Source organism: Streptococcus mitis SK1080 (genome assembly GCF_000220085.1).
GTDB classification, from domain to species: Bacteria; Bacillota; Bacilli; order Lactobacillales; family Streptococcaceae; genus Streptococcus; species Streptococcus mitis_K.
Genome location: NZ_AFQV01000018.1, coordinates 1 through 57,671, shown reverse-complemented (window position 1 = coordinate 57,671; position 57,671 = coordinate 1). Strand labels below are relative to the sequence as shown.

The window sequence follows — 57,671 nt, the reverse complement described above, 5'->3', positions numbered from 1 at the left end:
AGGAAGCAACCATTATCAAGGAAGCAAAAAGCAAAACTGCTCTGCAGTTCTTGGCAGAAATCAAGCAAACACGCAAGGGAACCATTACCCAAACAGAAAGAGAACTCTTGCAACAGATGGCTGGCTTGGGCTTGCTGGACGAAGTCATCAATATCATTCTCTTATTGACCTTTAATAAGGTGGATTCGGCAAATATCAATGAGAAATATGCCATGAAAGTAGCCAATGACTATGCCTATCAAAAGATACATTCGGCAGAAGAGGCGGTCTTACGCATCCGTGAGCGTGGGCAAAAGAGCCAGGCTCAAAAGGCTAGTAAACCGAGTCCTACCAAGTCCAATGTACCCAAGTGGAGCAATCCAGATTATAAGAATGAAACCAGCGAGGAAACTCGTCTGGAACTAGAACGTAAGAAACAAGAACTATTAGCTCGATTAGAAAAAGGAGGAGATTAGATGGAAAGTGTCGGAGACGTACTCAAACGTCAACCCAGCCGTTTTCATTATCAAGATTTGGTCCAGAAAATCATGAAGGACCCTGATGTTGCGGCCTTTATCCAGCAAGAATCCCTTACTCCAGAGGAATTGAATCGCAGTATCTCCAAGTTTAATCAGTACATCACCGAGCGTGACAAGTTTCTCCGTGGGGATACGGATTATATTGCCAAAGGCTACAAGCCGATTTTGGTTATGAATCATGGTTATGCGGACGTTTCTTATGAAGAAACTCCTGAACTAATCGCAGCGGAAAAAGAAGCGGCTATTAAGAACCGCCTCAAGTTAATCAATCTGCCAGCCAGTCTCAAGCAAGCTAGTTTGGCTCAAGTTGACTTGGATGATTTGGGTCGCTTGCCAGTTTTTGAAAAGCTATTAGCCTTCGTGGAGCAATATCCAGCTATTCGAAAAGGTCTTTACCTATATGGAGACTTTGGTGTGGGTAAAAGTTTCATGGTGGCTGCCTTAGCCCATGATTTATCAGAAAAACGTGGTGTTTCATCAACTCTCCTCCACTATCCTAGCTTTGTCATAGATGTCAAAAATGCTATCGGTGATGGTAATGTCAAGACCTTGGTGGATGAGATTAAGCTTTCTGAAGTCCTGATTTTAGATGATATTGGTGCCGAGCAATCAACAGCTTGGGTGCGGGATGAAATCCTACAAGTCATTCTCCAATATCGGATGCAGGAAGATTTACCGACCTTTTTCACATCCAACTTCGACTTTGAAGAATTGGAGCAGCATTTCGCTAAAGGGAAACATGGAAATGACGAAACCTGGGAAGCAAGACGCGTCATGGAACGCATCCGTTATTTGGCTGAGGAGACTCGTTTAGAAGGAGTAAACCGTCGATGACAGAAACGATTAAACTGATGAAAGCTCATAAGTCTGTTCGAAGATTTAAAGAGCAAGCTCTTCCTCAGGAAGACTTGACTGAAATCCTGACAGTAGCTCAAATGGCCTCGTCTTGGAAGAATTTCCAATCCTACTCTGTGATTGTGGTACGAAGTCAAGAGAAGAAAGATGCCTTGTATGAATTGGTGCCTCAAGAAGCCATTCGCCAGTCAGCTGTTTTCCTTCTCTTTGTCGGAGATTTGAACCGTGCAGAAAAGGGAGCACGACTCCATACGGATACCTTCCAACCTCAAGGTGTAGAAGGTCTCTTGATTAGTTCAGTCGATGCGGCTCTTGCTGGTCAAAATGCCCTGCTGGCAGCTGAAAGCTTGGGCTATGGTGGAGTGATTATCGGTTTGGTTCGATACAAGTCAGAAGAAGTGGCAGAGCTCTTTAACCTGCCTGACTACACCTATCCTGTCTTTGGGATGGCACTAGGTGTGCCAAATGAAGAACATGAAGTCAAACCTCGCTTGCCATTGACTCAAGTGGTATTTGAGGAAGAATATCAGGAACAAACAGTTGATGTGATTGAGGCTTATGACCGTGTACAGGCGGACTATGCTGGGGCGCGTGCGACCACAAGCTGGAGTCAGCGTCTAGCAGAACAGTTTGGTCAAGCAGAACCAAACTCAACTAGAAAAAATCTTGAACAGAAGAAGTTATTGTAGAAAGTGAGAAATTATGGCCCTACCAACTATTGCCATTGTAGGACGTCCCAATGTTGGGAAATCAACCCTATTTAATCGGATCGCTGGTGAGCGAATCTCCATTGTAGAAGATGTCGAAGGAGTGACACGTGACCGTATCTATGCAACGGGTGAGTGGCTCAATCGTTCTTTTAGCATGATTGATACAGGAGGAATCGATGATGTCGATGCTCCTTTTATGGAACAAATCAAGCACCAGGCAGAAATTGCCATGGAAGAAGCCGATGTTATCGTCTTTGTGGTGTCTGGTAAGGAAGGAATTACCGATGCAGACGAATACGTAGCCCGTAAACTTTATAAAACCCACAAACCAGTTATCCTCGCAGTGAACAAGGTGGACAACCCTGAGATGCGAAATGATATCTATGATTTCTATGCTCTTGGTTTGGGTGAACCATTGCCTATCTCATCTGTCCATGGTATCGGTACAGGGGATGTGCTAGATGCCATCGTAGAAAATCTTCCAAATGAATATGAAGAAGAAAACCCAGATGTGATTAAGTTTAGCTTGATTGGTCGTCCCAACGTTGGAAAATCAAGCTTGATCAATGCCATCTTGGGAGAAGACCGTGTTATTGCCAGTCCAGTTGCTGGAACAACTCGTGACGCCATTGATACCCACTTTACAGATACAGATGGGCAAGAGTTTACCATGATTGATACGGCTGGTATGCGTAAGTCTGGTAAGGTTTATGAAAATACCGAGAAATACTCTGTCATGCGCGCCATGCGAGCTATTGACCGTTCAGATGTGGTCTTAATGGTCATCAATGCGGAAGAAGGCATTCGTGAATACGATAAGCGTATCGCAGGATTTGCCCATGAAGCTGGTAAAGGGATGATTATCGTGGTCAACAAGTGGGATACGCTTGAAAAAGACAACTACACTATGAAAAACTGGGAAGAAGATATCCGTGAGCAGTTCCAATATCTACCTTACGCACCGATTATCTTTGTATCAGCTTTGACCAAGCAACGCCTCCACAAACTTCCTGAGATGATTAAGCAAATCAGCGAAAGTCAAAACACACGTATTCCATCAGCTGTCTTGAACGATGTCATTATGGATGCTATTGCCATCAACCCAACACCGACAGACAAAGGAAAACGCCTAAAGATTTTCTACGCGACCCAAGTGGCAACCAAACCACCGACCTTTGTTATCTTTGTCAATGAAGAAGAACTCATGCACTTTTCTTACCTGCGTTTCTTGGAAAATCAAATCCGCAAGGCCTTTGTCTTTGAAGGAACACCAATCCATCTCATCGCAAGAAAACGCAAATAAAAAAGTAGAATCTGGAATGACATTTCCAGATTTTTTTGATATAATAAAATAATAGAAAACGCTATCAAAAAAGAGGTGTCGATGAAACATTTGTTTAAATTTATAATCTTATTTCCCTGTTTTTACTTTTTCAATTGGATAGACAAAGCTGACAGGGATAGTAAGATTTTCCCGATCCTCTACTATTTTTACTGGGTTTACATCCCCCTCTATGCTCTTTTTAGCCTTGCTTGGACAGTTATTTCAGTTCTGTTTTTCAATATCGTCTTGAGAAATTTGACAGATATCAAGTTATGGGGCATTTGGTTTCTTTTTATTCTGCTAGCTATTGGTCTGAATAGGTTAACTTATTTCTGTTTCAAAAAAATGCTTCGCTTGAGACGAGAACTGGGGAAGTCTAAAGCAGGGAGACATTGATTTACATCGGTTTTTATTTTTAGGAGGTAGCTTATGGCACATCTAAAATCATTTATTTCACGCTATTCTAAGGTCTATATTGGTTTAGTTCTGCTGATCTGGATTGCTTTCTTCTTTGTTCCTTGGGATAAACCAGTTCTGGGAATATCTATCAATCTCTTAATCATGCAGAAAGTTTTACTAGTTTTTGGAATTCTGTCGATTTTGATGGCCTTGCTGTCCAAGAAAGTCAGTCTCTTTGTTTTTGGACTCATCTGCTGTCTTTCTCTTTGGATAAATCTATTTATCCTATTTGCGATTTTGCCGATTTTTGTTGGCAATTAAAGCATCATAAAAGTCAGAGAGGTTAGCTTGGAAACTAGCCTCTTTTTCCTTTTCAAAATGGGGATTCTTCCTTGAAAATAATCAGTAATTGTGCTAAAATTAAAAGAACATTCTAAAATATTCGGAATTTAAAGTAAGGAAAAACATGGCTAATATTTTAAAAACAATTATCGAAAATGATAAAGGAGAAATCCGTCGTCTGGAAAAGATGGCTGACAAGGTTTTCAAATACGAAGACCAAATGGCTGCTTTGACAGATGACCAACTAAAAGCAAAAACAGTTGAATTTAAAGAACGTTATCAAAATGGAGAATCACTGGATTCATTGCTTTATGAAGCATTTGCGGTTGTCCGTGAAGGTGCTAAACGTGTCCTAGGTCTCTTCCCATATAAGGTTCAGGTCATGGGTGGAATCGTTCTTCACCATGGTGACGTGCCAGAGATGCGTACAGGGGAAGGGAAAACCTTGACTGCGACCATGCCGGTATACCTCAATGCCCTCTCAGGTAAAGGGGTCCACGTAGTTACGGTTAACGAATACCTGTCCGAGCGTGACGCGACTGAGATGGGTGAATTGTACTCTTGGCTTGGTTTGTCAGTAGGGATTAACTTGGCTGCCAAATCTCCAATGGAGAAAAAAGAAGCCTATGAGTGTGATATTACTTACTCAACCAACTCAGAAATCGGATTTGACTACCTTCGTGATAACATGGTCGTTCGTGCTGAAAACATGGTACAACGTCCGCTTAACTATGCTTTGGTTGATGAGGTTGACTCTATCTTGATTGACGAGGCTCGTACACCTTTGATCGTATCAGGTGCTAACGCAGTTGAAACCAGTCAGCTCTACCACATGGCAGACCACTATGTAAAATCTTTGGACAAAGACGACTACATCATCGATGTGCAGTCTAAAACTATTGGTTTGTCTGATTCAGGGATCGACAAGGCTGAAAGCTACTTCAAACTTGAAAACCTCTATGACATCGAAAACGTAGCTCTGACTCACTTTATCGATAACGCCCTTCGTGCCAACTATATCATGCTTCTCGATATTGACTATGTGGTGAGCGAAGAACAAGAAATTTTGATTGTCGACCAATTTACAGGTCGTACCATGGAAGGTCGTCGTTATTCTGATGGCTTGCACCAAGCCATTGAAGCCAAAGAAGGTGTGCCAATCCAGGATGAAACCAAGACATCTGCCTCAATCACTTACCAAAACCTTTTCCGTATGTACAAGAAATTGTCTGGTATGACGGGTACAGGTAAGACTGAGGAAGAAGAATTCCGTGAAATCTACAACATTCGTGTTATTCCAATTCCAACAAACCGTCCTGTTCAACGTATTGACCACTCAGACCTTCTTTATGCAAGTATTGAGGCTAAGTTTAAGGCGGTTGTCGAAGATGTTAAGGCTCGCTACCAAAAAGGTCAGCCTGTCTTGGTTGGTACAGTAGCGGTTGAAACCAGTGACTATATTTCTAAGAAATTGGTCGCAGCTGGTGTTCCTCACGAAGTTTTGAATGCTAAGAACCACTATAAAGAAGCTCAAATCATCATGAATGCTGGTCAACGTGGTGCTGTTACTATCGCAACCAACATGGCCGGTCGTGGTACCGACATCAAGCTTGGTGAAGGAGTTCGCGAACTTGGAGGACTTTGTGTTATTGGTACAGAACGCCATGAAAGCCGTCGTATCGATAACCAGCTTCGTGGACGTTCAGGTCGTCAAGGAGACCCAGGTGAGTCACAATTCTACCTCTCTCTTGAAGATGATTTGATGAAACGTTTTGGTTCTGAACGCTTGAAAGGCATCTTTGAACGCTTGAATATGTCTGAAGAGGCCATTGAGTCTCGTATGTTGACGCGTCAGGTTGAGGCAGCGCAAAAACGTGTCGAAGGAAATAACTACGATACCCGTAAACAAGTCCTTCAATACGATGATGTTATGCGTGAACAACGTGAGATTATCTATGCTCAACGTTATGATGTCATCACTGCAGACCGTGACTTGGCACCTGAAATTCAGTCTATGATTAAACGCACGATTGAACGTGTCGTTGATGGTCATGCGCGTGCCAAACAAGATGAAAAACTAGAGGCAATTTTGAACTTTGCTAAGTACAACTTGCTTCCAGAAGATTCTATTACGATGGAAGACTTGTCAGGCTTGTCTGATAAGGCTATTAAGGAAGAACTCTTCCAACGTGCCTTGCAAGTTTACGATAGTCAGGTTTCAAAACTACGTGATGAAGAAGCAGTTAAAGAATTCCAAAAAGTTTTGATTCTACGAGTGGTGGATAACAAGTGGACAGATCATATCGATGCCCTCGATCAATTGCGTAACGCGGTTGGACTTCGTGGCTATGCTCAGAACAACCCTGTTGTTGAGTATCAGGCAGAAGGTTTCCGTATGTTTAATGACATGATTGGTTCGATTGAGTTTGATGTGACACGTTTGATGATGAAAGCACAAATTCATGAACAAGAAAGACCACAGGCAGAACGCCATATCAGTACAACAGCGACTCGTAATATTGCTGCCCACCAAGCAAGTATGCCAGAAGATTTGGATTTGAGCCAGATTGGACGCAATGAACTTTGCCCATGTGGTTCTGGTAAGAAGTTTAAAAACTGTCACGGAAAAAGACAATAAAATGAGATAGTTTAGATGCGGATACCTTGTGAAAAGTAAATTTTTACTTGGTATCCGTTTGCTTTATAAGGAGATGAGTTATGGTATTTACAGCAAAAAGTCCTAAAATTAATATTGAAGAAGTTCGTGCCTTATCAAAATTAGAAGGCCAAGCTTTGGAGAGAAAATCACAGCGTGATCAAGAGCTAGAAGCCATTATACGTGGAGAAGACCAGCGAATTCTTTTGGTAATCGGGCCATGCTCATCTGATAATGAAGAAGCTGTCCTTGAATACGCTAAGCGTTTGGCAGTCCTACAAGAAGAAGTGGCAGACCGTATCTTTATGGTTATGCGTGTTTATACTGCCAAACCTCGTACCAACGGAGATGGCTATAAGGGCTTGATTCACCAGCCTAACGCGACAGAGGCGCCAAGCCTCATCAATGGAATCAAAGCCGTTCGTCATCTTCATTATCGTGTTATCACGGAAACTGGTATGACAACAGCTGATGAAATGCTTTATCCTGAAAATCTTCCGCTTGTGGATGATTTGATTTCTTACATGGCAGTTGGTGCCCGTTCAGTTGAAGACCAGCAACACCGCTTTGTGGCAAGTGGAGCAGATTTCGCGACTGGTTTTAAAAATCCGACATCTGGAAATCTCAATGTTATGTTTAATGGGATTTATGCTGCTCAAAACAAGCAAAGTTTCCTTTTCCTAGGAAAAGAAGTGGAAACAACTGGGAACCCGCTTTCGCATGCCATTCTTCGTGGTGCTCTTAATGAGTATGGAAAAAATATTCCCAACTACTATTATGACAATTTAATTGACACCATTGCCCAGTATGAGAAAATGGGCTTGGAAAATCCTTTTATCATCATTGATACCAATCATGACAATTCTGGTAAGCAGTATATGGAACAAATCCGAATTGTCCGCCAGACCTTGATTAATCGTGCTTGGAATGAAAAAATCAAGCAGTTCGTTCGTGGTTTTATGATTGAGTCTTATCTGGAAGATGGTCGACAAAATGAGCCAGAAGTATTTGGCAAGTCTATCACAGACCCTTGCCTTGGCTGGGAAAATACGGAAGCCCTCGTCAGAGAAATCTACCAAACGCTAGGAGAATAAGATGGCATTTATTGAAAAAGGTCAAGAAATCGATATTGAAGCAATCAAGGCAGAAACCCAATTGTCTGCCGAAGCCTTGCGACTAAAGGAGCGTCGCGATAGAGAATTGGCAGACATTATTTCAGGAGAAGATGACCGGATCCTTTTGGTGATTGGTCCTTGCTCTTCTGATAATGAAGAGGCTGTCTTGGAATATGCCCGCCGTTTGTCCGCCTTGCAAAAGAAGGTGGCGGACAAGATTTTCATGGTTATGCGTGTTTATACTGCTAAACCGCGTACCAACGGAGACGGCTATAAAGGTTTGGTTCATCAGCCAGATACTTCTAAGGCTCCAAGCCTGATTAATGGCTTGCAGGCTGTGCGGCAGTTGCACTACCGCGTGATTACAGAGACTGGTTTGACAACGGCAGATGAGATGCTTTATCCGTCAAATCTGGTCTTGGTAGATGATTTGGTCAGCTACCATGCTGTAGGAGCTCGTTCTGTAGAAGACCAAGAGCACCGTTTTGTGGCCTCAGGGATTGATGCGCCAGTCGGAATGAAAAATCCAACCTCTGGAAATCTTGGTGTTATGTTTAATGGCATCTATGCCGCTCAAAATAAACAGACCTTCCTTTTCCATGGGCAAGAAGTTGAGACTTCAGGAAATCCCTTGGCTCACGTCATCCTTCGTGGTGCAGTTAATGAATATGGGAAAAATGAGCCTAACTTTTACTATGAAACCCTGCTAAATGCTATTGAGCGCTATGAAGCCATGGGACTTGAAAATCCCTTTATCCTCATTGATACCAACCATGATAACTCAGGAAAGCAATATATGGAACAGATTCGAATTGTCCGCCAGACCTTGCAAAATCGTGATTGGAACGAGAAAATCAAAAAGACGGTTCGAGGCTTTATGATTGAATCCTATCTAGCAGATGGTCGTCAAAATCAACCAGAGGTCTTTGGTTGCTCTATTACTGACCCTTGCCTAGGTTGGGAAAATACAGAGGCTTTGGTAGAAGAAATCTATGCTACCTTGACAAAATAAGTGAAAAGGATGGAGTTGGGGAATCTCAACTCCTTTTGATGAGAATGATAGTTGGACACGGAATTGACATCGAAGAATTGGCTTCGATAGAAAGCGCAGTTACACGACATGAAGGTTTTGCCAAGCGCGTGCTGACCGCTAAGGAAATGGAACGGTTTAACAGTCTTAAAGGGCGCAGGCGAATCGAATATTTGGCTGGTCGCTGGTCGGCTAAGGAGGCTTTTTCTAAGGCTCTGGGAACGGGTATTGGCAAGCTCGGTTTTCAGGATTTGGAAGTCTTGAATAATGAACGCGGGGCGCCTTATTTTAGTCAGGCACCATTTTCAGGAAAGATTTGGCTGTCTATCAGCCATACAGATCAGTTTGTGACAGCCAGTGTCATTTTGGAGGAAAATCATGAAAGCTAGTCCACATAGACCAACCAAGGCTCTGATTCATCTGGGAGCTATTCGACAAAATATTCAGCAAATGGGGGCTCATATCCCTCAAGGAACGCTTAAATTTGCAGTAGTCAAGGCTAATGCCTATGGGCATGGAGCTGTTGCTGTTGCGACGGCTATTCAAGATGATGTTGATGGTTTTTGCGTTTCCAATATCGATGAAGCCATTGAACTCAGACAGGCTGGACTCAGTAACCGAATCCTCATTTTAGGAGTTTCTGAAATCGAAGCTGTTGCTCTAGCTAAAGAATACGACATCACCTTGACTGTGGCTGGGTTGGAGTGGATTCAAGCACTCTTATCTAGTGAGGAAGACCTAGCAGGTTTAACAGTCCATCTCAAGATTGACTCAGGAATGGGAAGGATTGGTTTTAGAGAGGCTAGTGAGGCTGAGCAGGCTCAAAATTTGCTCAGACAACACGGTGCTCGTGTTGAAGGAATCTTTACCCACTTTGCTACTGCTGATGAGGAATCAGATGACTATTTTAATGCCCAGTTAGAACGGTTTAAAACTATTTTAGCTAGTATGAAAGGTCTTCCAGAGCTGATACATGCCAGCAATTCGGCAACAACTATTTGGCATGCAGATACCATTTTTAACGCGGTTCGTATGGGAGATGCTATGTATGGTCTCAATCCAAGTGGAGAGGTTTTGGACTTACCCTATGACTTGAGACCAGCCTTGACCTTGGAATCTGCTCTGGTTCACGTCAAGACAGTTCCAGCTGGAGCTTGCATGGGCTATGGAGCGACCTATCAGGCGGATAGCGAGCAAGTCATCGCGACCGTGCCAATCGGCTATGCGGATGGTTGGACACGAGACATGCAGAATTTCTCTGTCTTGGTAGATGGTCAAGCTTGTCCAATTGTCGGCAGGGTTTCGATGGACCAAATCACCATTCGTCTGCCTAAGCTTTATCCCTTAGGAACAAAGGTAACCTTAATTGGTTCTAACGGGGACAAGGAAATTACAGCTACTCAGGTAGCGACCTACCGTGGGACTATTAACTACGAGGTGGTTTGTCTCCTCAGCGACCGCATTCCGAGAGAATATTATTAGAAAAGAAAGGAGTGGAGCATGAATCTACATCAACCCTTGCATGTCTTACCTGGTGTGGGACCAAAGTCAGCAGAAAAATACGCCAAACTAGGAATTGAAAACTTGCAAGACCTTTTGCTCTACTTTCCTTTCCGATATGAAGACTTCAAGACCAAGCAAGTGCTGGAACTGGAAGACGGTGAAAAGGCGGTTCTTTCTGGTCAAGTCGTGACTCCTGCTAGTGTCCAGTACTATGGTTTCAAGCGTAATCGCCTCCGCTTTAGCCTCAAGCAGGGAGAAGTCGTTTTTGCGGTGAACTTCTTTAACCAACCCTACCTAGCTGATAAGATAGAGTTGGGAGCAACTCTTGCCGTCTTTGGAAAATGGGACCGTGCCAAGGCTAGTTTGACTGGGATGAAGGTCCTGGCTCAGGTGGAAGATGACCTCCAGCCTGTTTATCGCTTGGCTCAGGGAATCAGTCAGGCCAGTCTGGTCAAGGTCATCAAGATGGCCTTTGATCAGGGACTGGACCTCTTGATAGAGGAAAATCTTCCCCAGTCTTTGCTCGATAAATACAAACTCATGTCCCGTTGTCAGGCAGTTCGTGCTATGCATTTCCCCAAGGATTTGGCAGAATACAAGCAAGCCCTTCGCCGTATCAAATTTGAGGAACTCTTTTATTTCCAAATGCAATTGCAGACGCTTAAGTCTGAAAATAGAGTTCAGGGAAGCGGTTTGGTTCTGGATTGGTCTCAGGAAAAAGTGACAGAAGTCAAAGAAAGGCTGCCTTTTGCCCTGACCCAAGCTCAGGAAAAGAGTTTGCAGGAAATTTTGACCGACATGAAGTCCGACCACCACATGAATCGTCTTTTGCAAGGGGATGTGGGGAGCGGAAAAACGGTAGTCGCTGGCTTGGCCATGTTTGCGGCGGTGACAGCTGGCTATCAGGCTGCTCTCATGGTGCCAACAGAAATCCTTGCAGAGCAACATTTTGAGAGTTTACAGAACCTCTTTCCAGACTTGAAACTGGCTCTCTTGACAGGTTCCTTGAAAGCTGCAGAAAAGAGAGAAGTCTTGGAGACCATTGCCAAGGGTGAGGCTGATTTGATTATTGGAACCCACGCTCTGATTCAGGATGGGGTGGATTATGCTCGTCTGGGCTTGATTATCATCGATGAGCAGCACCGTTTTGGTGTGGGGCAAAGAAGAATCCTACGGGAAAAAGGCGACAATCCAGATGTCCTCATGATGACAGCGACTCCCATCCCACGAACCTTGGCCATCACAGCCTTTGGCGATATGGATGTTTCCATTATTGACCAGATGCCAGCAGGACGGAAGCCTATTGTGACACGTTGGATTAAACATGAGCAACTGCCTCAGGTCTTGACTTGGTTAGAGGGGGAAATCCAAAAAGGTTCTCAAGCCTATGTCATCTCTCCCTTGATTGAAGAATCTGAAGCTCTAGATTTGAAAAATGCCATTGCCTTATCAGAGGAGCTGACAGCTCATTTTGCAGGCAAGGCAGAGGTGGCTCTTTTACATGGTAAGATGAAGAGTGATGAAAAAGACCAGATTATGCAGGAGTTCAAAGAGCGAAAAACGGATATTCTAGTTTCGACAACGGTTATCGAGGTTGGGGTTAATGTTCCAAATGCGACCGTCATGATCATCATGGATGCCGATCGGTTCGGTCTCAGCCAGCTTCACCAGCTTAGAGGTCGTGTGGGTCGGGGAGATAAGCAGTCTTATGCAGTTCTCGTTGCCAATCCCAAGACGGATTCTGGGAAAGACCGCATGCGAATCATGACAGAAACCACCAATGGATTTGTCCTTGCGGAGGAAGATTTGAAAATGCGGGGTTCAGGTGAAATTTTTGGAACCAGACAGTCAGGTCTTCCAGAGTTCCAAGTGGCTGATATTATCGAGGATTTTCCTATTTTAGAAGAAGCCAGAAAGGTTGCTAGCTACATTAGTTCTATCGAAGGTTGGCAAGAGGATCCAGAGTGGCGCATGATTGCCCTTCATTTGGAAAAGAAAGAACATCTAGATTAAGCTTTCTCTAAGGAAATCTTAAGCTAGCTTTCAGGTTTGGCTTTTATACTAGAGTCATCAAAAAGAAACGAGGACTCTCACATGACAGTAACGATTAAAGTAAATTACCAAACCACTTTCCAAAAGAAAGAAGCAACAAAATAAGATTGAACAGGAGAAAAAGGGCGGAAATGCTCTTTTTTTGTTTCTAAAAGCACAATTTATTGAATCTAAAATAGCACACTGTGGATTCTAAAAGATTTCTAGAAATTATAGTAGATTGAATCCGAAATAGTCCACCGAGTTTTCTAAAATATTGTTAGAAATTAGTTTGAATTCCGTAATCAATTTGTTCAGTTTTTATTTCATTTAACTATAATTTGACTTTCCTAATTTCTTTGTTCATATCTTATTTCAATACACTATATCTTACTATTTCAGAGTCCACATCTAGCATAACTAAAAAAACAGATTCTTCCATCTATTACGGAAAAATCTGTCATTGATTTAATTATTTACAAAAACTCCAACCACGGTTTACGAACCTCGTCTTTGATGGTTTCTCTATATTTTTTTAACTACAAAAATGCCATCTTGACTAAATGATTTCTTGACCATTAGTGCTGGTCTTACAACAATGCCTCAAACTCAGCGACGGTCATTCCTAATTGTTCACTCGCAACCTCCGAAGTCAGAAGACCTTGACGAACCATATCTAGGAAAGCAAAGACTCTTCCTTCAACTTTCCCACGCTCTAGGCCTTTTTCTTCGGCTCGTTCCAAGGCATATTCCTGTGCTAACAAGGCTTGTTCTTCGCGCATACGTAGTTGACTAAACATTTTCCTGTCCTCCTCGGACCAGCTCTTGTAGTCCAGCAGCTGGTCTGCCTGGCTAATGGCTCGCTCGGGTTCCTGGGTAAAGGGTTTATTACCGAAAAACTCCAACCACGGCTTGCGAATCCTATCTTTGCTGGTTTCTCTGTATTTTTTTAATTCCAAGAACGCCATCTTGACTAGATGGTTTTCTTGACCGTTATTTGTGATGGTCTTTCAATAGCGTCTCAAATTCAGCAATTGATATACCTAATTGCTGACTTGCTATCTCGGAAGTCAGAAGGCCTTGACAGACCATATCCAGAAAGGCAAAAAGTTTCCCTTCAACTTTTCCTCGTTCAAGTCCACGTTCTAACCCTTGTTCAATACCTTCTGCACGACCACGTTCCAACCCCTGTTCAATACCTTCTGCCCTAGCAGTTTCCAAGGCATAGTCCTGTGCTAACAAGGCTTGTTCTTCGCGCATACGTAGTTGACTAAACATTTTCCTGTCCTCCTCGGACCAGCTCTTGTAGTCTAGCAGTTGGTCTGCTTGGCTGATGGCTCGCTCGGGTTGCTGGGTAAAGGGTTTATTACCGAAAAACTCCAACCACGGCTTGCGAACACTATCCTTGCTGGTTTCTCTGTATTTTTTTAATTCCAAGAACGCCATCTTGACTAGATGGTTTTCTTGACCGTTATTTGTGATGGTTAAGACCTCACCTGTCGTGTCCTCTCGCATACTAAAACTGTGAAAGGCTAAATCATCATGGAAGTAGTTACTATCTACAATCGCAATAGCATAAACAGGTGCGATGTGTTTGTAACTTTGATGTGTATCACCTTCTCGTTGACGAATTTTTTCTAGGTTTTGATTGACCTGACTACATAGATAAGCCCACAAGCGATTGATGAAAAAATTCTGATGATGCACTTGAATCTCAATAATTACCTGAGTTCCATTATCCAACTCCGCTAAGACGTCTATACTGGTATAGAAATCCTGCGCCGAGTACGGCAGGGAAGGCAAGACGTGAATATTGCTTCCCTCTAAAATAGTTACATTTTTAGCTGGTAAGTCCAGCATATCGCGAATAAATTGACAAGTGATTTCTGGGTTGCTAAAAATCTTCTTAGCAACCAAGTCATTAGTTGGGCTGATGCCCGGATGTCTGAGAATCATCCATTCCCTCCTTCTATTATACCATATTTTAAAATCTAATTTTGCTAGATTCTATGGTTCTATCTATTTATTCGGAAAAAAGAGGATAAATGAAATAGTAAATAAAAAATAAGAACAGCGGATAAGCAATAAATTTTAAGATTATCTGTCTTCTCCGCTTATCTGATAATAAATAAGGTTCGCAATATAGCCTTTTCTCTCTACCCCATTTGCAACAGTCTTTAGATAGGACATTCCAGTCTTATCCATAACATGACCTGAAGCTGGGTTGAGACTGGTATATCGTGCTTTGACTTTTTGAAAACCTGCTTGAGTAAAACAGAAGTCTAAGATAGCTTTTAAGACCTCTGTCATAAGACTACGACTCCAATAGTTTTTTCCTAAAACATAGCCAATTTCACAACTGGAATCATCCTCATTCATCTCAACGATGCTGATATCTCCTATCACTTGCTCTGGGTTTCCTTTGAGGTAAATGGCCCATTTGTAATAGTTGGGATTGGCATAGGAAGCAACCCAATTACGAATCGAGTTTCGAGTGACCTCAACATCAGGATGGGGATTCCAAGTAACATAGGTCAGATTCTCAGCAGACGAAGCCCAATTTTGAAACATGTCTTCCGCATCACTGTCCACAAATCTTCTCAAGATTAAACGGTTTGTCTGTAATATTTGCGTACCTATTGCTTTCATGATGTTACCTCGCTTTCTGGTGTGTGATTCTCTATTCAATCTCCATTGAAACTATAGTATATCGAGATAAGCTGTAGACAAATCAACTGGGGCATTTACATTAATTTCTAAAAATACTTTAGAAGTTAATTGGTACTATATCTAGATTCAATTTATTAGACTTTCAGTCAGTAGGTTTGAAGAAAAAAATCTAAATTCACTTTCTATTTACCCTTCTTTCTTGCATTGCTTCCCTAGATATGCTACAGTGGTGGTAGCGATTACAAAATATAAGGAGTATATTATGAAAAATCCAGCTTTGTTAGAAGAAATGAAGACTTATCTAGGAAGGGATGAGGTTCCAGAGGACTTTGATGCTTTCTGGGATGAGGAAGTGAAAAATGTTTCCACACTTCCAGCCTACCACTTGGAGGAGAGAGATTTCCACATTCCTCAAGTCAAGTGCTATGAATTAACCTTTGAAGGAAGCAATGAAGGTAATGTCTATGCACGTGTCGTCCTTCCAAAAAGTGAGGATAAAGTTCCAATGATTTTCCATTTCCATGGTTATATGGGACGTGGTTGGGACTGGTCCGACATGCTAGCCTTCACCGTGGCTGGTTACGGTGTTGTTTCCATGGACGTTCGAGGTCAGTCAGGTTATTCGCAAGACGGTTTGCGTTCTCCTCTAGGAAATACAGTTAAAGGGCATATCATCCGTGGTGCTGTGGAGGGTCGGGAGCACCTCTTTTATAAGGATGTTTATCTGGATATTTACCAGTTGGTTGAAATTATTGCTAGTCTGCCTCAGGTGGATGAGAAGCGTCTTTCTAGCTATGGTGCCTCACAAGGAGGAGCCTTAGCTCTGGTTGCAGCAGCGCTCAATCCTAGAATTGAGAAAACTGTTGCCATCTATCCTTTCTTGTCAGACTTCAGACGAGTGCTTGAAATTGGCAATACTAGCGAGGCCTACGACGAACTGTTCCGTTATTTCAAATTTCAAGATCCCTTCCATGAAACTGAGGAAGAAATCATGGCGACCCTTGCCTATATCGATGTGAAAAATCTTGCCCATCGTATCCAAGGTGAGGTTAAGATGATTACGGGCTTGGACGATGATGTTTGCTACCCTATTACCCAGTTTGCGATTTATAATCGTCTGACCTGCGATAAAACCTATCGTATCATGCCTGAGTATGCTCACGAAGCCATGAATGTATTTGTCAATGACCAGGTTTATAACTGGCTCTGTGGGAGTGAGATTCCTTTTAAGTATGTGAAGTGATGAATGAGAGAGCCTAGTAGCTCTCTTTTTGTATAGAGTCTAGTCAGCAAATATTCTAGTTCATATATACTTTGAAATTCATACTCTTCGAAAATCTCTTCAAACTACGTCAGCTTCGCCTTGCCGCACTCAAGTACAGTATGCGGCTAGCTTCCTAGTTTGCTCTTTGATTTTCATTGAGTATGAAATTGAGTTTTTGTTCAATCTCTTTTTACATTACTAATGTGACTAGAAAATGCCATATATGTTCTGAATGAACTATAACAAAGAGGGATATATCTGAATTTTAAATAAACCAGTCTAGAGCCTAAGAAGATAGTGAGGGTTCTAGATTGGTTTTTAATAATTGATAAAATTAGATTTATATTTAAAGTGGTTTTAGACAATAAAAAATTTTAAGCCATTTTATAATGGTTGTTTTATGATTATATCACCTAAGTATAAAAAAGTATTAATATATTTGGCATAGAAAGTAGTTTCTTAATAATGTGTTATATAAAATATTTATAAAAGTATATTCTATCTTACAACAAATATTGAAAGCGCTTTTAAAAAGGTATATAATGGGTTCATAAAACAAGGAAAATGAAACATAGACAAGATACGTTATAAGAAATGTAATAAATAATTTTCTTGGAGTTTATCGTATGTAAGAAACAGAAATAGATTCTTGATAGAATTGAGAATTAACATATCGTAAACTATATATTTTTAAAATAGGGAGTGTGGTGCTGCTGTATACAAATAAAAATCTGTAGAAAGGAGGATAGGGTATGATTATTACAAAAATTAGCCGTTTAGGAACTTATGTGGGAGTAAATCCACATTTTGCAACATTGATAGATTTTCTAGAAAAAACAGGACTAGAAAATTTAACAGAAGGTCCGATTGCTATCGATGGTAATCGATTGTTTGGGAATTGCTTTACTTATCTAGCAGATGGTCAAGCAGGGGCTTTCTTTGAAACACACCAAAAATATTTGGATATTCATTTAGTTTTGGAAAACGAAGAAGCCATGGCTGTTACGTCGCCGGAAAATGTAAGCGTTACCCAAGAGTATGATGAAGAGAAGGATATTGAATTATACACAGGGAAAGTGGAACAGTTGGTTCATTTGAGAGCTGGCGAATGTCTCATCACTTTTCCAGAAGATTTACATCAACCCAAGGTTCGTATAAATGATGAACCTGTGAAAAAAGTTGTCTTTAAAGTTGCGATTTCTTAATGTAGAAAGGGAAGAACGATGAAAAAAATGAGAAAGTTTTTATGTCTAGCTGGAGTTGCGCTAGCAGCCGTTGCCTTGGTAGCTTGTTCAGGAAAAAAAGAAGCTACAACTAGTACTGAACCACCGACAGAATTATCTGGTGAGATTACAATGTGGCACTCCTTTACTCAAGGACCACGTTTAGAAAGTATTCAAAAATCAGCAGATGCCTTCATGCAAAAGCATCCGAAAACGAAAATTAAGATTGAAACATTCTCTTGGAATGACTTCTATACTAAATGGACTACAGGTTTAGCAAATGGGAATGTGCCAGATATCAGTACAGCTCTTCCTAACCAAGTAATGGAAATGGTCAACTCAGATGCTTTGGTTCCGCTAAATGATTCTATCAAGCGTATTGGACAGGATAAATTTAACGAAACTGCCTTAAATGAAGCAAAAATCGGAGATGATTACTACTCTGTTCCTCTTTATTCACATGCACAAGTTATGTGGGTTAGAACTGATTTGTTAAAAGAACATAATATTGAGGTTCCTAAAACTTGGGATCAACTCTATGAAGCTTCTAAAAAATTGAAAGAAGCTGGAGTTTATGGATTATCTGTTCCGTTCGGAACAAATGACTTAATGGCAACACGCTTCTTGAACTTCTACGTACGTAGTGGTGGAGGAAGCCTCTTAACAAAAGATCTTAAAGCAGATTTGACAAGCCAACTTGCTCAAGATGGTATTAAATACTGGGTTAAAATGTATAAAGAAATCTCACCTCAAGATTCTTTGAACTTTAATGTCCTTCAACAAGCTACCTTGTTCTATCAAGGAAAAACAGCATTTGACTTTAACTCTGGCTTCCATATTGGAGGAATTAATGCCAACAGTCCTCAATTGATTGATTCGATTGATGCTTATCCTATTCCAAAAATCAAAGAATCTGATAAGGACCAAGGAATTGAAACCTCAAACATTCCAATGGTTGTTTGGAAAAATTCAAAACACCCAGAAGTTGCTAAAGCATTCTTAGAATCACTTTATAATGAAGAAGACTACGTTAAATTCCTTGATTCAACTCCAGTAGGTATGTTGCCAACTATTAAGGGGATTAGCGATTCTGCAGCCTATAAAGAAAATGAAACTCGTAAGAAATTTAAACATGCTGAAGAAGTGATTACTGAAGCTGTTAAAAAAGGTACTGCTATTGGTTATGAAAATGGACCAAGTGTACAAGCTGGTATGTTGACTAACCAACACATTATTGAACAAATGTTCCAAGATATCATTACAAATGGAACAGACCCTATGAAAGCAGCAAAAGAAGCAGAAAAACAATTAAACGATTTATTTGAGGCTGTTCAGTAGATGTAAAAGACTAGAAAATAGGTGGGCTAGTGAGCTGAAAAGCCCTAGCCCAATCTTGTAAAAGAAGGGAGAAGGAGAATGGTTAAAGAACGTAATTTAACTCGCTGGATATTTGTTTTGCCAGCTATGATTATCGTAGGATTACTCTTTGTTTATCCGTTTTTCTCGAGTATTTTTTATAGCTTTACCAATAAGCATTTGATTATGCCCAATTACAAATTTGTTGGTTTAGCTAACTATAAAGCTGTGCTATCAGATCCCAACTTCTTTAATGCGTTCTTTAATTCAATTAAGTGGACCATTTTCTCATTAGTTGGTCAAGTTTTAGTAGGGTTTGTATTGGCTTTAGCTCTTCACAGAGTACGCCACTTCAAGAAATTATATAGGACCTTATTGATTGTTCCTTGGGCATTTCCTACAATCGTTATTGCCTTCTCTTGGCAATGGATTCTAAACGGGGTTTATGGCTACTTACCGAATCTAATCGTAAAATTAGGTTTAATGGAACATACACCTGCATTTTTGACAGATAGTACATGGGCATTCTTATGTTTGGTGTTTATCAACATTTGGTTTGGAGCGCCGATGATTATGGTCAATGTGCTTTCAGCTTTGCAAACAGTACCCGAAGAACAATTTGAGGCTGCTAAGATAGATGGTGCTTCAAGTTGGCAGGTGTTCAAGTTTATCGTCTTTCCACATATTAAAGTGGTTGTAGGGCTTCTAGTTGTTTTGAGAACTGTATGGATCTTTAATAACTTTGACATTATCTACCTTATTACTGGTGGTGGACCGGCTAATGCTACAACGACGCTTCCAATTTTTGCTTACAACCTGGGTTGGGGAACTAAATTGTTGGGTCGTGCTTCAGCAGTTACAGTATTGCTCTTTATCTTCTTGGTGGCGATTTGCTTTATCTACTTTGCTATCATCAGTAAGTGGGAAAAGGAGGGTAGAAAATAATGAAGAAGAAATCCGGTATTTATTTAGATATTCTCTCACATGTACTCTTGATTGGTGCGACCATTGTTGCAATTTTCCCATTGGTATGGATTATCATATCGTCTGTCAAGGGTAAAGGGGAATTAACTCAGTATCCAACACGATTTTGGCCTGAACAGTTTACATTAGATTATTTTACTCATGTTATCAACGATTTGCACTTTATTGATAACATTCGAAACAGTTTAATCATTGCCTTAGCTACAACCGTTATTGCAATTATTATTTCTGCTATGGCAGCCTATGGTATTGTTCGATTCTTCCCTAAATTGGGAGCAATCATGTCTAGATTACTTGTTATTACCTACATTTTCCCACCAATTTTGTTAGCAATTCCCTATTCAATTGCCATTGCTAAAGTTGGCTTAACAAATAGTTTATTTGGCTTGATGATGGTTTATCTATCTTTTAGTGTTCCATATGCAGTTTGGCTCTTAGTTGGATTTTTCCAAACAGTTCCAATTGGAATTGAAGAAGCAGCTAGAATTGATGGTGCAAATAAATTTGTTACTTTTTATAAAGTTGTACTACCGATTGTAGCACCAGGTATTGTAGCAACAGCTATTTATACATTTATCAATGCTTGGAATGAATTCTTGTATGCCTTGATTTTGATTAACAATACAGGAAAGATGACAGTAGCAGTAGCCCTTCGTTCACTTAATGGTTCAGAAATACTAGACTGGGGAGATATGATGGCAGCATCTGTTATTGTAGTTCTTCCATCAATCATTTTCTTCTCTATCATCCAAAATAAAATTGCAAGTGGATTATCAGAAGGATCTGTGAAGTAGACGAAAGAAGGAAAAAATGAATAAGAGAGGTCTTTATTCAAAACTAGGAATTTCTGTTGTAGGCATTAGTCTTTTAATGGGAGTCCCCACTTTGATTCATGCGAATGAATTAAACTATGGTCAACTGTCCATATCTCCTATTTTTCAAGGAGGTTCATATCAACTGAACAATAAGAGTATAGATATCAGCCCTTTGTTATTAGATAAATTATCTGGAGAGAGTCAGACAGTAGTCATGAAATTTAGAGCAGATGAACCAAACTCGCTTCAAGCTTTGTTTGGTCTATCTAATAGTAAAGCAGGCTTTAAAAATAATTACTTTTCAATTTTCATGAGAGATTCTGGTGAGATAGGTGTAGAAATAAGAGACACTCAAAAGGGAATAAATTATTTATTTTCTAGACCAGCTTCATTATGGGGAAAGCATAAAGGACAGGCAGTTGAAAATACACTAGTATTTGTATCTGATTCTAAAGATAAGACATACACAATGTATGTTAATGGGATAGAAGTGTTCTCTGAAACAGTTGATACATTTTTGCCAATTTCAAATATAAATGGTATAGATAAGGCAACACTAGGATCTGTTAATCGTGAAGGCAAGGATCATTACCTCGCAAAAGGAAGTATTGATGAAATCAGTCTATTTAATAAAGCAATTAGTGATCAGGAAGTTTCAACTATTCCCTTGTCAAATCCATTTCAGTTAATTTTCCAATCAGGAGATTCTACTCAAGCTAACTATTTTAGAATACCGACATTATATACATTAAGTAGTGGAAGAGTTCTATCAAGTATTGATGCACGTTATGGTGGGACTCATGATTCTAAAAGTAAGATTAATATCGCCACTTCTTATAGTGATGATAATGGGAAAACGTGGAGTGAGCCAACTTTTGCTATGAAGTTTAATGACTATGAGGAGCAGTTAGTTTACTGGCCACGAGATAATAAATTAAAGAATAGTCAAATTAGTGGAAGTGCTTCATTTATAGATTCATCCATTGTTGAAGATAAAAAATCTGGGAAAACGATATTATTAGCTGATGTTATGCCTGCGGGTATTGGAAATAATAATGCAAATAAAGCTGATTCAGGTTTTAAAGAAATAAATGGTCATTATTATTTAAAACTAAAGAAGAATGGAGATAACGATTTCCGTTATACAGTTAGAGAAAATGGTGTCGTTTATGATGAAACAACTAATAAACCTACAAATTATACTGTAAATGATAAGTATGAAGTTTTGGAGGGAGGAAAGTCTTTAACAGTCGAACAATATTCGGTTGATTTTGATAGTGGCTCCTTAAGAGAAAAGCATAATGGGAAACAGGTTCCTATGAATGTTTTCTACAAAGATTCGTTATTTAAAGTGACTCCTACTAATTATATAGCAATGACAACTAGTCAGAATAGAGGAGAGAGTTGGGAACAATTTAAGTTATTGCCTCCGTTCTTAGGAGAAAAACATAATGGAACTTACTTATGTCCTGGACAAGGTTTAGCATTAAAATCAAGTAACAGATTAATTTTTGCAACATATACCAGTGGTGAACTAACTTATCTCATTTCTGATGATAGTGGTCAAACATGGAAGAAATCCTCAGCTTCAATTCCGTTTAAGAATGCGACAGCAGAAGCGCAAATGGTTGAACTGAGAGATGGTGTGATTAGAACATTCTTTAGAACTACTACAGGTAAGATTGCCTATATGACTAGTAGAGATTCTGGAGAAACATGGTCAGAAGTTTCGTATATCGATGGAATTCAACAAACTTCATATGGTACACAAGTATCTGCAATTAAATACTCTCAATTAATTGATGGAAAAGAAGCAGTCATTTTGAGTACACCAAATTCTAAAAATGGCCGTAAGGGAGGTCAATTAGTTGTCGGTTTAGTCAATGAAGAAGATGATAGTATTGATTGGAAGTACCACTATGACATTGATTTGCCTTCGTATGGTTATGCATATTCTGCGATTACAGAATTGCCAAATCATCACATAGGTGTATTATTTGAAAAATATGATTCATGGTCGAGAAATGAATTGCATTTAAGCAATGTAGTTCAGTATATAGATTTGGAAATTAATGATTTAACAAAATAAAGGAGAAAAAACATGGTTAAATACGGTGTTGTTGGAACAGGGTATTTTGGAGCTGAATTGGCTCGTTATATGCAAAAGAATGATGGAGCAGAGATTACTCTTCTCTATGACCCAGATAATGCAGAGGCGATTGCAGAAGAATTGGGAGCAAAAGTAGCAAGTTCCCTAGATGAGTTGGTTTCTAGCGATGAAGTAGATTGTGTTATTGTCGCAACTCCAAATAATCTTCATAAGGAACCGGTTATTAAGGCTGCACAGTATGGTAAAAATGTTTTCTGTGAAAAACCAATTGCGCTTTCTTATCAAGATTGTCGCGAGATGGTAGATGCATGTAAAGAAAACAATGTAACCTTTATGGCAGGACATATTATGAATTTCTTTAATGGTGTCCATCATGCAAAAGAACTCATTAATCAAGGAGTGATTGGAGACGTTCTATATTGTCACACAGCTCGTAATGGTTGGGAAGAACAACAACCGTCAGTATCATGGAAAAAAATTCGTGAAAAATCAGGTGGTCACTTGTATCACCACATCCATGAGTTGGATTGTGTTCAATTCCTTATGGGTGGCATGCCTGAAACTGTAACTATGACAGGTGGAAATGTAGCCCATGAAGGTGAACATTTCGGTGATGAAGATGATATGATTTTTGTCAATATGGAATTTTCTAATAAGCGTTTTGCCTTGTTAGAATGGGGTTCAGCTTATCGTTGGGGTGAACATTATGTCTTAATCCAAGGAACCAAAGGTGCTATCCGCTTAGACTTATTCAACTGTAAAGGAACTCTTAAGCTAGATGGACAAGAAAGTTATTTCTTGATTCATGAATCACAAGAAGAAGATGATGATCGTACTCGTATCTATCATAGTACAGAAATGGACGGAGCAATTGCTTATGGTAAACCAGGTAAACGTACTCCATTATGGCTATCATCTGTCATTGATAAAGAAATGCGCTATCTGCATGAGATTATGCAAGGAGCTCCAGTATCAGAAGAATTTGCAAAACTATTGACAGGTGAAGCTGCCCTAGAAGCAATTGCTACTGCAGATGCTTGTACCCAGTCTATGTTTGAAGATCGCAAAGTAAAATTGTCAGAAATTGTAAAATAAATTTTGGTATTCTCCTATTATAGGTCGACTTGCTCCTCTGAAAGTACTTTTAGAGGAGCTGTTTGACTTGGCTAGTTTTTGAAACTGAAATCTATTGTACTACAAACTCTTGAAAGCGTTTTATTTTTAAGATATAATAATCTCATAGAAACAAAGAAAAAGGAAAAGGAGGAAAGAGGATGCCACAGATTAGCAAAGAAGCCTTGATTGAGCAAATCAAAGATGGAATCATCGTTTCTTGTCAGGCTCTTCCTCATGAACCGCTTTATACAGAAGCGGGAGGGGTGATTCCCTTGCTGGTCAAAGCGGCTGAGCAAGGTGGAGCAGTCGGTATCCGAGCCAATAGTGTTCGCGATATCAAGGAAATCAAGGAAGTCACCAAACTTCCGATTATTGGGATAATCAAACGAGATTATCCGCCACAAGAACCCTTCATCACGGCTACCATGAAAGAAGTTGATGAATTGGCAGAACTGGACATCGAGGTGATTGCTCTGGATTGTACCAAGCGTGAACGCTACGATGGTTTGGAAATTCAAGAGTTCATTCGTCAGGTTAAGGAGAAATATCCTAACCAGCTCTTGATGGCGGACACCAGTACTTTTGAAGAAGGATTGGCAGCGGTCGAAGCAGGAATTGACTTTGTCGGAACAACCTTGTCAGGATACACCTCCTACAGTCCAAAAGTAGACGGTCCAGATTTTGAACTCATCAAAAAACTCTGCGATGCAGGTGTAGATGTCATTGCAGAAGGGAAAATTCATACACCAGAACAAGCCAAACAAATCCTTGAATATGGGGTGCGAGGCATCGTTGTTGGTGGCGCTATTACTAGACCAAAAGAGATTACAGAACGCTTCGTTGCTGGTCTCAAATAACACAATCTTAAAACAGAGGAGAGTGGTGGATGAGTAGGATGAAATGAAATCGCATACAAGAAATAAAGAACTCATTATCCAAGTTGGATACGCTTATTACATAGGAGAATACAAATGAAATTTAGAAAATTAGCTTGTACAGTACTTGCGGGTGCTGCAGTTCTTGGCCTTGCTGCATGTGGTAATTCTGGTGGTAGCAAAGATGCTGCTAAATCAGGTGGAGATGGCGCTAAAACAGAAATCACTTGGTGGGCATTCCCAGTCTTCACTCAAGAAAAAACTGGTGACGGTGTTGGAACATATGAAAAATCAATCATCGAAGCGTTTGAAAAAGCAAATCCAGATGTAAAAGTGAAATTGGAAACCATCGACTTCAAGTCAGGTCCTGAAAAAATCACAACAGCTATCGAAGCAGGAACAGCTCCAGACGTACTCTTTGACGCACCAGGACGTATCATCCAATATGGTAAAAATGGTAAATTAGCTGAGTTGAACGACCTCTTCACAGATGAATTTGTTAAAGATGTCAACAATGAAAACATCGTACAAGCAAGTAAAGCTGGAGACAAGGCTTATATGTATCCAATTAGTTCTGCCCCATTCTACATGGCAATGAACAAGAAAATGCTAGAAGATGCTGGAGTTGCAAACCTTGTAAAAGAAGGTTGGACAACTGATGATTTTGAAAAAGTATTGAAAGCACTCAAAGACAAGGGTTACACACCAGGTTCATTGTTCAGTTCTGGTCAAGGGGGAGACCAAGGAACACGTGCCTTTATCTCTAACCTTTATAGCGGTTCTGTAACAGATGAAAAAGTTAGCAAATATACAACTGATGATCCTAAATTCGTCAAAGGTCTTGAAAAAGCAACTAGCTGGATTAAAGACAATTTGCTCAATAATGGTTCACAATTTGACGGTGGAGCAGATATCCAAAACTTTGCCAACGGTCAAACATCTTACACAATCCTTTGGGCACCAGCTCAAAATGGTATCCAAGCTAAACTGTTAGAAGCAAGTAAGGTAGAAGTGGTAGAAGTACCATTCCCATCAGACGAAGGTAAGCCAGCTCTTGAATACCTTGTAAACGGGTTTGCAGTATTCAACAACAAAGACGACAAGAAAGTTGCAGCATCTAAGAAATTCGTTCAATTTATCGCGGATGACAAAGAATGGGGTCCAAAAGACGTTGTTCGTACAGGTGCCTTCCCAGTTCGTACATCATTTGGCAAACTTTATGATGACAAACGCATGGAAACAATCAGTGGTTGGACTAAATACTACTCACCATACTACAACACTATTGATGGATTTGCTGAAATGAGAACACTTTGGTTCCCAATGTTGCAATCTGTATCAAATGGTGACGAAAAACCAGCGGACGCTTTGAAAGCCTTCACTGAAAAAGCGAACGAAACAATTAAAAAAGCTATGAAACAATAAGCACTAAATCAGATTGATCCCTCCCTTTTCCCTGTGCATAGTCTATGTAAGAAAAGGGAGGATTTTGTTTGAAATGTAAGGAACTGTCACGAAATTAAAATGAAGTTCTTACATAAGCGAATCTTAAAAAATTTCATTTTGATTTTAAAACAGTTCAAGAAAGTCAAAAAATTATATTTGAAAGAGAGGTGCCGACTGTGAAAGTCAATAAAATTCGTATGCGGGAAACAGTGATTTCCTATGCTTTCCTAGCACCAGTATTATTCTTCTTTGTCATCTTTGTATTGGCTCCTATGATTATGGGATTCATTACAAGTTTCTTTAACTACTCAATGACGAAATTTGAGTTTGTGGGCTTGGACAACTATGTTCGCATGTTTAAAGACCCTGTCTTTATGAAGTCTTTGATCAATACCGTGATTCTGGTTATTGGATCTGTACCAGTTGTTGTTCTGTTCTCACTCTTTGTAGCATCTCAGACCTATCATCAAAATGCCATTGCCAGATCCTTCTACCGTTTTGTCTTCTTCCTACCTGTTGTAACAGGTAGTGTTGCCGTAACAGTTGTATGGAAATGGATTTATGACCCACTATCAGGGATTTTAAACTTTGTCCTCAAGTCAAGTCATATCATCAGCCAGAACATTTCTTGGTTGGGAGATAAAAACTGGGCATTGATGGCGATTATGATTATCCTCTTGACAACTTCAGTTGGTCAACCGATTATCCTTTATATCGCCGCTATGGGGAATATTGACAATTCACTGGTTGAAGCGGCGCGTGTTGACGGTGCAACTGAGTTTCAAGTTTTCTGGAAGATTAAATGGCCAAGCCTTCTTCCAACAACTCTTTATATTGCAATCATCACAACAATTAACTCATTCCAGTGTTTCGCCTTGATTCAGCTTTTGACATCTGGTGGTCCAAACTACTCAACAAGTACCTTGATGTACTACCTATACGAAAAAGCCTTCCAATTGACAGAATACGGCTATGCCAACACAATCGGTGTCTTCTTGGCAGTCATGATTGCAATCGTAAGCTTTGTTCAATTTAAAGTACTTGGAAACGATGTAGAATACTAAAGAAAGGAGACAGCTATGCAATCTACAGAAAAAAAACCATTAACAGCCTTTACTGTTATTTCAACAATCATTTTGCTCTTGTTGACTGTGCTGTTCATCTTTCCATTCTACTGGATTTTGACAGGGGCATTCAAATCACAACCTGATACAATCGTTATTCCTCCTCAGTGGTTCCCTAAAATGCCAACCATGGAAAACTTCCAACAACTCATGGTGCAAAACCCTGCTATGCAGTGGATGTGGAACTCTGTGTTTATTTCATTGGTAACCATGTTCTTAGTCTGTGCAACCTCTTCTTTAGCAGGTTATGTATTGGCTAAAAAACGTTTCTATGGTCAGCGTATTCTCTTTGCCATCTTTATCGCTGCCATGGCGCTTCCAAAACAAGTTGTCCTTGTACCATTGGTACGTATCGTCAACTTCATGGGAATTCACGATACTCTTTGGGCAGTTATCTTGCCTTTGATTGGATGGCCATTTGGGGTTTTCCTTATGAAACAATTTAGTGAAAATATTCCAACAGAGTTGCTTGAATCAGCTAAAATCGATGGGTGTGGTGAGATTCGTACCTTCTGGAGTGTAGCCTTCCCAATTGTGAAACCAGGATTTGCAGCCCTTGCAATCTTCACCTTTATCAATACTTGGAACGACTACTTCATGCAATTGGTAATGTTGACTTCACGTCAAAACTTGACCATCTCACTTGGGGTTGCGACCATGCAGGCTGAAATGGCAACCAACTATGGTTTGATCATGGCAGGAGCTGCCCTTGCTGCTGTGCCAATCGTAACAGTCTTCCTTGTCTTCCAAAAATCCTTCACACAGGGTATTACTATGGGAGCGGTCAAAGGATAAGAAACGATTTCTTTTACAGTATAAATTTGCTATTGCTAGCACTATCTAAAAGCCTCCGACAGTAAATGACACTGTTGGAGGTGTTAGTTTTAATCGCTTAATGACGATTTTTAAAGGAGAAAATAATGATTTTTGACGATTTGAAAAATATTAGCTTCTATAAAGGGATTCATCCCAATCTTGACAAGGCAATTGATTATCTTTATGAACATCGTAAAGATTCATTCGAGTTAGGAAAATATGATATTGATGGAGACAAGGTCTTTCTAGTTGTTCAAGAAAATGTCCTAAATAAAGCTGAAAATGACCAGTTTGAACATCACAAGAACTATGCAGACTTGCATTTGTTGGTAGAAGGGCATGAATATTCGAGCTACGGTTCACGTATCAAAGATGAAGCAGTAGCATTTGACGAAGCAAGTGATATTGGTTTTGTCCATTGTCATGAACACTACCCACTCTTGTTGGGTTATCACAATTTTGCGATTTTCTTCCCAGGAGAACCACATCAGCCAAATGGTTATGCAGGTATGGAAGATCAAGTTCGCAAGTATTTGTTTAAAATTTTAATTGATTAGAATGATCAGCAGAGATAGCTGATGACTATCTTATTAAGCACTTTTGAAAATTGAGTTTAAGAGTTGAATCTTATCACTTGATAAATCGGAATGATTTAGCAAGTGATAGAAATGAAATGATAGGGGGAGCAAACATGTCACAAAAAGGAAGAAGTCTCATCAAGGCTGCATTTGATACAGATAATTTTCTAATGCGAATTAGTGAGAAGGTTTTAGATATTGTAACAGTCAATCTTCTCTTTGTAGTAACTTGTTTGCCAATCGTAACGATTGGAGTGGCTAAAATCAGCCTCTACGAGACCATGTTCGAAGTTAAGAAGAGCAGACGTGTTCCAGTTTTTAGAACCTATCTAAGAGTTTTCAGGCAAAATCTGAAACTAGGTTTTCAGTTGGGGATGTTAGAATTAGGAATTGTATTTCTAACTCTTTCAGATCTCTATCTTTTCTGGGGTCAAACAGCTCTGCCCTTCCAATTGGTTAAAGCTATTTGTCTAGGCATTTTGATTTTCCTTACTATTGTGATGTTGGCTAGCTACCCTATCGCGGCACGTTATGACCTATCTTGGAAAGAAATTCTTCAAAAAGGATTGATGTTGGCTAGTTTTAATGCTCCTTGGTTTATCTTGATGATTGCAATTATCTTTTTGATTTTGATGATTCTATATCTATCAGCCTTTACCCTTCTATTGGGAGGATCAGCTTTTATTCTCTTTGGTTTTGGACTTCTTACTTTTTTACAAGTGGGAGTGATGGAAAAGCTATTTGCTAAGTATGAGTAAGGGGTGCAATTATTTCTGAAACTACTTTCAAACGCTCCAAACGCTATTCTATAAGCGAGAAACTAAAATCTAAGTGTCTATAAGATATTGAAAGCCTTTTCGGTAAAGTGTATACTAAAGAAGTAAAGAAAGAATCTGCTTTAGCAGAAAATAAAAATAATAGGAGAAAATCTATGTCAGATTTGAAAAAATACGAAGGTGTCATTCCAGCCTTCTACGCATGTTATGATGATCAAGGAGAAGTAAGTCCAGAGCGTACGCGTACCTTGGTTCAATACTTCATTGATAAAGGTGTTCAAGGTCTTTACGTCAATGGTTCTTCTGGTGAATGTATTTACCAAAGCGTTGAAGACCGCAAGTTAATCTTGGAAGAAGTCATGGCAGTTGCCAAAGGTAAATTGACTATTATTGCCCATGTTGCTTGCAATAATACTAAAGATAGTATGGAACTAGCTCGCCATGCAGAAAGCTTGGGTGTAGATGCCATTGCAACGATTCCACCAATTTACTTCCGCTTGCCAGAATACTCAGTTGCTAAATATTGGAACGATATCAGTTCTGCAGCTCCAAACACAGACTATGTGATCTACAACATTCCTCAATTGGCAGGAGTTGCTTTGACTCCAAGCCTTTACACAGAAATGTTGAAGAATCCTCGTGTTATAGGTGTTAAGAACTCTTCTATGCCAGTTCAAGATATCCAAACCTTTGTGAGCCTTGGTGGGGAAGACCATATCGTCTTTAACGGTCCAGATGAACAGTTCCTAGGTGGCCGTCTCATGGGTGCTAAGGCTGGTATCGGTGGTACTTATGGTGCTATGCCAGAACTCTTCTTGAAACTCAACCAATTGATTGCGGACAAAGACTTGGAAACAGCGCGTGAATTGCAGTATGCTATCAACGCTATCATTGGTAAACTCACTGCTGCACATGGAAATATGTACGGTGTGATTAAGGAAGTCTTGAAAATCAATGAAGGCTTGAATATTGGTTCTGTACGTTCACCATTGACGCCAGTAACGGAAGAAGATCGTCCAGTTGTAGAAGCAGCTGCAGCCTTGATTCGCGAAACCAAGGAGCGCTTCCTCTAATCCATAAGGAGGTATTTATGACACACTACGTTGCAATTGATATCGGTGGAACCAACATCAAATATGGTTTGATCGACCAAGAAGGCCAACTTGTTGAATCGCATGAAATGCCAACAGAGGCGCATAAGGGTGGACCTCATATCTTACAAAAGACCAAAGATATCGTAGCCAGCTATTTAGAACAAGGCCCAGTAGCAGGTGTTGCTATTTCTTCTGCAGGAATGGTGGATCCAGATAAGGGTGAGATTTTCTATGCTGGGCCTCAGATTCCCAACTATGCAGGAACTCAGTTCAAGAAGGAAATCGAGACTAGCTTTGCTATTCCTTGTGAAATTGAAAATGATGTCAACTGTGCAGGTCTTGCTGAAGCGGTATCTGGTTCAGGTAAGGGAGCGAGTGTCACCCTTTGCTTGACCATTGGAACAGGTATCGGTGGTTGCTTGATTATGGATGGGAAGGTTTTCCATGGATTTAGCAATTCGGCCTGTGAAGTTGGGTATATGCATATGCAGGATGGAGCTTTCCAAGACTTGGCTTCTACGACAGCTTTAGTGAAATATGTAGCTGAAGCACATGGCGATCCAGTTGACCAGTGGAATGGCCGACGTATCTTTAAGGAAGCCACTGAAGGCAATAAACTCTGCATGGAAGGTATTGACCGCATGGTAGACTATCTAGGAAAAGGTCTGGCAAATATTTGCTACGTTGCCAATCCAGAGGTGGTCATTCTCGGGGGTGGTATCATGGGACAAGAGGCAATCCTTAAACCCAAGATCCGTACAGCCTTGAAAGAGGCTTTGGTACCAAGTCTAGCCGAAAAAACACGATTAGAATTTGCCCATCATCAGAATACCGCAGGCATGTTGGGTGCCTACTATCATTTTAAAACAAAACAATCCTAGTTTGGCTCAGCCAAACTAGGATTTTCTAATCAAATTCCCTTGACTTTCTTTATAATTGTGAGATAATAAATAAAATATATAAAGGAATTATATAAAATGGCTATAGCAAATCCAAATAAAATTGTGACCTTCCAAGCTAATAGAGAATTGGTAAATGATGCCATGGAAGTGTTAAAAGAACAAAATCTCTCTCTTTCATCGGCACTCAGATTATTTTTAAAGAATGTTGCCGTAACAAATGAAGTAGATTTACTGAGTGAAGAGGAATTAGAAAAGGAGTATTTGTTTAGACAATTACAAGCAGAAGTTCAAGAAAGTTATGCTAAGATTGAGGCTGGAAATTACTTGACAGATGAGGATGTCGTGACACGCTATGGATTATAAAAGATATAGGATTTTGTATTCTCCTAGAGTGATTGATAGTCTGGATAAAATATATCAGTATATAGCGGAGGAAATCGGTTCTGTAGAGGCTGCGAGACGAAAAGTGGCGAGTATCAGAAAAGATATTAATCGGCTAGAAATTTTCCCCCAAGCTGGATTTGATGCCGATGAAAAATTTGGTAAGAAATTAGATCCTCACTACCAAACGCGAGGATTGACCTTGAGTAAGGATTACATCGTATTATATACAATTGTTGAGGATACCGTCAGACTTGCTTATTTACTCCCTTCAAAAAGTGATTACATGAAATTATTTAAGACTAAATCAAGATACGACTGATTCATAATTTTGAAGAGGTATGTTTGGTGATGAATAAAAATCCTAGTTTGGTTTAACCAAACTAGGATTTTCTGACACGTTTTTGTCTACGATAGCCGTTGAGTTTTTTATTTTCCCAGTAGCTATTAAAGATTTTTTCCTTGCTTTCGCGATTGATTTCCAAAAAGTAGGCATAAATCAAATCGATAAAGAAGAGCATAGGAAGTTGAGCGGATATTCGTTGGATATAGGAAGGTTGGCTGTGGCTAGCAACGAGAACGGTCTCTGTGTAGGCCTGACTATCTTTATTGGGAACACTTGAAAAGAGTACAGTCTTTGCCCCCATCTCCTTAGCGTCTAATAAACTGTCTAAAATAGAGGGAGTTGTGCCAGAAAGTGAGAAACCAAGTACGAGACAATTTTCGTCCATAATACTGGTTGTCCAGGCAAAGCCGTCTTGATCGGTCAAAGCCTCGCAGACCACACCCAGACGCATGAAGCGTAATTTCATTTCACGAGCTACTAGGCCAGAACTCCCTGTTCCGAAGAAGTAGACACGCTCAGCATCTTCGATTAATTGGGCAATTCGTTCTAGTTGGACTTCGTCAATCAAGTCTTGTGTTTGTTCCCTCATATTGCTATAGCTTCTGAGGACTCGTTTGGTCAGTGGACTGTGCTTGGAGACTTGGTTGGCTTGATTTTCTGCCTGATGTTGGTATTGGAAAATAAATTCTCGGTAGCCAGTAAAGCCACACTTTTTAGCAAAGCGGGTCAGAGCAGCTTGAGAAATATGTAATTTTTGGGTGACTTGTTGAGAAGATAAATCATCTGTAATCGTTTCAGCTTGCAAAAAATAGCGAGCGATTTCTTGCTCTAGGTCTGTCATTTCTTCAAAATGTGAATCAATGACAGTTGCGATATCTGGTTTGTCCATAGGGAAGGCTCCTTTAAATGAGTCGTGTTGGAAAAAGACTAGATTATTGAACTTTTACATTCATTATAACATATAATATAGGGATGGATAAATAAAAACGTATCTTACTGTAAAAACGAAAAAAAGCTTCTTACTTTTCCATAATTTTCTACTCAAATTATGGTACAATTAAGAGTAAGATTTTAATTATACTCTTCGAAAATCCAATTCAAACTGCGTCAGCGTTGCCTTGCCGTACTCAAGTACAGCCTGCGGCTAGCTTCCTAGTTTGCTCTTTGATTTTCATTGAGTATTAGAAATGAGACTGATTTGTATGAGAAAATTTAACAGCCATTCGATTCCGATTCGGCTTAATTTATTGTTTTCAATTGTCATTTTGCTCTTTATGACCATTATTGGTCGTTTGTTGTATATGCAGGTTTTGAACAAGGATTTTTACGAAAAAAAGCTAGCCTCAGCTAGTCAGACCAAGATTACAAGCAGTTCTGCCCGTGGGGAAATCTATGATGCTAGTGGAAAACCTTTGGTAGAAAATACGTTAAAACAGGTTGTTTCCTTTACGCGTAGCAATAAAATGACGGCTACAGACTTAAAAGAAATAGCTAAAAAGTTACTGACTTATGTGAGCATCAGTTCGCCAAATTTGACAGAACGCCAGCTGGCTGATTACTATTTGGCTGATCCTGAAATCTATAAAAAAACAGTGGAAGCTCTCCCAAGTGAGAAACGCTTGGATTCAGATGGCAATCGCCTATCCGAATCAGAACTGTATAACAATGCGGTCGATAGTGTTCCAACAAGTCAACTAAACTATACAGAGGATGAAAAGAAAGAAATCTATCTTTTTAGTCAGTTAAATGCTGTTGGAAACTTTGCGACAGGAACCATTGCGACAGATCCTCTAAATGATTATCAGGTGGCTGTTATTGCCTCTATTTCAAAGGAGATGCCTGGCATTAGTATTTCTACTTCTTGGGATCGAAAGATTTTGGAAACTTCCCTTTCTTCTATAGTAGGGAGTGTATCCAGTGAAAAAGCTGGTCTCCCAGCGGAAGAAGCAGAAGCCTATCTTAAAAAAGGCTATTCTCTAAATGACCGTGTTGGAACCTCCTATTTGGAAAAGCAATATGAAGAGACCTTACAAGGAAAACGCTCGGTAAAAGAAATCCATCTGGATAAATATGGCAATATGGAAAGCGTGGATACAATTGAGGAAGGTAGTAAGGGGAACAATATCAAGCTGACCATTGATTTGGCCTTCCAAGATAGCGTGGATGCTTTGCTGAAAAGTTATTTCAATTCCGAGCTAGGAAATGGTGGAGCCAAGTATTCTGAAGGTGTGTATGCAGTCGCCCTTAACCCAAAAACAGGTGCTGTTTTGTCTATGTCAGGGATTAAACATGACTTGAAAACGGGAGAGTTGACGCCTGATTCCTTGGGAACGGTAACCAATGTCTTTGTTCCAGGTTCGGTTGTTAAGGCGGCGACCATCAGCTCAGGTTGGGAAAATGGAGTCTTGTCAGGAAATCAGACCTTGACAGACCAGTCCATTGTCTTCCAAGGTTCAGCTCCAATTAATTCTTGGTATACTGCCTTTTCTGGGCCAATGCCGATTACGGCGGTTCAGGCTCTAGAGTATTCATCCAATCCTTATATGGTCCAAACAGCCTTAGGTCTTATGGGGCAAACCTATCAACCAAATATGTTTGTCGGCACCAGCAATCTAGAGTCTGCTATGGGTAAATTGCGTTCAACCTTTGGCGAATATGGCTTGGGGTCTGCGACCGGGATTGACCTACCAGATGAATCTACTGGATTTATTCCCAAAGAGTATAACTTTGCCAATTTCATTACCAATGCCTTTGGGCAGTTTGATAACTATACGCCGATGCAATTGGCTCAGTATGTAGCAACTATTGCAAATGATGGTGTTCGTGTGGCTCCTCGTATTGTTGAAGGCATTTATGGAAATAATGATAAGGGGGGCCTAGGCGACTTGATTCAGCAACTGCAACCGACAGAGATGAATAAGGTCAATATATCCGACTCCGATATGAGTGTCTTGCACCAAGGTTTTTATCAGGTTGCTCATGGGACTAGTGGATTGACAACTGGACGTGCCTTTTCAAATGGTGCCTTGGTATCCATTAGCGGGAAAACGGGTACAGCCGAAAGCTATGTGGCAGATGGTCAGCAAGCAACCAATACCAATGCGGTGGCCTATGCCCCATCTGATAATCCCCAAATCGCTGTTGCAGTGGTCTTTCCTCATAATACCAATCTAACAAATGGTGTAGGACCTTCCATTGCGCGTGATATTATCAATCTGTATCAAAAATACCATCCAATGAACTAGAAAGGAATTTATGCTTTATCCAACACCTATTGCTAAGCTGATTGACAGTTATTCCAAGTTACCAGGTATCGGGATTAAGACGGCCACGCGTCTGGCTTTTTATACGATTGGGATGTCTGATGATGATGTCAATGAATTTGCAAAAAATCTCCTTTCTGCTAAGAGAGAATTGACCTACTGTTCTATTTGTGGACGTTTGACAGACGACGATCCCTGTTCTATCTGTACCGATCCAAGTCGTGACCAGACAACGATTTTGGTGCTAGAGGATAGTCGGGATGTGGCGGCCATGGAAAATATCCAAGAATACCATGGACTTTATCATGTCCTGCATGGCCTCATTTCCCCTATGAATGGTATCAGTCCAGACGATATCAATCTCAAGAGCCTCATGACTCGTCTGATGGATAGTGAGGTTTCAGAAGTAATCGTAGCAACCAATGCCACAGCAGATGGGGAAGCGACTTCGATGTATCTTTCCCGTTTACTCAAGCCAGCTGGGATCAAGGTTACGCGCCTGGCACGAGGCCTTGCTGTGGGAGCAGATATCGAGTATGCGGACGAAGTGACCCTCTTACGGGCTATTGAAAATCGGACAGAGTTGTAAGTGTAGACAAATTTACGAACTCCATTCATTTATAAAAAAATCAAGGAGGCTGAAAATCGTTCCTATCGGCCTCTTTTTGTATAGTGTGATGAGTAGGAGCAGGTTCAAGTTTTAAAAAAACAAGCAAATATGATATACTAAAGAGCGAGTATTCTAGTAGAATTAGGACAAATAATATGAAACAAACGATTATTCTTTTATATGGTGGACGGAGTGCGGAACGCGAAGTCTCTGTCCTTTCAGCTGAGAGTGTCATGCGTGCGGTCAATTATGATCGTTTCACAGTCAAGACTTTCTTCATCAGCCAGTCAGGTGACTTTATCAAAACGCAGGAATTTAGTCAGACTCCAGGTCAAGAGGACCGTCTCATGACCAATGCGACCATTGATTGGGATAAGAAAGTTGCACCAAGTGCCATCTACGAAGAAGGGGCAGTTGTCTTTCCAGTTCTTCACGGTCCGATGGGAGAAGATGGCTCTGTTCAAGGATTTCTTGAAGTTTTGAAAATGCCTTATGTTGGTTGCAACATCTTGTCATCTAGCCTTGCCATGGACAAAATCACGACTAAGCGTGTTCTGGAATCTGCTGGTATTGCCCAAGTTCCTTATGTGGCCATCGTTGAAGGCGATGATGTGACTGCTAAAATCGCTGAAGTGGAAGAAAAATTGACTTATCCAGTCTTCACTAAGCCGTCAAACATGGGTTCTAGTGTCGGTATTTCTAAATCTGAAAATCAAGAAGAACTCCGCCAAGCTTTGGAACTTGCCTTCCAATATGACAGCCGTGTCTTGGTTGAGCAAGGAGTGAATGCTCGTGAAATCGAGGTTGGTCTACTGGGCAACTACGATGTCAAAAGCACCCTACCAGGAGAAGTAGTCAAGGATGTTGCCTTTTATGACTACGATGCCAAGTATATTGACAACAAGATTACTATGGACATCCCAGCTAAAATCAGTGATGATGTGGTAGCTGTCATGCGTCAAAATGCAGAAACGGCCTTTCGTGCCATTGGTGGCCTTGGTCTATCTCGTTGCGATTTCTTCTATACAGATAAGGGAGAGGTTTTCCTAAACGAGCTCAATACCATGCCAGGTTTTACCCAGTGGTCAATGTACCCACTGCTTTGGGACAATATGGGAATCAGCTATCCAGACTTAATCGAGCGATTGGTTGATCTTGCCAAGGAAAGTTTTGACAAGCGCGAAGCGCATTTGCTATAAAAATGAAAGAGAGGGTAGAAGCCAGAACTGTCACTGCAAGGTGGTCAGAGTTCTCGGACTTCGACCCTTTTTAAAGGAGTAGAAATGAAATTAACAATTCATGAAGTGGCTCAAGTTGTAGGAGCTAAAAATGATGTTAGTCTTTTTGCAGATACTCAGTTAGAAAAGGCTGAGTTTGACAGTCGTTTGATTGGGACTGGAGATTTATTTGTGCCACTCAAGGGTGCGCGTGATGGCCATGACTTTATCGAAAGAGCTTTTGAAAATGGTGCGGCAGCAACCCTGTCTGAGAAAGAAATCGCAAATCATCCCTACATCCTAGTAGATGATGTACTGACTGCCTTTCAGCAACTAGCAGCCTACTATCTTGAAAAAACAGGAGTTGATGTCTTTGCTGTTACAGGTTCAAATGGCAAGACAACGACCAAGGATATGTTGGCGCACTTGCTATCAACAACCTACAAGACCTACAAAACTCAAGGAAACTACAATAACGAGATTGGCCTTCCCTACACAGTTCTCCATATGCCTGAAGGGACAGAAAAGTTGGTCTTGGAGATGGGGCAGGACCACTTGGGCGATATTCATCTCTTGTCAGAATTGGCTCGTCCAAAAACAGCCATCGTGACCTTGGTTGGAGAGGCTCATTTAGCCTTTTTCAAAGACCGTTCGGAGATTGCTAAAGGGAAAATGCAAATTGCAGATGGCATGGCTTCGAATTCCTTGCTCTTGGCGCCAGCTGACCCGATTGTAGAGGACTACTTGCCAACTGATAAAAAGGTGGTCCGTTTTGGGCCAGGAGCAGAGCTGGAAATCACAGACTTGGTTGAGCGTAAGGACAGTCTGACCTTTAAGGCTAATTTCTTGGAACAAGCCCTCGATTTGCCAGTGACTGGTAAGTACAATGCCACTAATGCCATGATTGCGTCTTATGTTGCCCTACAAGAAGGGGTTTCAGAGGAGCAAATTCATAAGGTCTTCCAAAATCTTGAATTGACGCGTAACCGTACCGAGTGGAAGAAAGCAGCCAATGGAGCAGATATTCTGTCAGATGTTTATAATGCCAATCCAACTGCTATGAAGCTGATTTTAGAGACTTTCTCTGCCATTCCAGCCAATGAAGGCGGCAAAAAAATCGCTGTTCTAGCGGATATGAAGGAGCTTGGTGACCAGTCTATTCAACTCCATAATCAGATGATTTTGAGCCTTTCTCCAGATGTGCTTGATACCGTTATTTTCTATGGAGAAGACATTGCTGAATTAGCCCAATTGGCCAGTCAAATGTTCCCAATTGGCCACGTTTACTACTTCAAAAAAACAGCTGACGAGGACCAATTTGAAGACCTAGTCAAGCAGGTCAAGGAAAGTCTAGGAGCCCACGACCAAATCCTGCTCAAAGGCTCCAATTCTATGAATCTAGCCAAGTTGGTAGAAAGTTTAGAAACTGAAGGCAAGTAATTTTGTCAAACATTTACGTATTTTTAAATCCATTTTTGACAAATAGCATGGTATAATAATATGCAGGAAAATTTTGAATCATGAGGAAGACTAGATGAATTTATGGGATATTTTCTTTACGACCCAAGCAACAGAACCACCCAAATTTGACCTTTTTTGGTACGTGAGTATATTTACACTATTAGCCTTGACCTTTTATACAGCCTATCGTTATCGTGAAAAGAAGGTTTACCAACGATTTTTCCAAATCTTGCAGGCAGTTCAGTTGATCCTCCTTTATGGCTGGTATTGGGTCAATCATATGCCACTGTCAGAAAGTTTACCCTTTTACCATTGCCGTATGGCTATGTTTGTGGTGCTCTTGCTTCCTGGTCAGTCTAAATATAGGCAGTATTTTGCATTGCTAGGAACATTTGGGACATTAGCAGCCTTTGTTTATCCAGTGCCAGATGCCTATCCTTTCCCCCATATTGCGATTTTGTCCTTTATCTTTGGGCATTTAGCACTCTTGGGGAACTCTCTAGTTTATCTATTGAGACAGTATAATGCGCGATTGCTGGATGTGAAGGGAATTTTTCTCATGACCTTTGGACTAAATGCCTTGATTTTTGTGGTCAATTTAGTAACAGGTGGAGATTACGGATTTCTGACAAAACCACCATTGGTTGGAGACCATGGCTTAGTAGCTAATTATTTAATCGTTTCTCTGGCCTTGTCAGCGGCGATTACGTTGACAAAGAAAATTTTGGAACTATTTTTAGCACAAGAAGCAGAAAAAATGATTGCAAAGAAAGCTTAGAAATGAGCTTTCTTTTTTCATAACTCTGATTTTTTATAATTTGTTTGGAAAATAAAAAAACTTGATGAGCAAAAGTGAAAAAATAGCAAGTAAATTTAGGAAAAAACTAAGCACAATTAGATTTTTTGTGTTATAATATTCTGTGAATAGCTATGCCTATGTTTAGCTATGGAATAATACGAAGTGCGAAACTTGGAAGATAGAGAGGATGCGATGTAATGGCTAGAGAAGGCTTTTTTACAGGTCTAGATATTGGAACAAGCTCTGTCAAGGTGCTTGTAGCCGAGCAGAGAAATGGTGAATTAAATGTAATTGGCGTGAGTAATGCCAAAAGTAAAGGTGTAAAGGATGGAATTATTGTTGATATTGATGCAGCAGCAACTGCTATCAAATCAGCTATTTCCCAAGCAGAAGAAAAGGCAGGCATTTCGATTAAATCAGTGAATGTCGGCTTGCCTGGTAATCTTTTGCAGGTAGAACCAACTCAAGGGATGATTCCAGTAACATCTGATACCAAGGAAATTACGGATCAAGATGTTGAAAATGTTGTCAAATCAGCTTTGACAAAGAGTATGACACCTGACCGTGAAGTCATTACCTTTATTCCTGAAGAATTTATTGTGGATGGTTTCCAAGGGATTCGTGACCCACGTGGCATGATGGGGGTTCGCCTTGAAATGCGTGGTCTGCTTTATACAGGCCCTCGTACTATCTTGCACAATTTGCGTAAGACGGTTGAGCGTGCAGGTGTTCAGGTTGAAAATATTATCATTTCACCACTAGCAATGGTTCAATCAGTTTTGAACGAAGGTGAACGTGAATTTGGTGCTACAGTGATTGATATGGGGGCAGGTCAAACGACTGTCGCTACAATCCGTAACCAAGAACTTCAGTTCACCAATATTCTCCAAGAAGGTGGAGATTATGTAACTAAGGATATCTCTAAAGTCTTGAAAACTTCTCAGAAGTTGGCTGAAGGTTTGAAATTAAACTATGGAGAGGCTTACCCTCCTCTTGCAAGCAAAGAAACCTTCCAAGTAGAAGTTATTGGAGAAGTAGAAGCAGTCGAAGTGACGGAAGCCTACTTGTCAGAAATTATTTCTGCACGAATCAAGCACATCCTTGAACAAATTAAGCAAGAATTAGATAGAAGACGTCTATTGGAGCTCCCTGGTGGCATTGTCTTAATCGGTGGAAATGCTATTTTACCGGGTATGGTAGAATTGGCTCAAGAAGTCTTTGGCGTTCGTGTCAAACTCTATGTTCCAAACCAAGTTGGTATTCGTAATCCGGCCTTTGCGCATGTGATTAGTTTATCAGAATTTGCTGGACAATTGACAGAAGTCAATCTTTTGGCTCAACGAGCAGTCAAGGGTGAAGTTGCTCTGACTCATCAACCAATTAGTTTTGGGGGAATGATTCAGAAAACAGCTCAGTTTGTACAATCAACGCCTGTTCAACCAGCTCCTGCTCCAGAAGTAGAGCCGGTGGCGCCTACAGAACCAATGGCGGATTTCCAACAAGCTTCACAAAATAAACCGAAATTAGCAGATCGTTTCCGTGGCTTGATCGGAAGCATGTTTGACGAATAAAGAGGAAAAATAAATTATGACATTTTCATTTGATACAGCTGCTGCTCAAGGTGCAGTGATTAAGGTAATTGGTGTCGGTGGAGGTGGTGGCAATGCCATCAACCGTATGGTCGACGAAGGTGTTACAGGCGTAGAATTTATCGCAGCAAACACAGATGTACAAGCATTGAGTAGTACAAAAGCTGAGACTGTTATTCAGTTGGGACCTAAATTGACTCGTGGTTTGGGTGCAGGAGGTCAACCTGAGGTTGGTCGTAAAGCTGCTGAAGAAAGCGAAGAAACACTGACGGAAGCTATCAGTGGCGCAGATATGGTCTTCATCACTGCTGGTATGGGAGGAGGCTCTGGAACTGGAGCTGCTCCTGTTATTGCTCGTATCGCCAAAGATTTAGGTGCTCTTACAGTTGGTGTTGTAACACGTCCCTTTGGTTTTGAAGGAAGCAAGCGTGGACAATTTGCTGTTGAAGGAATCAACCAACTTCGTGAGCATGTAGATACTCTATTGATTATTTCAAACAACAACTTGCTTGAAATTGTTGATAAGAAAACACCGCTCTTGGAGGCTCTTAGCGAAGCGGATAACGTACTTCGTCAAGGTGTTCAAGGGATTACTGATTTGATTACCAATCCAGGATTGATTAACCTTGACTTTGCCGATGTGAAAACAGTTATGGCAAATAAAGGGAATGCTCTTATGGGTATTGGTATCGGTAGTGGAGAAGAACGTGTTGTTGAAGCAGCACGTAAGGCAATTTACTCTCCACTTCTTGAAACAACAATTGATGGAGCAGAAGATGTGATTGTCAACGTAACTGGTGGTCTTGACTTAACCTTGATTGAAGCAGAAGAGGCTTCACAAATTGTGAACCAGGCGGCAGGTCAAGGAGTGAACATCTGGCTCGGTACTTCAATTGATGAAAGTATGCGTGATGAAATTCGTGTAACAGTTGTTGCAACGGGTGTTCGTCAAGACCGCGTAGAGAAGGTTGTTGCTCCACAAGCTAGACCTACTACTAACTACCGTGAGACAGTGAAACCAGCTCATTCACATGGCTTTGATCGTCATTTTGATATGGCAGAAACAGCTGAATTGCCAAAACAAAATCCACGTCGTTTGGAACCAACTCAAGCATCTGCTTTTGGTGATTGGGATCTTCGCCGTGAATCGATTGTTCGTACAACAGATTCAGTTGTTTCTCCAGTCGAACGCTTTGAAGCCCCAACATCACAAGATGAAGATGAATTGGATACACCTCCATTTTTCAAAAATCGTTAAGTAAATGAATGTAAAAGAAAATACAGAACTTGTTTTTCGAGAAGTTGCAGAGGCTAGTCTGAATGCTCATCGAGAGAGTGGTTCAGTCTCTGTCATTGCAGTTACCAAGTATGTAGATGTACCGACAGCGGAAGCCTTGCTTCCGCTAGGTGTTCATCATATCGGTGAAAATCGTGTAGATAAGTTTCTGGAAAAATATGAAGCTTTAAAAGATCGAGATGTGACTTGGCATTTGATTGGTACCTTGCAAAGACGTAAGGTGAAAGATGTCATACAATTTGTCGATTATTTCCATGCCTTGGATTCCGTCAAGCTAGCAGAGGAAATACAAAAAAGAAGTGACCGAGTCATCAAGTGTTTCCTTCAAGTAAATATTTCTAAAGAAGAAAGTAAACACGGATTTTCGAGAGAGGAACTGCTGGAAATCTTGCCAGAGTTAGCCAGATTAGATAAGATTGAATATGTTGGTTTAATGACGATGGCCCCCTTTGAAGCTAGCAGTGAGCAGTTGAAAGAGATTTTCAAGGCAACCCAAGATTTACAAAGAGAAATTCAAGAGAAACAAATTCCAAATATGCCTATGACCGAGTTAAGTATGGGAATGAGTCGTGATTATAAAGAAGCGATTCAATTCGGTTCCACTTTTGTTCGTATAGGTACATCATTTTTTAAGTAGGAGAGAACCATGTCTTTAAAAGATAGATTCGATAGATTTATAGATTATTTTACGGAGGATGAGGATTCAAGTCTCCCTTATGAAAAAAGAGATGAGCCTGTGTTTACTCCAGTAAATTCTTCACAGGAACCGGCTCTCCCAATGAATCAACCTTCACAGTCGGCTGCTACAAAAGAGAACAATATCACCAGACTTCATGCAAGACAACAGGAATTGGCAAATCAGAGTCAGCGTGCAACTGATAAGGTCATTATAGATGTTCGTTATCCTAGAAAATATGAAGACGCAACAGAAATTGTTGATTTATTGGCAGGAAACGAAAGTATTTTGATTGATTTTCAATATATGACAGAGGTGCAGGCCCGTCGTTGTTTGGATTACCTGGATGGGGCTTGCCATGTTCTAGCTGGAAATTTGAAAAAGGTAGCTTCTACCATGTATCTGTTGACACCAGTGAATGTTATTGTCAATGTTGAAGATATCCGTTTACCAGATGAAGAACAAAATGGTGAGTTTGGCTTTGATATGAAGCGAAATAGAGTACGATAATGATTTTTTTAATTCGTATGATTTATAATGCAGTGGATATTTACTCCCTGATTTTGGTAGCCTTCGCTGTCATGTCTTGGTTTCCAGGTGCCTATGAATCAAGTTTGGGTCGTTGGATTGTAGCGTTGGTAAAACCAGTGCTTGCTCCTTTGCAACGCCTGCCTTTACAGATAGCGGGTCTTGATTTATCTGTTTGGGTTGCGATTGTTTTGGTTCGATTTTTAGGAGAAAACCTAGTCCGTTTTCTGGCGATGATAGGATGAATAAAGGGATTTACCAGCATTTCTCCATAGAAGATCGTCCATTTCTTGACAAGGGAATGGAATGGATAAAGAAGGTAGAAGATAGCTATGCTCCTTTTTTAACTCCTTTTATCAATCCTCATCAGGAGAAGCTATTAAAGATTTTGGCCAAAACCTATGGTCTTGCTTGTAGCAGTAGTGGGGAATTCGTCTCGAGTGAGTATGTTCGAGTTTTATTATACCCAGATTATTTCCAGCCAGAGTTTTCAGATTTTGAAATATCTCTTCAGGAAATAGTGTATTCCAATAAATTTGAACACTTAACGCATGCTAAGATTTTAGGGACAGTCATCAATCAATTAGGGATTGAACGGAAACTTTTTGGAGATATCCTAGTAGATGAAGAACGAGCGCAGATTATGATTAATCAGCAGTTTCTTCTTCTATTTCAAGATGGATTAAAGAAAATTGGCCGTATACCTGTTTCGCTGGAGGAACGTCCTTTCACCGAGAAAATAGATAAGCTAGAACAGTATCGAGAGCTGGATTTATGTGTGTCTAGTTTTAGATTAGATGTTCTTTTATCAAATGTTTTGAAACTATCTAGGAATCAAGCAAACCAGTTGATTGAAAAGAAACTTGTCCAAGTAAATTATCATGTGGTAGACAAATCAGATTATATTGTTCAAGTTGGAGACTTGATTAGTGTGAGAAAATTTGGGCGCTTGAGATTGCTTCAAGATAAGGGACAAACAAAAAAAGAGAAGAAAAAAATAACCGTCCAGTTATTATTAAGTAAGTGAGGAATAGAATGCCAATTACATCATTAGAAATAAAGGACAAGACCTTTGGAACTCGATTCAGAGGTTTTGATCCAGAAGAAGTCGATGAATTTTTAGATATTGTGGTTCGTGATTACGAAGATCTTGTTCGTGCGAATCATGATAAAGATTTGCGTATTAAGAGTTTAGAAGAGCGTTTGTCTTATTTTGATGAAATGAAAGATTCATTGAGTCAGTCTGTATTGATTGCCCAGGATACAGCTGAGCGAGTGAAACAAGCGGCACATGAACGTTCAAACAATATCGTTCACCAAGCAGAGCAAGATGCGCAACGCTTGTTGGAAGAAGCTAAATATAAGGCAAACGAGATTCTTCGTCAAGCAACAGACAATGCTAAGAAAGTTGCTGTTGAAACCGAAGAATTGAAGAACAAGAGCCGTGTCTTTCACCAACGCCTCAAATCTACAATTGAGAGTCAGTTGGCTATTGTTGAATCTTCAGATTGGGAAGATATTCTCCGTCCAACAGCTACTTATCTTCAAACCAGTGATGAAGCCTTTAAAGAAGTGGTTAGTGAAGTACTTGGAGAACCGATTCCAGCTCCAATTGAGGAAGAACCAATTGATATGACACGTCAGTTCTCTCAAGCAGAAATGGCAGAGTTACAAGCTCGTATTGAGGCAGCCAATAAAGAATTGGCTGAATTTGAAGCTCAGGCTAAACAGGAAGTGGAAAATCCAACTCCTGTAGTGAGTCCTCAAATTGAAGAAGAGTCTGCTCATCCAGTTGGTCCAATGTACGAAGAACCAGAAGTAGCTCCAGTACATCCTTCGGCTCCAACACCAGCTACAGAAACATTTGATTCAGCACCAGGATTTGAAGCACCGCAAGAATCCGTTACAATTTTATAAGAAATATTCTGAGAACAATATCTTATCCTTATATTTCCAGCGAGCAGGAGATGGTGTGAGTCCTGTAATCCCTATTGATAAGATTATCCTCTCAAAAACTCAAGTCTGAAGCTAGTAAGATTTGACGTTCCCCACGTTACGGGATAAGAGGGAGAAAGACTAGATCTTTTTCCGAATAAAGGTGGTACCACGATTTTCGTCCTTTTTGGCAGTCGTGGTTTTTAATTTGTTATTATTTATAAAGGAGATACCATGAAACTCAAAGATACCCTTAATCTTGGGAAAGCAGCTTTCCCAATGCGTGCAGGCCTTCCTACCAAAGAGCCAGTTTGGCAAAAGGAATGGGAAGATGCAAAACTTTACCAACGTCGTCAAGAATTGAACCAAGGAAAACCTCATTTCACCTTGCATGATGGCCCTCCATACGCCAACGGAAATATTCACGTTGGACATGCTATGAACAAGATTTCAAAAGATATCATTGTTCGTTCAAAATCTATGTCAGGTTTTTACGCACCATTTATCCCAGGTTGGGATACTCATGGTCTGCCAATCGAGCAAGTTTTGGCAAAACAAGGTGTCAAACGTAAAGAAATGGACTTGGTTGAGTACTTGAAACTTTGCCGTGAATATGCTCTTTCTCAAGTAGATAAACAACGCGAAGACTTCAAACGTTTGGGTGTTTCTGGTGACTGGGAAAATCCATATGTGACTTTGACTCCTGACTATGAAGCAGCCCAAATCCGTGTATTTGGTGAGATGGCTAATAAAGGTTATATCTACCGTGGTGCAAAACCAGTTTACTGGTCTTGGTCATCTGAGTCAGCCCTTGCTGAAGCAGAGATTGAATACCATGATTTGGTTTCGACTTCCCTTTATTATGCCAACAAGGTAAAAGATGGCAAAGGTGTTCTAGATACAGAGACTTATATCGTAGTCTGGACAACAACTCCATTTACTATCACAGCTTCTCGTGGTTTGACTGTTGGAGCGGATATTGATTACGTCTTGGTTCAACCTGCTGGTGAAGCTCGTAAGTTTGTGGTTGCGGCAGAATTATTGACTAGCTTATCTGAGAAATTTGGTTGGGCTGATGCTCAAGTTTTGGCAACTTACCGTGGTCAAGAATTGAACCACATCGTAACAGAACACCCATGGGATACAGCTGTAGATGAGTTGGTTATCCTTGGTGACCACGTTACCACTGACTCTGGTACAGGTATCGTCCATACAGCCCCTGGTTTTGGTGAGGACGACTACAATGTTGGTATTGCTAATGGTCTTGAAGTCGCAGTGACTGTTGACGAACGTGGTATCATGATGAAGAATGCTGGTCCTGAGTTTGAAGGCCAATTCTATGAAAAGGTAGTTCCAACTGTTATTGAAAAACTTGGTAACCTCCTTCTTGCTCAAGAAGAAATCTCTCACTCATACCCATTTGACTGGCGTACTAAGAAACCAATCATCTGGCGTGCAGTACCACAATGGTTTGCCTCAGTTTCTAAATTCCGCCAAGAAATCTTGGACGAAATTGAAAAAGTGAAGTTCCACTCAGAATGGGGTAAAGTTCGTCTTTACAACATGATCCGTGACCGTGGTGACTGGGTTATCTCTCGTCAACGTGCTTGGGGTGTTCCACTTCCTATCTTCTACGCTGAAGACGGTACAGCAATCATGACTGCTGAAACGATTGAGCATGTAGCTCAACTCTTTGAAGAACATGGTTCAAGCATTTGGTGGGAACGTGATGCTAAGGACCTTTTGCCAGAAGGATTTACTCATCCAGGTTCACCAAATGGTGAGTTCAAGAAAGAAACAGATATCATGGACGTTTGGTTTGACTCAGGTTCATCATGGAATGGAGTTGTGGTAAACCGTCCTGAGTTGACTTATCCAGCAGACCTTTACCTAGAAGGTTCTGATCAATACCGTGGTTGGTTCAACTCATCACTCATCACATCAGTTGCCAACCATGGCGTAGCACCTTACAAACAAATCTTGTCACAAGGTTTTGCCCTTGACGGTAAAGGTGAGAAGATGTCTAAATCTCTTGGAAATACCATTGCTCCAAGCGATGTTGAAAAACAATTCGGTGCTGAAATCTTGCGTCTCTGGGTAACAAGTGTGGATTCAAGCAACGACGTGCGTATCTCTATGGATATCTTGAGCCAAGTCTCTGAAACTTACCGTAAGATTCGTAATACCCTTCGTTTCTTGATTGCCAATACATCTGACTTTAACCCAGCTCAAGATACAGTAGCTTACGATGAGCTTCGTTCAGTTGATAAGTACATGACGATTCGCTTTAACCAGCTTGTGAAAACGATTCGTGATGCTTATGCAAACTTTGAATTCTTGACAATCTACAAGGCCTTGGTGAACTTTATCAACGTTGACTTGTCAGCCTTCTACCTTGATTTTGCCAAAGATGTTGTTTACATCGAAGGTGCTAAATCATTGGAACGCCGTCAAATGCAGACTGTTTTCTATGACATTCTTGTGAAAATCACCAAACTCTTGACACCAATCCTTCCTCACACTGCGGAAGAAATTTGGTCATACCTTGAATTTGAAGCTGAAGACTTCGTTCAATTGTCAGAATTGCCAGAAGCGGAAACTTTTGCTAACCAAGAAGAAATCTTGGATACATGGGCTGCCTTCATGGACTTCCGTGGACAAGCTCAAAAAGCCTTGGAAGAAGCTCGTAATGCAAAAGTAATCGGTAAATCACTTGAAGCACACTTGACAGTTTATCCAAATGAAGTTGTGAAAACTCTACTCGAAGCAGTAAACAGCAATGTAGCTCAACTTTTGATCGTGTCAGACTTGACCATCGCAGAAGGACCAGCTCCAGAAGATGCCGTTAGCTTCGAAGATGTAGCCTTTACAGTTGAACGCGCTGCAGGCCAAGTATGTGACCGTTGCCGTCGTATCGACCCAACAACAGCAGAACGCAGCTACCAGGCAGTCATCTGTGACCACTGTGCAAGTATCGTAGAAGAAAACTTTGCGGACGCAGTCGCAGAAGGATTTGAAGAGAAATAAGGTTGAAAAATCTAGAGAAAACTCAATTTGAGAAGAAAAGATAACTAATTTTATAGTCTGTTAAACGCATTGTATCAAGTTTTTGAACACCTGATACGATGCCTTTTTATTTATTTTGAAAATTTGTGTAGTAGATTGAAATAAGATATGAACAAATTGATTGGGGAAATCAAATTAATTTTTAGAAATGTTTTAGCAACTGTAGTGTACTGTTTTAGTTTCAATACACTATACTTAACACAAATCAAAGAGAAAGGTAGCAAACTAACAGCAGTAAGATAAAATACGAACTTGATATTAGGGATAAGATTGGTAAATTGTGTCATATTTTTATAATAATAAATTTGCACAGTTGCTTTTGATTTCTGAAAAGTATGATATTTTATTTCATATTATGCAAATTTTTATTTTATAATATCAGAAAATGCTTTTTTTTTTAGGAAATATGATACAATCTTATTTGAAAAAATAAAAAGGAGATTTTATTATGAAATCAAAAACACTTGCTTTAATTAGTGGTATCGTCGGTCTTGTGGGAGGAATTTTACTTCTTATTGGTCCTTTTGTCTTGTTAGGAACAGCGGTAAATACAGCTGCTACAACTCTTAATGGAGGAGCTACTGCAGGGGCTGTTTCAGGTGTTGCCTTACTCTTGAATGCCTTGAAGATTGCAAATCTTGTTCTTGGTATCATTGCTATTGTTTACTATAAAGGAGATAATCGTGTAGGTGCAGCTCCGTCTGTACTAATGATTGTTTCTGGTGGAGTTAGTCTCATTCCATTCTTAGGATGGGTTGGGGGGATTCTTGCTATTATTGGAGGATCTCTATTCCTTGCAACATTGAAGAAATTCAAATCAGAAGAATAAAAGGTATTTTAGCATGAAAAGAACAAAAAAGTTTATCGGTCTAGGAATAGTTCTATTATCTGTTTCTCTTCTCGTTGCATGTGGAGCACAAAGTTCAAAGACTGCTTCAACAAGTAATGATGAGAAGACAGTAGCAACATCTAATACCTCAAAAGAAACAATCACTCTTGATACACCGGTTGTAACAGACGATGCGATTGAATCAATACGTACTTATGCAGATTATATAGATCTTTATAAAAAGATTTTTGATGATTATTTTACTAAAGCTGAGGAAAGTTTCAAAGGCACAGCTATGGAAAATAATGAGTCGTTTACTAAACTAAAAGAGTCAACTCAAAAATTATTCGATGCGCAGAAAAAAATATATGATTTGCTAGGGTCAACTGAGATTAAGGAAGATGATAAATCAAAATTGTCTCAACAATTGAAAGACTTTAGAGACAATTTGCAAAAACAGTTGAAAACTTTGACATCTCAACTACAGTAAGATAGAAATTATTTTTTGTAGTAATTGAGAATAATTGGTAAAATTACACCCCAAATATTAGAAATTGGGGTGTTTTTTAAAGATTAAATAATGAAGATAGAATAGCAACAACCAAAAATAATGTGATTGTCAAACAGTTCTTTCCTTTTTGGTTTTGACTAGCTTTTTTGTGAAAAATTGTGTAAAATAGAATAGATAAACGAGGGGAAACCTCGGAAAATTTAAAGGAGAATCCATCTAATGGTAAAATTGGTTTTTGCTCGCCACGGTGAGTCTGAATGGAACAAAGCTAACCTTTTCACTGGTTGGGCTGATGTTGATTTGTCTGAAAAAGGTACACAACAAGCGATTGACGCTGGTAAATTGATCAAAGAAGCTGGTATCGAATTTGACCAAGCTTACACTTCAGTATTGAAACGTGCGATCAAAACAACTAACTTGGCTCTTGAAGCTTCTGACCAATTGTGGGTTCCAGTTGAAAAATCATGGCGCTTGAACGAACGTCACTACGGTGGTTTGACTGGTAAAAACAAAGCTGAAGCTGCTGAACAATTTGGTGATGAGCAAGTTCACATCTGGCGTCGTTCATACGATGTATTGCCTCCAAACATGGACCGTGATGATGAGCATTCAGCTCACACTGACCGTCGTTACGCTTCACTTGACGATTCAGTTATTCCAGATGCTGAAAACTTGAAAGTGACTTTGGAACGTGCCCTTCCATTCTGGGAAGATAAAATCGCTCCAGCTCTTAAAGATGGTAAAAACGTATTCGTAGGAGCTCACGGTAACTCAATCCGTGCCCTTGTAAAACACATCAAAGGTTTGTCAGATGATGAAATCATGGACGTGGAAATCCCTAACTTCCCACCATTGGTATTCGAATTTGACGAAAAATTGAACGTAGTTTCTGAATACTACCTTGGAAAATAAAAAATTGTAAGTCTAGAATTGATTTCTAGGCTTTTTATGTTAGTATGGAAGTATGATAAGGAATAAAAAACAAGATTATGTATTGGCCTACACGAAACCAGCGTCAACGACATATAAGGGTTGGGAAGAAGAAGCCTTACCGATAGGCAATGGTTCTTTAGGGGCTAAAGTATTTGGGCTTATAGGGGCTGAACGGATTCAATTCAATGAGAAAAGTCTCTGGTCTGGAGGTCCACTTCCTGATAGTTCCGATTATCAGGGTGGAAATCTTCAGGACCAGTATGGTTTTTTAGCTGAGATTCGGCAGGCTTTGGAGAAGAGAGACTACAATACTGCTAAGGAACTGGCTGAACAGCACCTAGTCGGGCCCCAAACGAGTCAATATGGGACCTATCTGTCCTTTGGAGATATTTTCATTGAGTTTAGTAATCAAGGCAAGACTTTGTCTCAGGTGACGGATTACCAGAGACAGCTGAATATTAGTAAGGCACTTGCGACGACTTCTTATGTCTATAAGGGAACGAAATTTGAACGTGAAGCCTTTGCGAGTTTTCCAGATGATCTCTTGGTTCAGCGCTTTATTAAGGAAGGGTTGGAAACTCTAGATTTTACTATAGAACTATCCTTGACCCGTGATTTGGCTTCTGATGGAAAGTATGAGCAGGAAAAATATGATTACAAGGAGTGCCAGCTGAATATCACTGCTTCTCATATTTTGATGAAGGGACGGGTTAAGGATAATGACCTGCAGTTTGCTAGTTATCTAACTTGGCAAACGGATGGAGACATTAGAGTCTGGTCGGATAAGATTCAGATATCAGGAGCCAGTTATGCCAATCTCTTCTTGGCGGCTAAGACAGATTTTGCCCAAAATCCTGCTAGCAATTATCGCAAGAAACTAGATTTAGAGCAACAGGTGATAGACTTGGTGGACACAGCTAAAGAAAAGGGATATGCCCAATTGAAATCAAGGCATATTGAGGACTACCAAGCTTTATTCCAGAGTGTTCAATTGGATTTGGGGTCTGATGTTGACGCATCCACTACAGATGATTTGCTAAAAAATTATAAGCCACAAGAGGGGCAGGCTTTGGAGGAGTTGTTCTTCCAGTATGGACGGTATTTACTGATTAGTTCTTCCAGAGATTGTCCAGATGCTCTACCAGCTAACTTGCAAGGGGTCTGGAATGCGGTCGACAATCCTCCGTGGAATTCGGACTATCACCTGAATATCAACCTGCAGATGAATTATTGGCCAGCCTATGTTACTAATCTTCTAGAGACGGCCTTTCCGGTCATCAATTATATAGATGATTTGCGTGTCTATGGTCGTCTAGCGGCTGCAAGGTATGCAGGAATCGTCTCTCAGGAAGGGGAGGAGAATGGTTGGTTGGTTCATACTCAAGCGACTCCTTTTGGCTGGACGGCACCTGGTTGGGATTACTATTGGGGTTGGTCACCAGCTGCCAATGCGTGGATGATGCAAACTGTTTATGAAGCCTATTCATTTTATAGGGATCAAGACTATCTCAGGGAGAAAATTTATCCCATGTTGAGGGAAACGGTTCGTTTTTGGAATGCCTTTTTACATAAGGACCAGCAGGCGCAGCGTTGGGTCTCTTCTCCGTCTTATTCTCCAGAACATGGTCCGATTTCGATTGGCAATACCTATGACCAATCTCTGATTTGGCAGTTATTTCATGATTTTATTCAGGCTGCTCAGGAATTGAGTCTGGATGAGGACTTGTTGACTGAGGTCAAGGAAAAGTTTGACTTGCTTAATCCTCTTCAAATCACTCAATCTGGTCGAATCAGGGAGTGGTATGAGGAGGAAGAGCAACATTTTCAAAATGAAAAAGTGGAGGCCCAGCATCGGCACGCTTCCCATCTAGTGGGACTTTATCCTGGCAATCTCTTTAGCTATAAGGGGCAGGAGTATCTTGAAGCCGCGCGTGCTAGTCTCAATGATCGTGGAGATGGGGGCACAGGTTGGTCCAAGGCTAATAAGATCAATCTTTGGGCGCGTCTAGGAGATGGCAATCGAGCCCATAAATTATTAGCAGAGCAGTTAAAGTCATCCACCTTGCCAAATCTTTGGTGTAGCCATCCTCCTTTTCAGATAGATGGTAATTTTGGTGCTAGCAGTGGCATGGCAGAAATGTTACTTCAGTCTCATGCAGCTTATCTGGTACCTCTAGCTGCCCTACCTGATGCATGGTCAAGAGGTTCCGTTTCAGGCTTAATGGCACGTGGACATTTTGAAGTGAGCATGAGGTGGGAGGATAAAAAACTCTTACAGTTGACCATTTTATCAAGAAGTGGGGGAGATTTGCGAGTCTCTTATCCAGGTATTGAGAAGAGTGTGGTTGAAGTGAATCAAGAAAAAGCAGAAGTGAAATGCATGGGGAAAGATTGTATTTCGGTGGCAACAGCAGAAGGCGATCTGGTTCAATTTTATTTTTAAGAAGATGTTAGAAGGCAGTAATTTGAAACTGCCTTTTAATAAGGATTTGAGAATGTAAGCAGTTTCCAACTAGTTGAAAAAGCGTTATAATGGTAATATGAAGTAATTTGTTTAAGAGAGGGTGGGTTTGATGGCTTATATTGAGATGAAACACTGTTACAAGCGTTATCAGGTTGGGGACACGGAGATTGTGGCCAATCGTGATGTGAATTTTGAAATTGAAAAAGGGGAGCTAGTGATTATCCTTGGTGCGTCTGGTGCAGGCAAGTCAACGGTTCTTAACCTTCTTGGGGGAATGGATACCAATGATGAAGGGGAAATCTGGATAGATGGTGTTAATATTGCAGACTATAGTTCCCACCAGAGAACCAATTACCGTAGAAATGATGTCGGGTTTGTTTTTCAGTTCTACAATCTAGTGTCCAATTTGACAGCTAAGGAAAATGTGGAACTGGCCTCTGAAATCGTGACAGATGCCTTGAATCCTGAACAGGTATTGACAGATGTAGGTCTGGCTCATCGTCTCAATAATTTTCCAGCCCAGCTTTCTGGAGGGGAGCAACAGCGAGTCTCCATTGCACGCGCGGTAGCCAAAAATCCTAAAATCCTCCTTTGTGATGAACCGACTGGAGCCTTGGATTATCAGACGGGCAAGCAGGTTTTGAAAATCCTCCAAGATATGTCTCGTCAAAAGGGAGCGACGGTGATTATCGTGACTCACAATGGAGCTTTGGCGCCCATTGCTGATCGCGTGATTCATATGCACGATGCCAGTGTCAAGGATGTGGTGATGAACCAGCATCCTCAGGATATCGACAGTTTGGAGTACTAGCATGATCAAGCGAAAAACCTATTGGAAGGACTTAATTCAGTCCTTCACAGGCTCCAAGGGGCGTTTTTTATCCATCTTGACCTTGATGATGTTGGGTTCTTTAGCCCTAGTAGGCCTCAAAGTGACTAGCCCCAACATGGAGGCGACAGCTAATGCTTATTTAACAACTGCTCAAACTCTGGATTTGGCAGTTATGTCTAATTATGGTTTGGATCAAGCAGATCAAGAAGAACTAGAACAGATAGAGGGCGCAGAGGTTGAGTTTGGCTATTTGACAGATGTGACTATGGAAAATGGGCAGGATGCCATTCGGCTGTACTCCAAACCAGAGCGAATTTCAACCTTTCAGCTAAGAGAGGGACGACTTCCTCAGTCAGACAAGGAAATCGCATTGGCCACTCATTTGCAAGGCCAATACAGCGTGGGACAGGAGATTAGTTTTAAAGAAAAAGAAGAGGGTCATTCCTCTTTAAAAGACCATACTTATACCATTACTGGTTTTGTGGATTCAGCTGAAATCCTCTCCCAGCGAGATATGGGCTACGCAGGAAGTGGAAGTGGGACTCTGACAGCCTATGGGGTGATTTTACCTAGTCAGTTTGATCAGAAAGTTTACAATATAGCTCGTTTGAAATATCAAGATTTAGCAGGCTTAAATGCTTTTTCAGCAGCTTATGAAGAGAAATCCAAGCAACGTCAGGAAGATCTTGAACAAGTTTTATCAGATAATGGCAAGGCACGTCTGCAACTCTTGAAAAAAGAAGGACAAGAGTCTCTAGGCAAAGGCCAAGAAACCCTTGATAAGGCTGAGACTAATCTGCAGGAAGGCAAGCGTCGTTTAGTAGCTGCTCAAGCTCGTTTACAGGCTCAGGAAAGTCAACTAGCCTTGCTTCCTCAAGCTCAGAGAGAGCAGGCTAGTTCTCAACTTACCCAAGCCAAGCAGGAATTGAGCAAGGAAGAGGACAAACTAAAGCAGGCTGAACAAAATCTAGCCCAAGAAAAGGAAAAACTAGAAAAATATCAGCAAGTCTTGGATGATTTAGCTGAGCCCAAGTATCAAGTCTATAATCGTCAGACCATGCCTGGCGGTCAAGGCTACCTCATGTACAGTAATGCTTCAGCCAGTATTCGGGCAGTGGGCAATATCTTTCCTGTAGTGCTTTATGCCGTAGCAGCCATGGTGACCTTTACAACCATGACTCGTTTTGTGGATGAAGAGCGAACACATGCTGGGATTTTTAAGGCCTTGGGTTATCGCAGTAAGGATATTATCGCCAAATTTCTCCTCTATGGTCTAGTAGCTGGGACTGTCGGAACAGCTCTAGGTAGCATACTTGGCCATTATTTGCTAGCCGGTGTGATTTCAAGTGTCATTACAAAAGGTATGGTAGTGGGAGAAACCCAGATTCAGTTCTATTGGAGCTATAGTTTATTAGCTCTTGGTTTAAGTTGGTTGGCGAGTGTGTTACCAGCCTACCTGGTGGCTAGGAGGGAACTTCATGATGAAGCAGCCCAGCTTTTACTGCCTAAACCTCCTGTTAAAGGAGCTAAAATCTTACTGGAGCGCATCAGTTTTATCTGGCGCCGTCTCAGTTTTACTCATAAGGTAACTGCTCGCAATATCTTCCGTTATAAGCAACGGATGTTGATGACGATCTTTGGTGTGGCAGGTTCTGTAGCCCTGCTCTTTGCAGGTTTGGGAATCCAATCCTCTGTAGCAGGAGTTCCGTCTAGACAGTTTCAACAAATCCAACAGTATCAAATGATTGTCTCTGAAAATCCTAGTGCGACCAATCAGGACAAGGCAAATCTAGAAGAAGTGTTGAAAGGGCAGGATATCCAAGCCTACCAGAAAATCTATTCACAAACGCTAGACAAGGATTTCAAAGGTAAGGCTGGTCTTCAAACCATTACCCTTATGATGACAGAGAAGGAAGATTTGACTCCCTTTATCCATCTGCAACATCATCAGCAAGAGCTGACATTAAAAGATGGCGTCGTTATTACAGCTAAACTTGCCCAGCTGGCAGGTGTTAAGGTTGGACAGACTCTAGAAATTGAAGGTAAGAAGCTAAAGGTCGCTGCCATTGCTGAGAACTACGTTGGTCACTTTATTTATATGAGTCAGACTGACTATGAGCAAATTTACGGACAGCTACCCCAAGCCAACACTTATCTGGTCTCGTTAAGGGATACCAGTGCTACTAGTATCGAATGGCAGGCTGGCTTACTTATGAATCAATCTGCGGTGTCCAGCGTTGTCCAAAATGCTTCAGCCATTCGACTCTTTGACTCGGTCGCAAGTTCACTCAATCAGACTATGACTATCTTGGTCATCGTATCGGTTCTGTTGGCTATTGTTATCCTTTACAATCTGACCAATATCAACGTGGCTGAGAGAATCCGTGAACTCTCCACTATCAAGGTTCTCGGTTTTCATAACAATGAAGTCACTCTCTACATTTACCGTGAGACGATTGTGCTGTCCCTTGTGGGAATCGTACTTGGTTTGGTATCTGGTTTCTATTTACACCAATTTTTGATTCAAATGATTTCGCCTGCGACCATTCTCTTTTATCCGCAGGTAGGCTGGGAAGTCTATGTAATCCCAGTGGCAGCAGTAAGCATCATTTTGACCTTGCTTGGTTTCTTTGTCAATTATCATCTGAGAAAGGTTGATATGCTTGAAGCCTTGAAATCTGTAGAGTAAGACAGCTGTTTTTAGCTGATTGACCTTGTATTTACGAGTAAATCATGACCACCCGCATAGCGGGTGGTTTTTTTGTCTCGCACCTAGCGGAGCGAGACGAACTAATAGTCACATAATTATAAGGCTGATAGTATTAATTTCACTATCAGCCTTACAGGTTATTTAACGTTTCAGAAAAACTATAATGTCAAGATTAACTAAACAGTATCTAATTCTTTCAAATAATTTTCTATCTTCATCAACATTAAAGGATTGTTATAAATCTTACATAACTCTCTTGCTTCTATATAATAATTTTTGACTTGTTCTCTGTCTAGAAATTTGGCTCCAGCATTTCCTACAAGAATAAGTAGAGGAGCCAGTTGGTAGCTTGTCTGTCTTTGTTTACAGAGTTCAATCGTCTCAAGAGCTTCTTGGATGGCTTCGTTATATTTTTCCTTTGACACTAGGTAGTGAGCGTAGTTGTAACGAACTCTGATGTAGCCAAATAAAAACTCTTGATGCTCAAAATTTTTTGTCTGATATAACTCCATTAAATGAAAGTAGTTTGCCTCATATTCTTGTTCACGACCCACTAAGGAATAGAAATTAGATAGAGTATTCAATGCCTTTA

At 40.5% G+C, this 57,671-nt stretch carries 51 protein-coding genes and 2 pseudogenes (1 of these 53 running past the window's edge); 48 read left to right on the top strand and 5 right to left on the bottom strand.

Annotation, left to right across the window (positions count from 1 at the left end):
• The 12 genes from HMPREF9957_RS07095 to recG form a co-directional block, all read left to right on the top strand.
• Positions 1-455 carry the final stretch of a DnaD domain protein gene (locus tag HMPREF9957_RS07095; RefSeq protein WP_000802417.1) on the top strand. It extends 715 nt beyond the left edge of the window, so the window shows 455 of its 1,170 coding nt (coding positions 716-1,170); its start codon lies beyond the left edge, outside the window; it ends in the stop codon at positions 453-455.
• The gene (gene dnaI, locus HMPREF9957_RS07090) at positions 456-1,352 is read left to right on the top strand and encodes a primosomal protein DnaI (protein WP_000446506.1); all 897 of its coding nucleotides are present in this window, start codon (positions 456-458) and stop codon (positions 1,350-1,352) included.
• On the top strand, positions 1,349-2,062 hold the full coding sequence (locus tag HMPREF9957_RS07085) for an NADPH-dependent oxidoreductase (RefSeq protein WP_000140816.1): 714 nt from the start codon (positions 1,349-1,351) through the stop codon (positions 2,060-2,062). The genes dnaI and HMPREF9957_RS07085 overlap by 4 nt, the downstream gene beginning before the upstream one ends.
• A gap of 13 nt (positions 2,063-2,075) precedes the next feature.
• Complete coding sequence (gene der, locus HMPREF9957_RS07080) at positions 2,076-3,386, top strand: ribosome biogenesis GTPase Der (RefSeq protein ID WP_001207702.1); 1,311 nt, start codon at positions 2,076-2,078, stop codon at positions 3,384-3,386.
• Between the two features lie 81 nt (positions 3,387-3,467).
• Positions 3,468-3,803: a hypothetical protein gene (locus tag HMPREF9957_RS13575; RefSeq protein WP_000681321.1), complete on the top strand. Its 336-nt coding sequence runs from the start codon at positions 3,468-3,470 to the stop codon at positions 3,801-3,803.
• A 33-nt stretch (positions 3,804-3,836) separates the two neighbouring features.
• Entirely contained in the window at positions 3,837-4,127 is a 291-nt protein-coding gene (locus HMPREF9957_RS07075) for a hypothetical protein (RefSeq protein WP_000940693.1), read from the top strand.
• Between the two features lie 145 nt (positions 4,128-4,272).
• Entirely contained in the window at positions 4,273-6,786 is a 2,514-nt protein-coding gene (gene secA / locus HMPREF9957_RS07070; RefSeq protein WP_001274075.1) for a preprotein translocase subunit SecA, read from the top strand.
• An 80-nt stretch (positions 6,787-6,866) separates the two neighbouring features.
• Positions 6,867-7,898, top strand: a complete 1,032-nt coding sequence (locus tag HMPREF9957_RS07065; protein WP_000232192.1) for a 3-deoxy-7-phosphoheptulonate synthase — start codon at positions 6,867-6,869, stop codon at positions 7,896-7,898.
• Position 7,899: 1 nt separating this feature from the next.
• Positions 7,900-8,931: a 3-deoxy-7-phosphoheptulonate synthase gene (locus HMPREF9957_RS07060; protein WP_000864041.1), complete on the top strand. Its 1,032-nt coding sequence runs from the start codon at positions 7,900-7,902 to the stop codon at positions 8,929-8,931.
• 44 nt (positions 8,932-8,975) lie between these two features.
• Positions 8,976-9,338, top strand: coding sequence for a holo-ACP synthase (gene acpS, locus HMPREF9957_RS07055; protein WP_000635004.1), 363 nt, complete (start codon positions 8,976-8,978; stop codon positions 9,336-9,338).
• Positions 9,328-10,431 (top strand): alanine racemase, encoded by a 1,104-nt coding sequence (gene alr, locus HMPREF9957_RS07050; RefSeq protein WP_000648069.1) that lies wholly within the window; start codon positions 9,328-9,330, stop codon positions 10,429-10,431. Before acpS ends, alr begins: the two co-directional genes overlap by 11 nt.
• Positions 10,432-10,449: 18 nt before the next feature.
• Positions 10,450-12,465, top strand: a complete 2,016-nt coding sequence (gene recG / locus HMPREF9957_RS07045; RefSeq protein ID WP_001048741.1) for an ATP-dependent DNA helicase RecG — start codon at positions 10,450-10,452, stop codon at positions 12,463-12,465.
• A gap of 608 nt (positions 12,466-13,073) precedes the next feature.
• On the opposite strand, the pseudogene HMPREF9957_RS13410 reads toward recG, so the two are convergent.
• The 3 genes and pseudogenes from HMPREF9957_RS13410 to HMPREF9957_RS07035 all read right to left on the bottom strand — a co-directional run.
• Positions 13,074-13,490: pseudogene (locus tag HMPREF9957_RS13410) on the bottom strand (Rpn family recombination-promoting nuclease/putative transposase); the annotation flags it as partial.
• Positions 13,477-14,439 carry an Rpn family recombination-promoting nuclease/putative transposase gene (locus HMPREF9957_RS07040; RefSeq protein WP_000603339.1) on the bottom strand — a complete coding sequence of 321 codons (963 nt, stop codon included), beginning with the start codon at positions 14,437-14,439 and terminating at the stop codon, positions 13,477-13,479. The gene HMPREF9957_RS07040 and the pseudogene HMPREF9957_RS13410, both read right to left, overlap by 14 nt.
• 141 nt (positions 14,440-14,580) lie before the next feature.
• Positions 14,581-15,132: a GNAT family N-acetyltransferase gene (locus HMPREF9957_RS07035; protein WP_025170699.1), complete on the bottom strand. Its 552-nt coding sequence runs from the start codon at positions 15,130-15,132 to the stop codon at positions 14,581-14,583.
• A 283-nt stretch (positions 15,133-15,415) separates the two neighbouring features.
• On the opposite strand from HMPREF9957_RS07035, the gene HMPREF9957_RS07030 reads away from it, so the two are divergent.
• The 17 genes from HMPREF9957_RS07030 to HMPREF9957_RS06950 all read left to right on the top strand — a co-directional run bounded on the left by HMPREF9957_RS07030 (position 15,416) and on the right by HMPREF9957_RS06950 (position 32,335).
• Positions 15,416-16,396 carry an acetylxylan esterase gene (locus HMPREF9957_RS07030; protein ID WP_000795142.1) on the top strand — a complete coding sequence of 327 codons (981 nt, stop codon included), beginning with the start codon at positions 15,416-15,418 and terminating at the stop codon, positions 16,394-16,396.
• Positions 16,397-17,169: 773 nt separating this feature from the next.
• A complete protein-coding gene (locus HMPREF9957_RS07025) occupies positions 17,170-17,622 on the top strand; it encodes a YhcH/YjgK/YiaL family protein (protein WP_000587459.1) in 453 nt (150 codons plus the stop codon).
• 18 nt (positions 17,623-17,640) lie between these two features.
• A complete protein-coding gene (locus tag HMPREF9957_RS07020) occupies positions 17,641-18,978 on the top strand; it encodes an ABC transporter substrate-binding protein (RefSeq protein ID WP_000738775.1) in 1,338 nt (445 codons plus the stop codon).
• Between the two features lie 78 nt (positions 18,979-19,056).
• Positions 19,057-19,941, top strand: coding sequence for a carbohydrate ABC transporter permease (locus HMPREF9957_RS07015; protein ID WP_000237985.1), 885 nt, complete (start codon positions 19,057-19,059; stop codon positions 19,939-19,941).
• Positions 19,941-20,774 carry a carbohydrate ABC transporter permease gene (locus HMPREF9957_RS07010; protein ID WP_000730332.1) on the top strand — a complete coding sequence of 278 codons (834 nt, stop codon included), beginning with the start codon at positions 19,941-19,943 and terminating at the stop codon, positions 20,772-20,774. The genes HMPREF9957_RS07015 and HMPREF9957_RS07010 overlap by 1 nt, the downstream gene beginning before the upstream one ends.
• Positions 20,775-20,790: 16 nt before the next feature.
• On the top strand, positions 20,791-22,884 hold the full coding sequence (gene nanB / locus HMPREF9957_RS07005; protein WP_001042160.1) for a neuraminidase NanB: 2,094 nt from the start codon (positions 20,791-20,793) through the stop codon (positions 22,882-22,884).
• 12 nt (positions 22,885-22,896) lie between these two features.
• The gene (locus HMPREF9957_RS07000; RefSeq protein WP_000241739.1) at positions 22,897-24,000 is read left to right on the top strand and encodes a Gfo/Idh/MocA family protein; all 1,104 of its coding nucleotides are present in this window, start codon (positions 22,897-22,899) and stop codon (positions 23,998-24,000) included.
• A gap of 179 nt (positions 24,001-24,179) precedes the next feature.
• A complete protein-coding gene (locus HMPREF9957_RS06995) occupies positions 24,180-24,878 on the top strand; it encodes an N-acetylmannosamine-6-phosphate 2-epimerase (protein ID WP_001135655.1) in 699 nt (232 codons plus the stop codon).
• Between the two features lie 114 nt (positions 24,879-24,992).
• Positions 24,993-26,321, top strand: coding sequence for an ABC transporter substrate-binding protein (locus HMPREF9957_RS06990; protein ID WP_000672127.1), 1,329 nt, complete (start codon positions 24,993-24,995; stop codon positions 26,319-26,321).
• A gap of 218 nt (positions 26,322-26,539) precedes the next feature.
• Positions 26,540-27,406 carry a carbohydrate ABC transporter permease gene (locus HMPREF9957_RS06985; protein ID WP_171804884.1) on the top strand — a complete coding sequence of 289 codons (867 nt, stop codon included), beginning with the start codon at positions 26,540-26,542 and terminating at the stop codon, positions 27,404-27,406.
• A gap of 15 nt (positions 27,407-27,421) precedes the next feature.
• Positions 27,422-28,261 carry a carbohydrate ABC transporter permease gene (locus HMPREF9957_RS06980; RefSeq protein ID WP_001192010.1) on the top strand — a complete coding sequence of 280 codons (840 nt, stop codon included), beginning with the start codon at positions 27,422-27,424 and terminating at the stop codon, positions 28,259-28,261.
• A 125-nt stretch (positions 28,262-28,386) separates the two neighbouring features.
• Positions 28,387-28,839 carry a NanQ anomerase/TabA/YiaL family protein gene (locus HMPREF9957_RS06975; RefSeq protein WP_000575436.1) on the top strand — a complete coding sequence of 151 codons (453 nt, stop codon included), beginning with the start codon at positions 28,387-28,389 and terminating at the stop codon, positions 28,837-28,839.
• 134 nt (positions 28,840-28,973) lie between these two features.
• Positions 28,974-29,618 (top strand): YesL family protein, encoded by a 645-nt coding sequence (locus tag HMPREF9957_RS06970; RefSeq protein ID WP_000078520.1) that lies wholly within the window; start codon positions 28,974-28,976, stop codon positions 29,616-29,618.
• A 173-nt stretch (positions 29,619-29,791) separates the two neighbouring features.
• Complete coding sequence (locus HMPREF9957_RS06965; RefSeq protein WP_001281517.1) at positions 29,792-30,709, top strand: dihydrodipicolinate synthase family protein; 918 nt, start codon at positions 29,792-29,794, stop codon at positions 30,707-30,709.
• Between the two features lie 17 nt (positions 30,710-30,726).
• On the top strand, positions 30,727-31,611 hold the full coding sequence (locus HMPREF9957_RS06960) for an ROK family protein (RefSeq protein ID WP_000150260.1): 885 nt from the start codon (positions 30,727-30,729) through the stop codon (positions 31,609-31,611).
• Positions 31,612-31,707: 96 nt separating this feature from the next.
• On the top strand, positions 31,708-31,995 hold the full coding sequence (gene relB, locus HMPREF9957_RS06955) for a type II toxin-antitoxin system RelB/ParD family antitoxin (RefSeq protein WP_000951983.1): 288 nt from the start codon (positions 31,708-31,710) through the stop codon (positions 31,993-31,995).
• On the top strand, positions 31,985-32,335 hold the full coding sequence (locus HMPREF9957_RS06950) for a type II toxin-antitoxin system RelE/ParE family toxin (RefSeq protein WP_000384971.1): 351 nt from the start codon (positions 31,985-31,987) through the stop codon (positions 32,333-32,335). The genes relB and HMPREF9957_RS06950 overlap by 11 nt, the downstream gene beginning before the upstream one ends.
• A gap of 61 nt (positions 32,336-32,396) precedes the next feature.
• Here HMPREF9957_RS06950 and HMPREF9957_RS06945 read toward each other — a convergent pair whose 3' ends face one another.
• Entirely contained in the window at positions 32,397-33,248 is an 852-nt protein-coding gene (locus tag HMPREF9957_RS06945) for a MurR/RpiR family transcriptional regulator (protein WP_000360360.1), read from the bottom strand.
• Positions 33,249-33,546: 298 nt separating this feature from the next.
• On the opposite strand from HMPREF9957_RS06945, the gene pbp2b reads away from it, so the two are divergent.
• From pbp2b to HMPREF9957_RS06850, 19 genes are all read left to right on the top strand, one after another.
• On the top strand, positions 33,547-35,604 hold the full coding sequence (gene pbp2b / locus HMPREF9957_RS06940; protein WP_080563522.1) for a penicillin-binding protein 2B: 2,058 nt from the start codon (positions 33,547-33,549) through the stop codon (positions 35,602-35,604).
• Positions 35,605-35,614: 10 nt separating this feature from the next.
• On the top strand, positions 35,615-36,211 hold the full coding sequence (gene recR, locus HMPREF9957_RS06935) for a recombination mediator RecR (protein ID WP_000966748.1): 597 nt from the start codon (positions 35,615-35,617) through the stop codon (positions 36,209-36,211).
• Positions 36,212-36,387: 176 nt separating this feature from the next.
• On the top strand, positions 36,388-37,431 hold the full coding sequence (locus HMPREF9957_RS06930) for a D-alanine--D-alanine ligase (RefSeq protein ID WP_000814668.1): 1,044 nt from the start codon (positions 36,388-36,390) through the stop codon (positions 37,429-37,431).
• A gap of 84 nt (positions 37,432-37,515) precedes the next feature.
• Positions 37,516-38,889 (top strand): UDP-N-acetylmuramoyl-tripeptide--D-alanyl-D-alanine ligase, encoded by a 1,374-nt coding sequence (locus HMPREF9957_RS06925; RefSeq protein WP_000778754.1) that lies wholly within the window; start codon positions 37,516-37,518, stop codon positions 38,887-38,889.
• A 94-nt stretch (positions 38,890-38,983) separates the two neighbouring features.
• The gene (locus HMPREF9957_RS06920) at positions 38,984-39,688 is read left to right on the top strand and encodes a YwaF family protein (protein ID WP_001055237.1); all 705 of its coding nucleotides are present in this window, start codon (positions 38,984-38,986) and stop codon (positions 39,686-39,688) included.
• Positions 39,689-39,906: 218 nt separating this feature from the next.
• Positions 39,907-41,280: a cell division protein FtsA gene (gene ftsA / locus HMPREF9957_RS06915; protein WP_000090393.1), complete on the top strand. Its 1,374-nt coding sequence runs from the start codon at positions 39,907-39,909 to the stop codon at positions 41,278-41,280.
• Positions 41,281-41,296: 16 nt separating this feature from the next.
• Positions 41,297-42,556, top strand: a complete 1,260-nt coding sequence (gene ftsZ, locus HMPREF9957_RS06910; protein ID WP_000144272.1) for a cell division protein FtsZ — start codon at positions 41,297-41,299, stop codon at positions 42,554-42,556.
• A 4-nt stretch (positions 42,557-42,560) separates the two neighbouring features.
• Positions 42,561-43,232, top strand: a complete 672-nt coding sequence (locus tag HMPREF9957_RS06905) for a YggS family pyridoxal phosphate-dependent enzyme (RefSeq protein WP_001101071.1) — start codon at positions 42,561-42,563, stop codon at positions 43,230-43,232.
• 9 nt (positions 43,233-43,241) lie between these two features.
• Positions 43,242-43,781, top strand: a complete 540-nt coding sequence (locus tag HMPREF9957_RS06900) for a cell division protein SepF (protein WP_000053383.1) — start codon at positions 43,242-43,244, stop codon at positions 43,779-43,781.
• Complete coding sequence (locus tag HMPREF9957_RS06895; RefSeq protein WP_000576513.1) at positions 43,781-44,044, top strand: YggT family protein; 264 nt, start codon at positions 43,781-43,783, stop codon at positions 44,042-44,044. Before HMPREF9957_RS06900 ends, HMPREF9957_RS06895 begins: the two co-directional genes overlap by 1 nt.
• A complete protein-coding gene (locus tag HMPREF9957_RS06890; protein WP_001032412.1) occupies positions 44,041-44,826 on the top strand; it encodes a YlmH family RNA-binding protein in 786 nt (261 codons plus the stop codon). Before HMPREF9957_RS06895 ends, HMPREF9957_RS06890 begins: the two co-directional genes overlap by 4 nt.
• 8 nt (positions 44,827-44,834) lie before the next feature.
• The gene (locus tag HMPREF9957_RS06885; RefSeq protein ID WP_001123180.1) at positions 44,835-45,716 is read left to right on the top strand and encodes a DivIVA domain-containing protein; all 882 of its coding nucleotides are present in this window, start codon (positions 44,835-44,837) and stop codon (positions 45,714-45,716) included.
• A gap of 252 nt (positions 45,717-45,968) precedes the next feature.
• A complete protein-coding gene (gene ileS / locus HMPREF9957_RS06875; RefSeq protein ID WP_000768030.1) occupies positions 45,969-48,761 on the top strand; it encodes an isoleucine--tRNA ligase in 2,793 nt (930 codons plus the stop codon).
• Between the two features lie 487 nt (positions 48,762-49,248).
• Positions 49,249-49,629: a hypothetical protein gene (locus HMPREF9957_RS06870; RefSeq protein ID WP_000837844.1), complete on the top strand. Its 381-nt coding sequence runs from the start codon at positions 49,249-49,251 to the stop codon at positions 49,627-49,629.
• A 13-nt stretch (positions 49,630-49,642) separates the two neighbouring features.
• Complete coding sequence (locus HMPREF9957_RS12270) at positions 49,643-50,119, top strand: hypothetical protein (protein WP_000831503.1); 477 nt, start codon at positions 49,643-49,645, stop codon at positions 50,117-50,119.
• 240 nt (positions 50,120-50,359) lie between these two features.
• Positions 50,360-51,052 (top strand): phosphoglycerate mutase, encoded by a 693-nt coding sequence (locus HMPREF9957_RS06865; RefSeq protein ID WP_000240129.1) that lies wholly within the window; start codon positions 50,360-50,362, stop codon positions 51,050-51,052.
• Between the two features lie 52 nt (positions 51,053-51,104).
• Positions 51,105-53,516, top strand: a complete 2,412-nt coding sequence (locus tag HMPREF9957_RS06860; RefSeq protein WP_000620759.1) for a glycoside hydrolase family 95 protein — start codon at positions 51,105-51,107, stop codon at positions 53,514-53,516.
• Positions 53,517-53,646: 130 nt separating this feature from the next.
• Positions 53,647-54,348, top strand: a complete 702-nt coding sequence (locus HMPREF9957_RS06855) for an ABC transporter ATP-binding protein (RefSeq protein WP_000323368.1) — start codon at positions 53,647-53,649, stop codon at positions 54,346-54,348.
• 1 nt (position 54,349) lies between these two features.
• A complete protein-coding gene (locus tag HMPREF9957_RS06850; RefSeq protein ID WP_000595897.1) occupies positions 54,350-57,058 on the top strand; it encodes an ABC transporter permease in 2,709 nt (902 codons plus the stop codon).
• Between the two features lie 197 nt (positions 57,059-57,255).
• Here HMPREF9957_RS06850 and HMPREF9957_RS06845 read toward each other — a convergent pair.
• Positions 57,256-57,671: pseudogene (locus tag HMPREF9957_RS06845) on the bottom strand (helix-turn-helix domain-containing protein); the annotation flags it as partial.

Bases quoted from the DNA above. Each gene is read 5' to 3' on its own strand.
- dnaI (WP_000446506.1), top strand. From the start codon at position 456: ATGGAAAGTGTCGGAGACGTACTCAAACGTCAACCCAGCCGTTTTCAT.
- HMPREF9957_RS07085 (WP_000140816.1), top strand. From the start codon at position 1,349: ATGACAGAAACGATTAAACTGATGAAAGCTCATAAGTCTGTTCGAAGA.
- der (WP_001207702.1), top strand. From the start codon at position 2,076: ATGGCCCTACCAACTATTGCCATTGTAGGACGTCCCAATGTTGGGAAA.
- HMPREF9957_RS13575 (WP_000681321.1), top strand. From the start codon at position 3,468: ATGAAACATTTGTTTAAATTTATAATCTTATTTCCCTGTTTTTACTTT.
- HMPREF9957_RS07075 (WP_000940693.1), top strand. From the start codon at position 3,837: ATGGCACATCTAAAATCATTTATTTCACGCTATTCTAAGGTCTATATT.
- secA (WP_001274075.1), top strand. From the start codon at position 4,273: ATGGCTAATATTTTAAAAACAATTATCGAAAATGATAAAGGAGAAATC.
- HMPREF9957_RS07065 (WP_000232192.1), top strand. From the start codon at position 6,867: ATGGTATTTACAGCAAAAAGTCCTAAAATTAATATTGAAGAAGTTCGT.
- HMPREF9957_RS07060 (WP_000864041.1), top strand. From the start codon at position 7,900: ATGGCATTTATTGAAAAAGGTCAAGAAATCGATATTGAAGCAATCAAG.
- acpS (WP_000635004.1), top strand. From the start codon at position 8,976: ATGATAGTTGGACACGGAATTGACATCGAAGAATTGGCTTCGATAGAA.
- alr (WP_000648069.1), top strand. From the start codon at position 9,328: ATGAAAGCTAGTCCACATAGACCAACCAAGGCTCTGATTCATCTGGGA.
- recG (WP_001048741.1), top strand. From the start codon at position 10,450: ATGAATCTACATCAACCCTTGCATGTCTTACCTGGTGTGGGACCAAAG.
- HMPREF9957_RS07040 (WP_000603339.1), bottom strand. From the start codon at position 14,439: ATGATTCTCAGACATCCGGGCATCAGCCCAACTAATGACTTGGTTGCT.
- HMPREF9957_RS07035 (WP_025170699.1), bottom strand. From the start codon at position 15,132: ATGAAAGCAATAGGTACGCAAATATTACAGACAAACCGTTTAATCTTG.
- HMPREF9957_RS07030 (WP_000795142.1), top strand. From the start codon at position 15,416: ATGAAAAATCCAGCTTTGTTAGAAGAAATGAAGACTTATCTAGGAAGG.
- HMPREF9957_RS07025 (WP_000587459.1), top strand. From the start codon at position 17,170: ATGATTATTACAAAAATTAGCCGTTTAGGAACTTATGTGGGAGTAAAT.
- HMPREF9957_RS07020 (WP_000738775.1), top strand. From the start codon at position 17,641: ATGAAAAAAATGAGAAAGTTTTTATGTCTAGCTGGAGTTGCGCTAGCA.
- HMPREF9957_RS07015 (WP_000237985.1), top strand. From the start codon at position 19,057: ATGGTTAAAGAACGTAATTTAACTCGCTGGATATTTGTTTTGCCAGCT.
- HMPREF9957_RS07010 (WP_000730332.1), top strand. From the start codon at position 19,941: ATGAAGAAGAAATCCGGTATTTATTTAGATATTCTCTCACATGTACTC.
- nanB (WP_001042160.1), top strand. From the start codon at position 20,791: ATGAATAAGAGAGGTCTTTATTCAAAACTAGGAATTTCTGTTGTAGGC.
- HMPREF9957_RS07000 (WP_000241739.1), top strand. From the start codon at position 22,897: ATGGTTAAATACGGTGTTGTTGGAACAGGGTATTTTGGAGCTGAATTG.
- HMPREF9957_RS06995 (WP_001135655.1), top strand. From the start codon at position 24,180: ATGCCACAGATTAGCAAAGAAGCCTTGATTGAGCAAATCAAAGATGGA.
- HMPREF9957_RS06990 (WP_000672127.1), top strand. From the start codon at position 24,993: ATGAAATTTAGAAAATTAGCTTGTACAGTACTTGCGGGTGCTGCAGTT.
- HMPREF9957_RS06985 (WP_171804884.1), top strand. From the start codon at position 26,540: ATGCGGGAAACAGTGATTTCCTATGCTTTCCTAGCACCAGTATTATTC.
- HMPREF9957_RS06980 (WP_001192010.1), top strand. From the start codon at position 27,422: ATGCAATCTACAGAAAAAAAACCATTAACAGCCTTTACTGTTATTTCA.
- HMPREF9957_RS06975 (WP_000575436.1), top strand. From the start codon at position 28,387: ATGATTTTTGACGATTTGAAAAATATTAGCTTCTATAAAGGGATTCAT.
- HMPREF9957_RS06970 (WP_000078520.1), top strand. From the start codon at position 28,974: ATGTCACAAAAAGGAAGAAGTCTCATCAAGGCTGCATTTGATACAGAT.
- HMPREF9957_RS06965 (WP_001281517.1), top strand. From the start codon at position 29,792: ATGTCAGATTTGAAAAAATACGAAGGTGTCATTCCAGCCTTCTACGCA.
- HMPREF9957_RS06960 (WP_000150260.1), top strand. From the start codon at position 30,727: ATGACACACTACGTTGCAATTGATATCGGTGGAACCAACATCAAATAT.
- relB (WP_000951983.1), top strand. From the start codon at position 31,708: ATGGCTATAGCAAATCCAAATAAAATTGTGACCTTCCAAGCTAATAGA.
- HMPREF9957_RS06950 (WP_000384971.1), top strand. From the start codon at position 31,985: ATGGATTATAAAAGATATAGGATTTTGTATTCTCCTAGAGTGATTGAT.
- HMPREF9957_RS06945 (WP_000360360.1), bottom strand. From the start codon at position 33,248: ATGGACAAACCAGATATCGCAACTGTCATTGATTCACATTTTGAAGAA.
- pbp2b (WP_080563522.1), top strand. From the start codon at position 33,547: ATGAGACTGATTTGTATGAGAAAATTTAACAGCCATTCGATTCCGATT.
- recR (WP_000966748.1), top strand. From the start codon at position 35,615: ATGCTTTATCCAACACCTATTGCTAAGCTGATTGACAGTTATTCCAAG.
- HMPREF9957_RS06930 (WP_000814668.1), top strand. From the start codon at position 36,388: ATGAAACAAACGATTATTCTTTTATATGGTGGACGGAGTGCGGAACGC.
- HMPREF9957_RS06925 (WP_000778754.1), top strand. From the start codon at position 37,516: ATGAAATTAACAATTCATGAAGTGGCTCAAGTTGTAGGAGCTAAAAAT.
- HMPREF9957_RS06920 (WP_001055237.1), top strand. From the start codon at position 38,984: ATGAATTTATGGGATATTTTCTTTACGACCCAAGCAACAGAACCACCC.
- ftsA (WP_000090393.1), top strand. From the start codon at position 39,907: ATGGCTAGAGAAGGCTTTTTTACAGGTCTAGATATTGGAACAAGCTCT.
- ftsZ (WP_000144272.1), top strand. From the start codon at position 41,297: ATGACATTTTCATTTGATACAGCTGCTGCTCAAGGTGCAGTGATTAAG.
- HMPREF9957_RS06905 (WP_001101071.1), top strand. From the start codon at position 42,561: ATGAATGTAAAAGAAAATACAGAACTTGTTTTTCGAGAAGTTGCAGAG.
- HMPREF9957_RS06900 (WP_000053383.1), top strand. From the start codon at position 43,242: ATGTCTTTAAAAGATAGATTCGATAGATTTATAGATTATTTTACGGAG.
- HMPREF9957_RS06895 (WP_000576513.1), top strand. From the start codon at position 43,781: ATGATTTTTTTAATTCGTATGATTTATAATGCAGTGGATATTTACTCC.
- HMPREF9957_RS06890 (WP_001032412.1), top strand. From the start codon at position 44,041: ATGAATAAAGGGATTTACCAGCATTTCTCCATAGAAGATCGTCCATTT.
- HMPREF9957_RS06885 (WP_001123180.1), top strand. From the start codon at position 44,835: ATGCCAATTACATCATTAGAAATAAAGGACAAGACCTTTGGAACTCGA.
- ileS (WP_000768030.1), top strand. From the start codon at position 45,969: ATGAAACTCAAAGATACCCTTAATCTTGGGAAAGCAGCTTTCCCAATG.
- HMPREF9957_RS06870 (WP_000837844.1), top strand. From the start codon at position 49,249: ATGAAATCAAAAACACTTGCTTTAATTAGTGGTATCGTCGGTCTTGTG.
- HMPREF9957_RS12270 (WP_000831503.1), top strand. From the start codon at position 49,643: ATGAAAAGAACAAAAAAGTTTATCGGTCTAGGAATAGTTCTATTATCT.
- HMPREF9957_RS06865 (WP_000240129.1), top strand. From the start codon at position 50,360: ATGGTAAAATTGGTTTTTGCTCGCCACGGTGAGTCTGAATGGAACAAA.
- HMPREF9957_RS06860 (WP_000620759.1), top strand. From the start codon at position 51,105: ATGATAAGGAATAAAAAACAAGATTATGTATTGGCCTACACGAAACCA.
- HMPREF9957_RS06855 (WP_000323368.1), top strand. From the start codon at position 53,647: ATGGCTTATATTGAGATGAAACACTGTTACAAGCGTTATCAGGTTGGG.
- HMPREF9957_RS06850 (WP_000595897.1), top strand. From the start codon at position 54,350: ATGATCAAGCGAAAAACCTATTGGAAGGACTTAATTCAGTCCTTCACA.